The organism is Novosphingobium sp. PhB57 (assembly GCF_004342985.1).
Lineage (GTDB): Bacteria > Pseudomonadota > Alphaproteobacteria > Sphingomonadales > Sphingomonadaceae > Novosphingobium.
Window position 1 is genome coordinate 1 of sequence record NZ_SMBO01000010.1, and the last position, 57,671, is coordinate 57,671.

The window sequence follows — 57,671 nt, forward strand, 5'->3', positions numbered from 1 at the left end:
CGTACAATCTGGTTCGTCTGCCAAAACTAATGGCGAAGGCGTAGCTATGCGAGGAATCCGCGACACGGCGGGTTCTGGCAGCAAACGACTGCCACTTGATGCCGAATTCCCCAAACCGGTGCCCGACAAACCCTTTGAGCCCGGCGATCACCGCGCCTCAAGGAGGGTTTTTCCGCACCCTGTTAGGAGGCTGAACTGGTAAATGGAGGGAAGGTAGGTTGGATAAGGATCGTTTGGTTTGATCTGAAATCCGGTGGGTAATTCACCTAGCCCTATACCTGCCCAATGAGGCGATCAGCGCCTGGACGCCGATTAATCCAAGGCCACAGACCACCAACCCCAGATCAGCGCTGCCGGTCGAGTCAATGGCTGCTCCGAAAAGCGGCGGCCCGAACGCTGCGCCCAAGCTGAACAAACCCAGCACTAAACCGTAGGTGGCCCCGTAATTCTCCAACGCGGCATAGCGACTGGTGAAATAGGCTAGCATGTCGACTTCCGCGCCTGCGGCAAGGCCCAGCATAAGCGCGGCAGGAACAGCAGGGCCTTCCATCCAGAGAATGACGCATGCGATGATGGGTGATGTCAGGAACAGGCAGGCCACTCGCGGAGCGTGAAAACGGTCGAACAGCCAGCCGACCACCAACCGCGAGACCAACACTGCCATCCCAACGAGGGCCGCCATGCGCGCGGCCTGCGCGGGTGAGGTACCCCGGTCGATCAGCATCGGCACGAGATGGACGATCAGCGCTGCCACGATCACACCCAGCAGAAACCCAACCAGCGCAATGCGGCCAGTGGCAAAGTTGATTTCTATCTTTCCGCGATCGTGCGCTTGCGCCTTAAGGACGGACGCGGGCTCCTCGCGACCGGTCAACAAGCTGACAGGAATGCCGATGGCCGCCACGATTGCGGCGAGCGCCGTCAGCCCGGCGCGCCAACCATGGGCGGCTATGAACGGGCCGAGCAGCGCAGGGGCGAGCATCGCCGCCGTTCCAGTGCCCATCAGCATCAGTCCCAGAGCCAGACCGCGATGGTGGTCGAACCGCAACGAAACCACGCGAGCCCAGATTGCGGGCGTTGTACCACAGCCCGCCAGCGACACGAGCAGCCACAGAGCATACCATGCGGTCAGCGAAGGGCCGGTTTGAGCAAGCGCCAGAAAAGCCAACGGAGTTGCAATATAACTGGCAATGGCGATGGTACGGTTGCCAACGCGATCGGCCAATCTTCCAACGATCGGCGCAGACATGAAGATGCCTAACTGTTGAAACGTCGCCGCGCCGGAAACCTGCGCTCGCGTCCAGCCGAACTCGGCCTGAAGCGGGGTCACAAACAGGCCCAAAGAATAGAAGCCAACGCCCATCATGCCTACGCCAATTGCCAGCGCCGCGCCCAGGATCGTCGGCCACCCGCCTCCAAATTCAGAGCGAGCGGAAAATCGTGTGGTTGTAACTTTTGTCATCCTTTCACGCTGACACAGCTATGCCCGGTGCGCACTCGCCAGAATGAGCGCATTCGCAGGACGGATATCAGCCCGCTCTTGATATATCGGATCGCGTGTAGCCGCCCCCTTCCCGTCGTTCAGCGGTCAATTTTATGGTTCAGGGTTCAGCCCGTACGCTTTCCTCCTCTGCGTGATCGACTAGCCAGATCTCCGGTTTTCGATAAGGTCGGATGGCGGATCACTTCGACCTTTGCGATGCCTGTCCGGTCAAGCGCCGGTTAGCGTAGCTCGTGCCTGCAATATCTCCATGATGCGTGCCGCCGCCATTTGCGCGAAATTCACTATCCCCAGAAGGGGAAGGTACCGCCGAGCATGAAGATGCAGTAGCTGCGGACGGTGGCGACAAGCGAACTCGTCAGCCGCCCGCAAGAACGGGTATGCGCCAAGGTCTCTGGGTGCGGTCGACTCGGTCTTCCAGCCCATCGCACCGGTGCCGGAAGGCCTGCGCTCCGATCGGCATCACCATTTCGCAGACGTTGAGAATTTATAGATCAATTGTCTTAGAAACAAATTCGGAGGGTAATGAAATTTACTGGAATTGAAGCTATCTTTTTTAGTAGACAGGTTTATATAAAAAAATCCCGGAAGCGTATTGACGTTTATTGGCGCTTTGCGGCTCCTGTTAATCGGCCCTCGATGTGCGCCGTCTATGGCAAGCGTTTTTAGCTGCCACCGGGTTGGAGAACATACTCATGGCCGTCAAAGACGATTATCTTGCACGTGCCGCCGCTGCGCTCGCAGAAGCGGAAATGGCTGGCCTTCAGAACGTGAAGGAAAGATGCTTGCGCTCTGCCGAGGCATGGAACGCGATGGCGACAAGGGGCGAGCATACCTGGTCGCTTCGCTCTAACCGGGAAGCATAGCCTCACGGCCACAGCTCGCATGGCCGAGCTCTTGGTAGCGGATAAGGCTTCGGCACTGTCGGCATGTAATGGCTAAGGGTCAGGTTCGAGGCAACGAGGTAGCGCACAAACCGAAAAAGCCCGTTCCTCCCAAACAGGATGCCGCGAAACCTTCTACAAAAGAATTGGCAGTATCTTCAGAACCGAAGCCATAGTGAAGTGGGCTCAGCGGACTGCCTGTATTGCAGGCTTTGATGCATCTGGTGTCCGTTCAAAGACGGGCTTCTGGCTCGTGCTCACGCAGTCTCGACCGGCGCGGCCCCAAGTTTCGTTCACTCGTGTTCTAGCGGAGAAGCGCTTCGTGAAAGGTATTGGGAAAAGTTCAACGGTGCAAGGTACGCTCACTGTCGTCAGAAGCAGTCTCGTCGTTAGTAAATTACCGGGTAATTCCGACAAAAAAAGGATTCTGCGATGAAAATGTCTGGCAAAGAATTTGCGTCAAGCTCAAATGGTGACCGCTGGCTCCTGGCGCGAGACGATATGGACGGCGCAGGCTATGTGATACATGAGGCTAACAAACCCTCAGGCGGGGCTGTCACGCGCATCGAGATTGGTGATTTTCTCAAAAGCTCACCAGCAGCGTCTGAGCATTTGGCTTTGCTCAGTCTGATCGGCGCGGTGGCAGCGCACGGTCCGTCAACCCTCAAAGACGAGCATATCGGCATGAAGATGCTTCGCCGCGCCTCGGAGGATGACGCGGATAAAGCCCTGTTTGGCGCAAAAGTGGCATTGCCCCTGACGACGAGCTACGAAGCGCTCGAGTTCTTTAACTGCATGCTGGATGTGCTGTCGGGTCAGCGAGAGAGCGACGAAGCCGCAGACGCCTTGCGCATGCCGGTGGGTTTTGGCAGCACTCACTGAGTCGCTGCCGGTCCGAGTAGCGGCTCTTCTCGAAATTCCAAACCTGACAAGCATGGATTTGCAGCCAGCTAATTCGCACATCGGTTTCCGGTTCTGCACGACCTGGCTTTCGCGATTTGGCTGGCGTGACGTGCAAAATCCCATTCAGCTCGAACCTTCGCTGGATCGGATAGCCGTTATCTCCTGAGAAAGGCTCCAGTCAGGACGCAGCCGAACTGGTAATCGGGATGTCAATGCGGGAGGTGGGGACCTCCTTAAACCGCTTATTGGGAAATCGGTCTTACCCGGCACCCTCCTTGGCGCGCTCTTTTTCTAACGAGATGAACCGGCCGCCCTAGCTACGGAGATCAGAGCTATAGCGACGTTATACCACCCAACGTAGTCACTGGGGGCGTGGCGTCTGCGATGCATGTGGTAAGGAAGTCCGGGAGGCTTCGGTATCCTACCGTCTCGGCCTGCGCGGGCGAATAGCCGCATAAACTCTCCATGCATGGCCTTGAAGTATTTATCATCTGTCAGCGCCGAAGACAGCAGCCATCCTATCAGTGAATGGTGGCCCAGCCGCCATTATCATCGTCGAGAAAGGCTTCGATCCCCTCCTGCTCAACTGCACGCTTAAACGCGTTTAAAGCTGTCATGTCGCTATCGAACGGCTCTTCCCAAACGGTGGAAGTGCCAGCTTCATTGACCACCTCCAAGGTCCAGCCCTCGTCCTCCTCAAGCTTGAAGATCACTACTCTGAGAGTAACGCCGTCCTGGATAAAGGTCTGCGAATGCGGGGAGTCTATGATGGGAGGGTCAATTTCAAACATGTCCGTCTCCATGGGCGTTCAAGATGGTATACGCCGGCCCGCAACTCGTTGGTAGGCAAAACGCGAACGGTCCCCTCGGGGCGGCTGAAATCAAGCACGAACAAGCAGGAGTTCACTAGCTCCAGTTCCAACACGCGATGAGGCGGTAGGACACTGATCTTGGTGCGGTGCACTGTGCCTTCATGAGCGTGCCAAGCTGACGCGGCCCTTCGGCTCCGGCGTGGTCGATGCGCACGGCTTCTGAGCGGGCAGTATACCTGAAAATAAACATATTGCTTGGAGACTTATGTCTCGATGAGGCATAGACGGTTCTGCCTATGGCCCGTGGCCCAGCGGAAGGCTTATAGCGGCCATCCCAATCAACAGTAAAGTCCGACAAAAATCCGGAACTTGACCCGGCGGTACATAAGCATTCAACACCCCCGGCAGAACTCGCGGTAATCCTGCGAACCGGCTGCAGACTTTTCCATACCGCTTAGACCCGCAACCGAAACGGATATAACTTCGCTGCTGATGATCGCCGCGCAGGTTGCGCTGCGCTCCCCAGATGGGCCATGATCGCTTCAGGTTTTCGACCAGGGGCTCTCTAATATGAATTGTTTTCGCGCGATCGCGACCAGCTTGTTCGCTCTGGCGTCTTCTGCTGCCTACGCAGAACAAGGCTACTATCAATATCCGAGCGCTCGCGCGGACGTGCTTGTTTTTGCCAGCGAAGGCGATCTTTGGCGCACCAACCGAAACGGCGGGACTGCCACCCGACTGACGAACCATGTTGCCGAGGAAAGTGACGTTCATATCTCACCGAACGGCACATTGGTAGCTTTCACTGCCAGTTATGACAGTGACCAGGACGTCTATGTCATGCCGATCGGCGGCGGAGCGCCCCGCCGCCTTACGTTTGAGGGAGGTATGCTGCGCACGGTAGGTTGGACGCCCGAGGGCAAGGTTATTTACGCCTCTCGCATCACTGGTGCGGGTCAAGGGGAAATACTCTACACCGTCGATCCAGCTGGCGGAGAAGCCACCCCTATTCCGCTTTGGCGCGCCAACGATGCGACATACGGTCAGGACGGCCAGACCCTGTTCTTTAGCCGCCGGGGCTTGACCGCCCGCGCGCGTGACAATGCCGTTCTCTACAGGGGCGGCGGAATAGAACAACTTTGGCGTTGGCGGACCGGCACGGCTGTGGAGGCAGTCCAGCTGCTGGCGGACTTCGATGCACCAATTCGCTTCCCGATGGCTTATGCTGGCCGGGTTTACTTCATTTCGGACAAGAGCGGCGCCGATGCTGTCTGGTCAGTGAACGAGGATGGCAGCGGTGTAACCAAGCTCTCCGCCGAAATGCCGTTCCCCGTGCTTCAGGCCAGTCTCGATACAGGAGATATCTTTCTTCAGAACGGGGCGGACATTCATGTCTTCTCCTTGCGGGACAATAGTCTGCGCAAGCTCTCCATCGACATTGTTACCGATCGCGAACAAACGCGACTGCGTTCGATCGGCGCACCTTTGAGCCAGTTGGAGGGCGCCCGGATATCGCCGTCGGGCGAAAGCGTGGCTGTAACGGCGCGCGGGCGGGTAGCACTGGGTGCGCCCAAACAGTTGCGCCGGGTGGACTTCTCGGTGCCGCTGCAGGCTCGCGCCCGGCAGGCGGTTGCAGGGCCTAACGGCGAGCGCGTATTCATGGTCCTGGACCAGGGAGAGCGCGGCGACATCTACACCATGCGATCGGACGGTTCAGGAGAACCCGCCGCGATCACGCACGGCTATGACGCCTACATTTGGTCCTTTGCGCTCTCGCCCGATGGGAAGGCGTTAGTCTTGTGGGACAAGCAGGCCCGATTGCGAAAGGTGGATATCGCCACCGGCCGCGTCACCCTGCTTGCTACAAGCGATGCCGGCGATGACGAGCCCTTTCATAACCTCGTCTTTTCGCCAGATTCAACGCACATTGCTTATGCGGAGGTCTCTCGCCGCAACAATGCCAACACCACCGACATTTTCCTGCAAAATATAAATAGCGGTGCGCGCGTGAAGGCGACCTCAGGCAAGTACAACGACTATGCGCCTGCCTTCGCCCATGACGGGGCATGGCTCTATTTCCTGTCCGACCGCAATTTCGAACCGACACCGGGCAGCCCTTGGGGCGATCGCAACATGGGTGTGGCATTCCCAAATCGCGGTGAAATCTATGCGCTCCAGCTCGATCCAGCGTCGGAGTTCCCTTTTCGCGAGGACAACGAGCTAAGCCGAAAGCCCGACGAAGAACCCGAAAGCGATGAGGAACCTTCTTCGGACAAGGAAAAAAAAGGGGATAACGGAAAGAAGGACGAGAAACCGAAGGCTGCGCATATCGTAATCGATGGGGTATCGGAACGTCTTTACAAAATTCCGACCGAGCCGGGGATGAGCGAGATGCTGCTCGCTTCCAAGGACTTTTTGTATAGCCTGAAAGATGACAAGCTTGTCTCGATCGCGATCGACAAGAGCGATCCAAAAATTGAGACTTTCGCGGACAAGGTCCAAAGTGCCGATATTTCCGCAGATGGCAAAACTCTCCTGGTGGTCGCAGGGCCCGCGAAGAAACCGGCGCTCATGCTGGTGCCCGCCAAGAGCAAGTTACCTGAAAAGACCGAGCCGGACACCGTTAGGCTGGACGACTGGCGTCTTACGGTTGATCCCGCCTCGGAGTGGAAACAGATGTTCGTCGACGCCTGGCGGCTTCACCGTGACTTTGCCTACGATCCGGCCATGCGCGGTGTCGACTGGATTGCGGTGCGGACGCGGATGGAACCTCTTCTGGCCCGCATCGGGCACCGGGCCGAACTCAATACGATCCTCGGCCAGATGGCCTCACAACTGGGCATCCTGCACAGCCAGGTGCGCCCCGGTGACTTGCCAAAGGATGACGAGAACAGCGCCATGGCTTTTCTGGGCGCGCGTTACACCGCTGTTGCGGGAGGGCTGCGCGTGGACAGTATCTTCCGGGCAGAGGCAGACCTCGTTTCCAGACGTCCTCCGCTCAGCCGGCCAGGCGTCGATGTTCGGGTTGGGGACGTGATTCGCCGTGTCGACGGCCGACCCGTTGCCTCACTTAGCGCTCTCCGGCTCGAACTGGCGTCGAAGGCCGGCCAGGAAGTTCGCCTTGATGTCACACGAGGGACCCGTGCGCTGAGCGCTATCGTCGAGCCGATGACCTTTGATGGCGAAGTAACCGCCAGCTACCAAGACTTCGTTGAAAGTAGGCGCCTTGCTGCGCAGAGACTGTCGGGAGGAAAAATCGGGTATTTGCATCTTCGCGCCATGGGATCGGACGACGTCGCCAGTTTCGCGCGCGACTACCTTGCACAGCTCGACAAGGACGGCCTCATCATCGATGTGCGAAACAACAACGGCGGCAATATCGACAGTCTTATCATCTCGATGTTGATGCGCCGCCCATGGGCATTCTGGGCCAAGCCCGATGGCACCGGCGTTCCAACGACGAACATGCAGAATGCCTATCGTGGCAAAGTCGCCGTTCTTATCGACGAGAGGACCTACTCCGATGGGGAGACTTTCGCCGCCGCGATCAAGTCGCTCGGCATCGCCCCGCTGATCGGCAAGCGCACGGCGGGGGCAGGCATCTGGTTGTCCGATCGCAACCGGCTGAGCGACGATGGGGCAGTCAGAGTGGCCGAGAACGCGCAATATGCAGCCGACGGTACCTGGATTGTGGAGGGACACGGCATAGGCCCGGACGTCGAAGTGGAGAACGGACCGCATGCGACTTTCGAAGGCCGGGATGCCCAACTTGAAGCGGCAGTTTCGCTCCTTCAGCAGGAGATCGCAAAGGACCCTATCCACCCCCTCATACCCAAGCCATTACCGCCATTAGGCGTGCCGGCAAGCGACGTGACCCGATCGAATTCAGACCTGCGGTAAATGCCGCTGCCGGCGGCGCCTTTTCCGCTGCCGGCAGCACCTTCACGTGATGCAGCCCCTGTTTATGCGGACAGGCAAAAGGCGTTTCACAGGGGCTATGAAATATATTGCGAATGGGCGAATAAAGTATGGTTTTAGCGACCGATGCCGACGCAGGGTCACACTGTCAGCACGGCAGAAAGGCAGCTGTGAATACCCGTGGCTATTGCTCGCCTGAAGCAGTGCAGGGTGGCCAATCCTGTGGGACGCCGCTGATATTTTTCTCTTGTGGAACTATTTTTCTCTTGTGGAACTCAGGGGTAATGCCGGGACGGGGGGATGTCTTTATCGTATGGGCAGCGCTTGCGCCGGATTATTCGCAAATATTGCGGTATTGCTCTTTGGTTTTAGTTCAATTCTGTCGTCCCAAACTAATATAGTTTACTTGTAAATCCAGTCGAATTTTCTTTTACCGATATCTCGTCATATCTATTTTATTCAACAACACCTCCGCAAACGCGGCGAACATCCTGAAACGTCCTATGATTGGCGGGCCTGGTGCGCAGGGCGCCTCCTAGTTTACACTTGGCCAAGCCAGCGATGGCGGCGTACCTGCATCGTCAGCTTCATCAAGGCTGGTGAGCCAATTGCAAGTTTGACTGGTCACTCATTTGCATCTTGGGGGATACCTCGCACAAAGCCGGTGTCTTGAAGAGATGACGCTTATCGAACGAGCAATCTTTGTTTGTAATAATCCGCTTGGGCGTAAGCGGGTTGGTTGGACTGGATCACAGCCCATTCAGCGGGCGTCAAAGGGAGGCGGGGGTAGAGCGCCCCGTAATAGCGGGCAAGGTCGCCGCTGAATGGGTAATCTGAGGCTGGCACGAAATGAGAGAGGCCGATCCGGCGCATCACGGTAGCCATGGCCACCAGGTTGGCGTCAGAGGTGTCGGCCCCCCAAACTTCGGCGAGATCGAATGTCAGATGCTCGGCGAGCAAGGGTTGCGTCTCGAGCGCCTTGGCGAAGGCAGCAAGGGCAGAAAGCGTCTGCGGGTCCGTCCCCCCCCACCCCGCAGCGTGAGCGATCTGCACTGGGGTATTGCCGGCCGCCGGCAGAACCACACGTACAAACGATTCTACGTCCCTTGCCCCGTAATCCGGTGCCCGGGTTCGCATGTGGATCGTGATCGCGAGGTGGGAGCGAGCAGCAGCACGCAATACCTTCGCTAGTTTGTGGGCCTGGGCGGGATCGCGCAAATCCACGCCTGAGTTGGTGAGATGGATCTTCACTCCTGTCACATTGGGGTCTGCGCCCCAATACGCGATCTCCGACAAGGCAGTGTCGGTCATCGGGTTCACGCCGATATAGACGCCGAAGCGCCCCGGATACTTTCGGGCTTCGGCCACAGTCCATGCATTCGCCGCGTGCAAGATATTGGCGTGATCCGGATTCTCCGGCACCATCATCGGGCTTTCCGCAAGGTAAGCCGTGGACATGATAAGACCCCGCCGAATTCCGGCGTTGTCCATCTGCGCGATGAGTTCGGCCATTCCATAGGCCCGGGTAAACGCTTCAGGACACTTGCCAATCCTGCCGGGACTGGAGCAGTAGCCCGGCAGGAACGCGAGGATCGCGGGAGAATGAACATGAAGGTGATGGTCCACTGCCACCGACACCTGCGATCCGGCTGCAGCAACAGTGGGGGCCGAAGCGGGCGGCGTCGACGGCGCGCGGGCAAAGCCGGGGTCCACTGCCGGCAGCACTGAGGCGGCCAGGAGGATCACGGCGATCAGGCGCCCGCTTCGCATCCTACTGCCCTTCCGAAAGCAGTGTACGCTTCCAAAATTCCACGCTGGCCTGGAAGTAATATTCCTCGTTTTCCTTCTTGTGGAACCCGTGCCCTTCGTTGGTGGCATTTAGGTACCAGGTGGGATTACCTGCCGCCCGCAGAGCCTTGGCAATCTGCTGGCCTTCGGAGGCGGGAACGCGCGGATCGTTGCCGCCTGTCGCAATGAACAGCGGGATGTGGATTTTCGAGATGCTGGTGAGCGGCGAGATCTCCATTAGCTTGGTACGCTGCTTGGGATCGCGCTCGTCCCCATATTCCGGTCGACGCAAGTCACGCCGATAGCTCTGGGTGTTCTCAAGGAACGTCACGAAGTTTGATATTCCGACATAGCAGCTCGCACTTTTCAGCTTGTCGGAGAAGTGTGTCGAGGAGGCATAGCACATGTATCCGCCATAGCTGACGCCTGTCACTGAGAAGCGGCCGGCATCGAGCGTGCCGTCTTTTGCGAAGTGATCGAGGAAGGCTCCGATGTCCTTGACCGAATCCTCCCGCTTGAAGGGACCATTGTCGAGATTAACGAAACGCTTGCCGAAGCCCGAGGAGCCCCGAACATTAGGAAAGAACAGTGCGATGCCCAGTTCGTTCAGGTAATAGTTTTCCGCTCCAAGGAAATCAGGGCGGGTCTGCCCTTCGGGCCCCCCATGGATGTCGAGCAGTAGCGGGCGCTTGCCGGGGAATTTGGCTTGATCGGGACGGTAAAGGAAGCCGGTCACGGTCTCGCCGTCGAAGCTCTTGATGGTGACGAGTTCGGGCTCTACATTTTTTGCTGCGTCAAGCCCGCCTGTCTCGCTTGCGGTCCAGCGGGTAACCGCCAATGTCTTGGGGTCGACTGAAAAGGCGTCGCCCGGGACTTTGGCGGAGGACAGGCTGAAGCCAATGGCTCCCCAAGGCGCGATCTGAATGGCAGGGCCGATCGCCCAGGGGATGACCCCCGTCGGCAGCCCTGTGACCTTTCGGATTGTGCCGCCGGGCATGTCCATCACACGAAGTACGCTTACGCCCGCCTCGTTTGTCGCATAGGCGATAAAGCTACCATCTCCGGCCAGCGCGTAGTCGCTGACGTCCCACTTTTCCCGGGTAATCGGCGTGAATTTGCCGCTCTTGGCATCGAGCTTGCCGAGCTGCGTGAAATCGCTTCCGCCAGCATCGCTCAGCACCCAGATGGTGCCGTCAGCGGCGTATTGCGGGTCGATAAACGAGGCTTCTGCCTTGGCATCGGTCAGCGCCTTGAGCTTGCCCGAGGCAAGATCCACTTTGTAGACCACGGATTTGTTGATCGACAGGCGATTGACGGCCAGCGCGGTTCTGCCGTCGGGCGCAAAAGCGGCAAAGGTGAAGCCACCGCCGCTAACCTGCGCAACGAGGCGGTCGCTCTTCGGCTCCCGCGGATTGATGACATAGAGGTCCATGTCGGTACCGTTGCGGCGTGTGGAGGTGTAGCCCATCGTTTTGCCATCCGCGCTCCAGGCACCGAGCCAGTTCCGGCTCTTCCCATCAGTTATGCGCTCGAGCCGCCCATCCGCGAGACGGTAAAGCTGATAGAATTCATCCCCTCCGCTATCCTGCATGACCACCGTGAGGTGGTCCCTCGCAGGCGACATCGAAGAGGCCAACACCGGTTCCTTGCCGAAGCTGATCTGGGTCCGCGCGCCGCCCGGCGCCTTCACGACGTGAAGCTGGTTAGTCGCACCGAAGCGAGTCTTGACCAGCATAGAGCGGTCGGTGGTATTCCAACCGAGGAAATCGGCACGGCGGGATTCGAGGTAGGGGCGGGTCGCAGAGACCACAGAATCGGGAATTGCGGGAACGTCCTCGATGTCGATAGCGGCCGGCTTTTCGGCATCGCCGTAGGCGGGGGTGCCAACCAGGGCCAGCAGTGCCAATGCGCAAGCGGAACCTGCGGAAAGGCGATGGAGCGCGGCAGGTGATTTCATCAGGCGGTCCTCATGGGAAATTGGGGAAATGACAGGAAGGATCGGCGCGGTCCTTCGCGGACCGCGCCGAAGTGATACCACAAGCCTTACAGCGCGACGCGGGCGCCGATCGTCACGTAGCGTCCCACCACGTCATAGTAAGGCGAGTAGAGCGAGCCGACCGGCGGATCTTTGTCGAAGAGATTGTTGACATTGGCATAAAGCTCGAGCTGCGGGCCGGTATCATTCTTGATCCTCACCTTCATCTGCGCATCGAAGTAGGTATAGGCTTTGATGTGGTTGTTCGAGATCGCCAGCGTCGAGTTGTACTCGCCGGGCGAGATATAGCGAGCGCGCACGAGACCCGACAGGGCCTGGCTCTCATAACCAACCGTGGCATTTACACGCCACTTGGGCACGCCGAGACCGAAGGAATAGCCCTGCGAACGGACATATTCGATCTGCGAGACACCGTCGTTGGTAGTCAGACTGTCGATCCAGGTACCGACGAGACCGAGCCGGACCTGTCCCTTGCCAGAGCCGAAGACTTGGTCAAGCGGTAGGACGTAATCAACCTGGGCATCGATACCGTTGGTCTTGTAGTTCGACAGATTGACGTAACTTGACACGGTGCGGGTGATTTGCCCAGCTGCGTTGCGCTCAACGCGGTCGCACAGTTCGTTATTGCCGTTGTAGCACCGCGTCACCAGATCTTGAGCCGAGATTGTGGTGATCACGTCGTCGATAGTGATGTCGAAGTAATCGAGCGAGAGATTTAGGCGGGGGATCGAGGGCGGGTTCCAGGTCGCCCCGAAGGTCCAGGTATCGGCCTTCTCCGGATCGAGATCCGGATTGCCGCCACCGTTGCTGAGTACGTATTCGGTTTGCCCGTTCCAGGGGTTTACGATATTATTGTAGCCCGTCGTCGACTGCGTGAAGAGTTCCGAAAGATTGGCCGAGCGGATGTCTCGCGAACGCGTGATGCGGCCACGGAAGCCTGGAAAGAATTCGTTCGTTGCGCCCAGCTTCCACGACCAGATTGAGCCAGAGGTATTATAGTCCGACAGGCGGACTGCGCCGTTGAAGTCAAACCGGCGCAGAAGCGGGGTGTCGTGGACCAGCGGAACCAAAACTTCAGCGAAGGCTTCCTTCACGTTGAAGCTGCCAGATAACGGTGAGAAGCTGAACGTTCGATAGGCGCCAGCGGCATCGAGGTCGCTCACGGTCTGCCGAATCGATTCCTTGCGCGCTTCGGCGCCAATAGCGATCGAGACTGGGCCCGCAGGAAGTTGGAACGGCTCGCCGCGAAGGCTGATGCCGCCGACATCAAGCTTGGACTTCGCGCGCATCGAAGGGGTGCCGGTGACGTAATCGATGGCATCCTGTGAGGGGGAGCCTTCTCCGAACAGGTTAAGCGGTGCGCAGCCGGAGTTTGCATTGGTCAGGGCCACGCGGCACACGGCAGCGCCACTGGCCGGATCGATAACAGCATCAACAGCGTTCGCGAAATTTTGCGTAAGCAGGAAACCGGGGGTGTCGATGTTGTTCTGGTACTCACCGTGGCTGTAGTAAGCGCTGTAGCGCCAATCTCCGCCGAAAGTCCCATCAACCGCGAGCGTACCCTGCGTAGTCTTGCGCTCAAAATCGATGCGAGAGAAGGACAGGTCGTTGTTGAAGCGGCCCATGTAAAAACCGGTCTGGCCTGCGCTTGCCAAGGTGTCCTTGATGCCCTGCGACAGGAATGCGTTTTCTGCACTGATATAGACGCCAGAGCTTGCCGAACCCTGCACGTTATCACCGAACCAGGTGTAGTTGTTGTACATGCGCGAGTGCCGCAGTTCAGCCGTAACAGTCAGTGCGGGGCTGACTTCATAGCTGAGGCTGGCCATGCCCGAATAGCGGCGCTGCGGTGTGACAAGTGGGCTCAGGTCGTCGTTCGAAGGACCCTCGCCGCCGGCCGAATAGCTCCCCGAGACGGCATTGCCGTAGTCATAAGGACGCAGCGATCCGTTCGAATTGAAGGCTTGCCCCCTCAGCGCGCCCGACGTGATGAGGCCGCCGTAGGCCATGTTCGCATAGCCAACATCCGGCGTCATCGTTCCGTTGAAGACCGCCCAGCGGCCCACGTTCGGGCGGCTGACCTTGGGCACCACGCCTTCACTGTCGTAGAATTCGCCGCCTACCACGAAGTGGCCGCGACCGTCTCCAAAGGAGACCCCCGCCTTGCCTTCGAAGCGATATTCGAAATCGTCATTGTAGCGCGACAGGCCGGCAGAGGCTCCCAATGTAGCGCCGGTGTACTTGCTGTCAGTCTGGAGATTGACGACACCAGCCACTGCGCCCGAACCCCAGGCCGCCGAAGCGCCGCCGGTGACAACGTCGACGCCCTTCAGCATGATCGATGGCACAGTATTCAAGTCGTTTTCGCTAGAGAAGCGGCGACCATTCATGAGCACGAGCGTGCGGTTCACGCCGAGTCCGCGAAGATCGACTGGTGCTTGTCCAGCGCCTGTATTCGTGCCGGTCGTCTGGGGCGAGGTGGTTGCGCGAAACTGCGGCATGTCGTTCAGCGCCGCAGCAACGTTGGCGCGCTGGCCGACCGAAAGATCGTCGGCGCCGAGATGCAGTGTCGGCGTAGGCGCGTCGAAGCCGGAGGCATCAATGCGGGAGCTGGACACGACGATCTCACCCAATGGCTCGTCGGGGGCAGCCGTGTTGTCCTGTGCTAGTGCCGGGAGCGCGAACGCCATGGCGGCGGCAAGCACACTGGCGCTGCCGGTCAGCCGGTTACGAAAAGATTTCATTAAGAAGCCCTGTTGCTGAGCCTCATTTCCTGAGGCCATTTATGTTGGTGGCCTCCCCCATGAATATCTATCAATGAGTGTTTGGACGCGCTCCGCTGTCACCGCCAAGTATAAGGCCGCGATCGATGGATATTGCGTTTATGTTGAGGTGCGACCCTCTAGTGTCTCATTTTTATTGCAAAGGTTTGTAACAATCGCGCCGCGATACACAACAACAATTTTTGCACTTGAGCAGACGCAAAAATGTTGCACCCTAGTGCAGCCCTTCCACGCTTCGCACCCTGTCGATAAGATCTGCACTGTGAAATGCTGCCGATTGCCGCGATATACGGCCTGAAGATGATCAACGGATTGTGCAAACGTCCAAGCGGCTGACCACATGTCGATCCGGCATAGCCACCATTTGTAACTCATCGCACGCGGCCCGAAGAAGTCTAGTCGATCCTGTCTAAAGTTCATCGATCCATCAAATGGCTTGCGGTCGCTCTGCGATATCCGCAAGCAGTTGATTCAAGTCTTTCTCTCGGATTACTCTCTCGAACTGAAATCCCGCCTGGTGTCCATGTTGCCAGACTAAATGGGCATCGATCCGGCCAATGAACGGAAGGAGAAGCTCAACACGTTCGCCGAGCTCAAGGGCAATCGTGCCCTCGTTCATGAAGCCTTGCGCTGAAAGATTAATAATATGCAAGGCCATGTCGCCCAGCCGGCGATTGGTTCCAACCGTCTGAAAATCGACCCGGTGTCGCAGGGCTTTCCGTGCATCCCTCACCGACAATTTAGCTCGCATTGTCACTGCGCCAATTCTCCGCACTTCGACGACCAAATTAGACACAGATAGTTAAATTTATGCTAAGTCCAATCACCATTTTCGCGGAGCGCTAATTAAATACACGTCAAAATGATGAACTTTCATTCATCTCATATCTATTTTGAGGGATAATTTTATTTTTCGCGTAAGGGATGCCGATAGCTCTCAATGACAGCATTGTAATGGCGAGCGGCGTCGATTTGCGGTGTATGTTAAACAGATGCAGAAAAATCTCAATTCTTCAGTGCAACTTTTTTCAGCCGTCCCGGCTCCTCGCATCGAGCATGTTTTCATGACCTTATCAACCGCAGGTTTTTCTCAATGGCCTCAAGACGAGGAAGACCTTTTAAGGTTTTTCACGTTTATGCTCGATTTACTTCAGGCTGGTGATTCAACGCCGAATCATTGAGTTACCCAATCCCGGGCTGTCTGCGAAGGTCTGGGCAGCAATTGTTTGGAACTAAGGCGTGGCAAAGGAAGGTCTGTCGGGATGTGCACAGACTGCTCGGCGCGTGATTTGGCGGGCTTCACCGGATGCCGTAATTGCATTGCACTGTCACGCGTGTCACAAAACGCGTGCCGGGCGCGCACCTCACGCAACGCATTATTTCCCACTACGTGCGCGCGATCTAGAGAACGCGCGATCGCTGCTTAGAAATGCTTCGAGCATCGCTGGAACTAGAGTAGAAACAGCCTCTTTGCCATAATCCTTCGCATCCCCAGGTTTAGCGGCAGACATGGAACCTGTGGTGGTGGCGCCATTCGGTTCAGCAGCGTCGATCGTTTCAGCGATAGCGGTGGCCGCTCCAATGCCGCGGGCGATCATAGCGGCGATAATCATGATATTGGTCGCGTCGCCCTTCGTAGCGCTGGTGATCGCGAGGGTGTGCGTCGGCCGTAGCGGCTATGCCGGGCCATCAGCTATTGCCGCAAGTACAAGAGGTTATTTAAGAATTTTCATAGTCGCCTTCTTATGGTGGAAGCCATGAGATGGCTCGGTGGATGGATTGCCGATGTACGCTGCGACGACTTGTGGCTCGTTCACTGCAACTAGGGGTGCGCGCCCTTATGTCCGGGATCGGGCATCTCCCCCCTCAACCAGGCGATTACGGTTGACCTCGCCGTCGCCGACACCAGTCGATGCAAAAAGCATCATCTGTTCGGCCTTTCACCCGACGTGAGCGATCTCTCCCGAGGCCGCTTCGAGCTTTAAGAAATGGGAGCACCGCCGGTTTCGCCGCAGTTTTCGGGAAGATGTGGCCCACCTGGCGGCTTATCATGAATACGCATCGCTGTGTTCAGCGGAAAGCCTCTTTCGACAAGAGACGCAGGTCATCATCGCCGGGGCATTCGTAGGCGATCGTAATTGGTTGTGCACGGTTCGCTTCATATCGCGAAGTCGCAGGACGCTCCGAAACCTCCCTAAGGTCCGAGTTCCAAGAGCCAGGACGCCATCTCTTCGTTGCCTTGGGCCCGGGCTAAGCTGACAGCATCGTTTCCCGCAGCGTCAATCGCTCGCAGATCCGCGCCGTTGGAAACAAGCAAATCGATAATATCGCGGTGACCAAAAAGTGATGCCATCATCAGTGGCGTTTGACCGGCGGAATTGCGCTGGTTGGCATCAGCTCCTGCATCAATGAGTTTTTTCGCAATCCTGAGGTGGCCCTTAAAACACACTCCCATTAACGGGCTCCCGCTCACCGTGTCACCATCGGCCGCCGCGCCCAGCTCGAGGAGCAATCCGGTTGTGCTCTCGTGACCATTGTACGTTGCGAGTACCAGCGCCGTATGGCCTTTGATATCGTGGGCTTCCAGATCCGCGCCTGCGTCGATCAGGGGGGTGATCATATCGTCCCGTCCGATTCGCGCTGCTTCAAACAGCAGCTCTTGGATCCTTTCGGGCGATGGCAGGGACGAGTCATTTACAGATCCCGGGGGGCCTTGGTCATGGCGCTGGTCGTCAACGGATTGTTGATCGGGGCGGTTCGCATTGGCTTTCCCGCGAGTATCGTTCGATCCTGTCATGTGCCAAGCTCCGGCGTTCCCAAAAAGGGAAATTGTTTGGGCCCGCGCCCATTCATTCACCACAACATCGGTTGTATCGATGAGTTCCGAAAGTTTCGCGAACGCTATCAAGCGATCGGTTAATGGCAGCTGAGGCGGAGCAATCCAGCGCGTGTAAGCGGTAACCGCGAGTTGCGGACGTCGCCAGGTTGTGGTGCCCTCCTCTTCCTGTTGGGCTATTCCCTGCTTTGTCGGGCTGCTTGTTGTTCGCTGTCATCGCCGCCGAGATCGAGTGACCATTTGATTATCTGCTCTTCGGTGATCCGGGCTAACAGGTTCAATTTCTCAGCTTCTGCCGGGTCAGAAGACGGCGCTGTTTGCAGCAGGTCAATCTTTTGCAAGAGGCGGCTTCGCTCGATATTAAAATACTTAAGGCATTTTTCGAGCATGTCCCCGGACCCCAAATATATGGACTTACGTGCCCGGTGGATTTCGAAAAAAACGCCGAGATTGTTTGAGGATCGCCGCCAACAAAGCGGACTGAACTGGCGGTTCTAGGCAGGAGTGCTGGCGGTTATCGAAAAAATTAGTAATAGGCGGGATGATCATTGTTCACATCCGGTCTACAACGCTTTTCTCCCTGCGAGAATGCCACCGCGGTTTAAGTTAAGGCTGTAGATGGGAATATTCAATTCGCCTTACGATGTCGGCCAGCGGCAAGGCTCACCCCGCGCGAGCATCGCAAGATGAGCCCGAGTCTGTTCAAAAATAGAATGATACTTGCAGGTCGGGAAATCAAGAATTGTGCGGCGGCTAAAATTAGCCGCCGCATAGTCTCATTCTTCGTTATCTAGGCCTTCGTCTTCGACCATGCCTTCGATCGATTCATCATCGTCTTCAACATCTACATACTCCAACGGATTGAGACCGAGCTCAGCAGCAACCTCGACTTCGGTCGCAACCACCTCAATCTGGTCTCCATTTTCGAGTTCGATTATCGTCACTTCCGGTTCCTCACCGGCCGCAAGATGCACGACATCATCGCTGTCGATCTCAACGTCATCACCATCGACGTTCTCGAACGTTGCTTTTGGCATAAAGCTCACTCCATGGGGGTCAAGCCACAACATCGTGTCCATTGATTTGGTTTCGGTTCCGGGGTTTTTTGCTGTTCCGCTGGGCTTTCGAGGGCCTGGGCTTAATCGAGATTGATAAGCTCCAAGCTGGCAACGTAGCGAGCCGCCGGATATCGGAGATGGGTTCTTTGAAAGGTTTGGGAGTTCCGCGCGGATTGGCGTCACGCAAAACTCCCAGCGACACAAATCCGATGGTTTGCACCGGTTCTGCGGAGCCCATTCGAGTCTTCCAAGGATGCTACGCCAAGTCGGGCGGCGCTATCGGGAAAAACCCGGACCCAGCAATGGAATACATATCTTAGAATGGCGCGCCGTCCATCCGCTGACTTGGACAGCGAGCGCGCGCGCGAGGTTCTCAAGAGTGAGCATTATGTGGAAGCGGTTCGGGAGGAGGAAGCTCTCTGGCAGTCCCGCGGGATAAACAGCGTTCCGGCAATCGTGGTCGACGATCGTTATCTGATCAGCGGAGGGCAGCCGCCTGAGGCGTTCGAGCAGGCACTTCGCAGTATTGCAGCTCAGGCGCCAACCGAGTGAGCATCACAGCGTGGGGGTTAAAACTGATCGCGCGGGGGAAACGCCAGAAGGTCGATGCAAGAGGCGTTTCATTTGGGACATCGCCTTTCCGGTGTATTCGCCCATTACCCGTTGCCCGTTGCCCATTGCGCCCGCTGCGGCGCGATAGCCCAGCTGGCGAGCGTGATAAACAAAACAATACCGATCCCGCTTGCCAGCACGCTGTGTGGCCGGCGCAAGCGTCGGCGGGCGTACGCCCGAGCAAACCTACTTTGACAATCTGCCGCAGGCCGTGGCAGCGTGAATTGGCCGCGACTTGCGGGGCGTCACTCCGGCCAGCTACGCTCGCCCTCCATGACGCGGCGTGAACAACCAACCCGCAGACGATCAGCCTATCAGGCGTCAAGGCTGTTGAAACAAACCCGGGCACTTCTCAGAGCCGAACAAGTTGGGCCAGGATAATATCTTCGTTCATGTAACTTAACAGCTTGCGGAAAAAGGAACTTCCGTTGAGGCCGTTGAGGTGATTCAAGGCCCCTCGACCGAGGTCGAAGGATTCAAGATGCGCGGCGGCGATTACCGGAGTGAAGGGTTGTTTTCCTACGTGAGCTGCGAAGCTCGGGTACCGGCGCATCATCCGCTGCGGGCAATCCGTGCAATTGTCGACGAGGCGCTCGAGGTGATGTCGGGGGATTTCGACGCGATGTATTCGCGTATCGGCCGGCCGTCGATCCCGCCCGAGAAGCTGCTGCGTGCGCTGCTCCTGCAGGCCTTCTATACGATCCGCTCGGAGCGCCAGCTGATGGAACAGATGGATTACAATCTGCTTTTCCGCTGGTTCGTCGGGCTGGCGATGGATGCGCCGATCTGGAATGTGACGGTCTTCACCAAGAACCGCGAGAGGCTGCTGGCCGGCGATATTGCCGCCAAGTTTCTGTCCGCGATCGTAGGGCAATCGCGCGTGCAGGCGCTGCTGTCAGACGACCACTTCTCGGTGGATGGTACGCTGATCGAAGCCTGGGCGAGCATAAAGAGCTTACGGCCCAAGGGTGACGCCGCCTCGGACGGTGACGACGACGACAGCGCTTCGGGTACCGGACAAAACGGTCAGGCCAAGGCCAAGGGGCGCACTGCCGAGCGCGATTTCCATGGCGAGAAGTGGAGCAACCTCACCCACGCCTCAACCACCGATCCTGATGCCCGGCTATTCAAGAAGGCACGCGGTCAGGCCGCGAAGCTGTGCCACATGGCCCATGTCCTCATGGAAAACCGGCACGGTCTGGTCGTGGATGCAACGCTCACCCATGCCACGGGCACGGCCGAACGGGAGGCTGCGCTGACCATGCTTGGCCGTATGAAGGGGCGTCATCGCATCACGCTGGCGGCAGACAAAGCCTACGATACCCTCCACTTCGTCGCCGCATTGCGCGAGATCGGCGTTACCCCGCACGTGGCACAGAACGTCAATGGCAGGCGCTCCGCCATTGATGGGCGCACCACCCGCCACCCTGGTTACGCCGTTTCTCAGCGGATCAGGAAACGGATCGAAGAGGTCTTTGGCTGGGCCAAGACCAGCGGAAACCTGCGCAAGACTCGGCATCGAGGGCAAGACCGTGTGGGGTGGAACTTCACATTGACCGCCGCAGCATACAATCTCATCAGGCTACCGAAGCTGCTGGCGGCAGCATAACTGTGCCCGAAATCTGCAGAAAGATGGGTCTTGGCAAGCGCGGCAGTCAACAGAGACCGATGACACCACCCCGTTGGCGCCAAACCTACTCAAAATCCGGCGGTCAAACGGCCCAAAGCAGACTTTTTCCGCGGCGTGTTGAGGCTGATGGCAGTTCCCGTGGAAGCTGCCATCAGCGGCCGGCGTTGGGAATGGCTTTGATCCGACCAATTGGCGTTTAGCCTTGGAATACCCGCCCTTCCCCAATTCAAGGCTTGAATGTCTCTCTTTCGGGCGATGCCCTAGGGAATGAGACGATCCAAACGAAGCCGTTCGAATAACGCGAAAAAGGCGTTATCGGTGGGTTGATAGGACGTAAAGCCAAGTCGCCGGCTTTTCGACATGTCTGTCACCACCTCGATCGGTCGGCCAAGATCTGCGTCGGTGTGCCAAGGAGATGCGAGACGGGACAAATCAGGCTCGGCCAAGCCTTCCCGATCGGCAATCTTGCGCCAGACCTTGGCATCATCCGCCATCTGCATTTCCAAAGGCCGCACAATCCCATCGAAAGGTACAGGCTCGATGCCGAACCAATCTGCAATGCGGCCCCACATCCACTGCCATCGGAATACATCGCCATCGACCACGTTGAAGTCTTCGTTGTGCGCAGGTTTGGTCTCGCTCGCCCATAGGAGATGGCGCGCCAGCTGCCGAGCATCAGTCATGTCGGTCAAGCCGCTCCACTGGGCCGCGGAGCCCGGGAAGGTGAATGGGCGTCCCAACTCCCGGCACAAAGTCGCGTAAACCGCCAGGGTCGTTCCCATGTTCATGGCGTTGCCGACCGCCTTACCTATGACGGTATGGGGACGATGAATGCTCCAGGTAAAACCATCGCGCCGAGCCGCGGCGAAAAGCTCATCTTCCTGAGCATAGTAGAAGTTTTCGACATCGAGCCGGCCTTGCTCCTCGCGGAAAGGCGTCTGGGGCAGGATGCCTTTTCCGTAGGCCTCGAATGGGCCAAGGTAGTGTTTGAGGCCAGTAACCAGCGCTACGTGACGGGAGCCGGACGCCCTCGGTAATCTGGCGAGCAGGTTACGAACCATGTTCGCATTCACCCGTATGTTTTCCGCCTCGCTGTCTTGGCGTAGCCAGGTAGTGATGAAGATTGCGTCAGGATCAATATCCGCAAGCGCGGCACCGGTGGCTTGCTCGTCCTGCAGGTCGGCGGCAATGGGGATCACGCCGTCCTGTTCGATCGGCCGCCTGGCCAGCCCATATACCTTCCAACCATGCTCGACCAATAATGCCGCCGTTGCGTTTCCAACGATCCCGCTTGCCCCCACTACCAAGGCCGTTTTCACCATCTTCATTTCCTTCGTCTCGTGCATGGGCAAATCAACTAGGCACGAAGCGCGTTTGCTTCTAGACGGCACCAAATAGGTCACTAGGCACCAAAAGGTTACCAGCTATGTTCCCAGGTACGGCTGAAGAAGAGTGGCGCGAAGACTGCGCCCCGCGCCGGGTGCTCTCGTTGTTCGCAACCAAATGGACCAGCATGGTGCTGCACACCTTGCACGCTCGTCATGGTGGCACTTGCCGCACTGGCGTACTGCAGCGAAGCCTTCCAGGCATCTCGAAGAAGATGCTGACGCAGACCCTACGAGATATGGAAGAGATCGGCTTGATTAGCCGCCATGTCCAAAGCGATATGCCGCCAGCGGTGGAATACCGCCTTACAGAACTGGGCGTGCGTTTCGTTGAGCCGGTTGAATTGCTCTACGCATGGGGCCGCAGCAATCCCGATGCTCTCGAGCAACTTGGCACCAGAGCAACGAGCAGAAGACGCTGACATGCCCGGCCGCTTTTCGAACGACGCCGCGTTGGAACTTGCCGATCACACTTCGGGGTAGCGAGATAGGTCGACTTCCTTGCCTGGGCCGCTGAACATCTTGGCGGAGAGATTGCGGACCGGGTCAAGACTAGCGAGACCGAGCATGCCATGCAGCAACCGAATACCCAGGCGGGTTTGAGGATGCATCAAACGCGGTCCGATCTTGGGGATGCCCTGTCCATACTCCACCATCGGCCGCATCTGCGTTTCATAGGCAGCGAAAGCTTCTGCCACGGCATCTGCGCGCGCAAGTTCTCCGGCAAGAACATAAGCGCCGGTCACGGCAAGTGTAGCTCCTATCCCTGCCAGTGGGGTCGCACACCAAGCCGCATCGCCCGTCAACACTGCACGTCCTGAAGACCAGCGCGGCATCTTCACTTGGCGCAGCGCATCGAAGTAGAAGTCTTCGGTGTGGTCCATGGCTTCGAGAATGCGCGGTGTTTCCCACCCGGCATCCGCAAAGCAATCGCGCAGGAAGGCTTTCTGACGCTTTGTATTCCAATCCTGCGCGCCATCGGCTTCTTTAAAGATCGACAACATCGCGCGTGCCGTGCCGTGGCGGTCTGGGCGCAGTGATACGCTGCGTTTGCCAGGCGCATTGTACCACCGCCACATTCGATCATCGTCCGGCGTCCGGGGAATAGTGAAATAGGCGATAGTCAGGTCCATCCAGCGCGGCTCGTTCTCACCAGGAAAGACCAGTTCTCGCGTGCCTGACCCAACGCCCTCCGCGATAATCAGCGCATCAAAATCGCCGGTTGCGCCACTTGCGAATGTAACTGAAATGGCCTGATCAATCTCGTCAACCCTGACAATATGATCGCCGAAGCGGAAGCGCGCGTCATGTCTGGCTGCATCGTAAAGCAAGCGAGCCAGGTCGCCGCGCAGGATTTCCATTTCAGCCGTTGGGCCGTCTCCTTCGATCTCGCTGACAAGGAAGCGTGCAGCCTCGCTCCCGTCAGCATTGACCCATGCTGTCCCTTCCTCACCTGTACCTTTCTTTAGCGCCTCGGCCTCGAGACCCATCCGCTGAAGTACCTCGCGCCCGACCCCGCGAATATCAATGTTCTGGCCTCCATCACGAAACTCGGGTGCGCGCTCCACAACGGTTATATCGAACCCACGCCTCATCAATGCGAGGGCGGCTGCGTTACCAGCGATGCTCGCGCCGGTGATCAGTAGGTGCTGTGGCATAAGGTCGCTTCGGCCATGATCCGGTCCTAAGGTTCATTCCAAGAAACCCATGCATCTTGGTAGCGTTCCCCGTGGATTTATGGCCCCCGCTCCGCGAAGTCTCCGCTACATCTCACGAAACCTTGAATCGTGTTCCGTGGCCGATTCAGGCGCGCGACTTTCTGCCCTCCAATCCGGGAAGCGGAAGTTCGTGGAAGACTTCGGTCAAAGGCATAGGGAAACCGGATGCTTCGAGCGCCATTCGCAGCTCTCAATTACGTTGCCAGTCCGGTGCCGTTGATGACAAGAGCGAGTCCGATAGAGTTGCGGCAGGTATCGGGCACACGAACTTCGAGCGCGTCGGCCGATCGCGTGAATGGAAGAGGTAGCTCGCTGCCAGGCAGCGTCACGCGAGATACTTCGCCTCTACCAACGGGATTACTGCCTCCAAGCAGCGTTAGGCGCACTCTGCCTTCCTCAGGCCAACCCAGGATCAGTGCGTGAACCGCACCATTGCGCGTCACATATCGCACGTCTTTTGCCGTATAGATGGAGGTCTGACCACCCTCCGAGAAAGCTCCGCCGCCGTTCACCGCTGATCCCTCTCCATGCAAACGCCACGGGCGGGTGCCGTAGATTGCCTCTCCATACCGGCCCATCCACGTCGCGATCTCTTCGACGATCTGCCGCTCCTTTTCATCGATAGTACCATCCCCCCGGATTGGCACGCTCAGCATCAAGTTACCGTTCTTTGAAACTACATCACACAAGGTATGAATGACCTTGGCTGGGGTCTTGTATAGGTTTTTGCGATAATATTCCTCGCCGTAGAACCAGTTTCCGAGGCATGTTTCCGTTTGCCAAGGAAACTGGTCGATATAGCTCTTCTGGCCCCGCTCGACGACATCGACCAGACCCATCCGCCGCTGCGGAGGCGTTTCCTTGGCTGTGACCACACCCTCGAGGTGCCCGCCGTTCCACTCCATGTTCCGGTTGTAAAAATACGCGGCCATGTCGAGCCCAGCCTGTTGCAACGGCAGGTCATGGTTGTCGAAGTAAAGCATATCGGGCCGATACTTGTCGATCAGCTCTTGGCATCGCAGCACCCACCGCCGCACAAACTCAGGATCGGGCGGCACGCCCTCATTCCACAGTCCATCTGTCGCGGCATGCCACGCGTCCGCCTCAGCAATTGAAGTGATGCCATCTGGCATCGCCATGCTCGCCCGCGTGTAGAGTTGCTGCGGATCCAGTCCCTCCCACCAAGTACCGCGCCCGGAGGCCTTTGTCAGTCTGGCGGCATCGTAACGCTGTCCCTGCCGCGATCCCTCGGCATCATAGCCGTAAGCCGCCTGGTTCCAGTGCCAGGCATGGCCGGAATGGTTTGATACGGCAAAACGCAGCCCACGCTCACGCGCAAGCTTTTCCCACGTACCAATGACATCCTTGCGCGGTCCTATTCGAACCGAATTCCATTCATGGTGAGAGGAGGCGAAGCAATCGAGATTGTCGTGATGATTGGCGATTGCCATAAAATATCGAGCGCCGGCTCGCTTGTAGAGATCAAGAAGTTCCGCTGGATTCCAACGCTCTGCTCGCCAACGGTTCTGGATTTCCATGAACCCGCTATCTGCAGGATGTCCGTAATTCTTCAGATGGTGTTGATATGATGGATGCCCCTGAAGGTACATGTCCCGGGCATACCAGTCGTCGCCTGCGGCCGGCACGGATGCAGCACCCCAATGCGCCCAGATACCGAATTTCGCGTCACGGAACCAGTCGGGTGCGCTATATCCTGCCGTTAACGAAGCCCAGTCCCCTACGAATTTTTGCGGGGGCGGCACCTTCACCGACCGCACCGTCGATGCCGCATTTGAAATTCCGGTAAACAGCGATGCAGCCGTTCCGGCAAGGCCTACACCCAGGATCGTCCGTCTCGTCGGCCGCATGTTCTTCCCCCCCCCAACAACGTCGATGTACCGATACCGTCTTTCATTGGTAAAGGTTACTTCCACCAATGCCAGAGCCTAATTCGAGCATCGTGTTTTTTTTCGGTTTTGACCGGCCTTCCAAAGGCTCTCGTTTTGGGGATGGCGACAGCGCTTCGGAATTTGGCTATCGTCATCCCCCAAAGCGGCGCCTCGGCCTTGAGCATTGCAGAGGTTGCTAGCGACTGATCTCTGATAATAGCATGGAATATCTTCTGTAGCCCTGCTGGCCATCGCAATGATGTTTCGGAGGAAGCGCGCGGATTCCGGGGTTGTCCCGGTCACACGGGGGGAGTGAGGAGCCGCAGTAACGATTAAATCCATGCAAGCTTCAGTCTGAAAGCTTTGTTGCGAATATTCCGCAATCGGAAGCCTTAGAGGCAACCTATAGCTTTATTGGGGCCCTGAAAGATGAAACAGGTCCGGCTCATGCGGGCGAGATTGGTGAAAAGCTATGGGATGGTTCAGGGAAAATGCGCCTAATCGTCCGAAATTTCTGATCTCATCCGCCAGAATGGTCGCTCTGAGCTTCGGCAGAGCGAGTGCCATACTTGATTTGAAATCCGCCCTGCCCATATACAAACAACTGGCACTCTTTCATCGTGACTGCCAGATCGCAAAGCGCGGCGCTGGCCTCTCTTGTGAAAGCGACGCCTTGTCGCGGCCCAGCGACAGGATCGCTCCATCATGACATTGCGCCCCTTGGACGATCGCGTTCTCGGACGCCGGCTAAAAGCACCCAAGAGGGCCGCCGTCGGCATCATCGTTCCTGACAATGCCCGTGAAAAGCCGCAGGGAGGCGAGATCGTGTCCGTTGGCTCGGGCACCAGAGGGGAAGCCGGGACGATTATTGCGCCTGACGTCGAGGCGGTTGCCGCATCTTGCTCGGCAAATGGTCCCCCACTGAGTTCAAGGTGGGCGGCGAAGACCCCGTTATCATGAAGGAAAGCGACGCGCTCGGCATTCTGGGCTGAGTTGTCAGCGGGCCGGCGCTTCCCGGCGAAGTCGACATCTCCACCTAGAAGGATAACGACCATGACCGCCAAAGATGTACGATTTTCGCGCGATATCCGCGAATCTCTCAGCCGAGGCGTTGATACTCTCGCCAATGCTGTGAAAGTGACGCTTGGCCCCAAGGGCCGCAACGTGCTGCTGGACAAAAGCTACGGCGCGCCCCGTATCACCAAGGACGGCGTCACCGTCGCCAAGGAAATCGACCTCGTCGACAAGTTCGAAAACATGGGCGCGCAGCTGATGCGCACTGTGGCATCGCGGACCAACGATCACGCGGGCGATGGGACGACCACCGCCACTGTGCTCGCGCAGGCGATCGTCCGCGCGGGCATGAAATCGGTCGCTGCACAGTCCAATCCGATCGACCTGAAGCGCGGCATCGACATTGCGGTCAAGGCAGTGGTCGCCGAACTCAAGGCCCGGTCCAAGCCCGTGGCGGGAACGGACGAGGTCGGGCAGGTCGGTACCATTTCGGCCAACGGAGATGAAATCATTGGCCGCAAGATCGCCGAAGCTATGGAAAAGGTCGGCAAGGAAGGCATCATTGCGGTCGAGGAAGGCTCCGGCGTCGAATTCGAGCTCGATGTCGTCGAGGGCATGCAGTTCGACCGCGGCTACCTTTCGCCCTATTTCGTCACCAACCCCGCGAAACTGACGGTTGAACTGGCCGATCCGCATATTTTGCTGTTTGAGAAGAAGCTGGGAGCGCTTGCCCCGATCCTTCCCTTGCTCGAAGCCGTCGTCCAGTCGGGACGGCCGCTGCTCATCATCGCCGAGGACGTCGAGGGCGAGACTTTGGCGACGCTAGTCGTCAACAAGCTGCGCGGTAGCCTGAATGTTGCCGCGGTAAAGGCACCAGGCTTCGGTGATCGCCGCAAGGCCATGCTGGAGGATATCGCGGTCCTGACGGGCAGCGAAGTCGTCTCAGAAGATCTCGGGATCAAGCTTGAAAACATCACGCTCGCCATGCTGGGCACGGCCAAAAAGGTGACGATCGACAAGGATACCACCACCATCGTAGATGGCGCCGGCACCGCCGATGCGATCAAGGGACGCATCGCGGCGATCCGAGGGCAGATAGAAAACACCGCCAGCGAGTACGACCAGGAGAAGCTTCAGGAGCGCCTGGCCAAACTCACTGGCGGCGTCGCGATCATCAGGGTCGGCGGCTCAAGCGAAGTCGAAGTGAGGGAGCGCAAGGACCGGGTCGACGACGCCCTCTTCGCGACGCGTGCCGCCGTCGAGGAGGGGGTCGTGCCGGGCGGCGGCACCGCACTGCTCTATGCCTCCAAGGTGCTGGCCGGGATGAAGGGCGCGAACGACGACCAGACCCGCGGCATCGAGATCGTACGTCGCGCCTTGCAGGCTCCGGTCCGCCAGATCGCGGAAAACGCCGGACACGACGGCAGCCTCGTTGCCGGGCGGCTGTTTGAGGGTGGCGATGAAAACATTGGCTTCAATGCCCAGACGGAGCGCTATGAAAACCTGTTTCAATCCGGCGTCATCGACCCCACCAAGGTTGCCCGCTGCGCCATTCAGGATGCGGCATCAGTCGCGGGAATGGTGATCACCGCAGAAGCGGGTATTGCCGACCTAGTCGAAAATACGTCATCGAAGGCCTGATCTACCTGTCACCATAATTCTCCGTCCTCGAACATCGATTATCCTTCCGAGGTTACAAAGGTAATGGCAATTTCATTCTGGGGATCGGTAGGTTCCTCTAGAACATTCCGCTCGCCTAAATGATAAATGCCGTGGGTTATTTGGAATACGACGCCGCAGGAACGGCGGACATACTCGCATTTCCATTCTGAAGCGGACATTCGTCAATCAGCCGCCTTTTGTGTCTGGAAGGGAAAAGCGGACGGGGAACAGCTGGGACCGGAAAATTGGTGGCTGAGCGTCTGTGAATGATAACGTGACGGCTCTCGAACCCTCCCGCAGGATGACCAGCGGATGAGGCGGAAGAGAGCCGGGATGGGAACAGCCATGACGATAGGTTTGGATCTGGCGAAGAACGTGTGCCATTGCACGGTGTGGATGCTGATGGTGCGGCGGTACTGCGCCAGCAATTGACGCGCAGTCGCGTCCTGACATTCTTCGCGAAACTGCCGCTTTGCTTGATCGGAATCGAGGCGTGCGCATCAAAAGACTTGTGAGCGCGTACAACTCATCGCCCTCGGTCATGATGAAGAGTTGATGCCCGCGCAGTAATGTGACCGTTCGTCAAACGCGGGAAGAACGATGCAGCGAACGCTGAGGCGATCTGCGAAGCAACGCGGCCGACCACGCGGTTCGTTGGAATTAGGTCACCAGAGCAACAAAGTGCGGTGATGCCGCATCGTGTTCGCCTGATACTTAACCGTCAGCGAACCCTGTTATCGACCGCCTTGCGGGCGCACATAGCGGAGTTCGGCATCGTCGCCCCAATCGGCAGGGAAGGTGGCCGACTGGCGACTGTCAGGTTCGGAGCGATTAACGGCGATCAGCCGCCCTTCCCGAAAATCTGATCGAGCGATTGCGATAGTTCAATGCCCCGCGCTTTCCTCCACATGGGGAAGCCCCCTCGGCTTTTACCGTATATACCACGATGGTGGTCAGAGAGAATCTCGTCAATCGTCATCCTCAAATGGAGGCGCCCCATGTCAGACACTCATGAAAAGCTTGCAGCGAATATGCCCGCACCCAACCCGTGGCTGACGCCGAGCGTCTATCCTACATCCCACTTCAACCCAGGCGCGACGGATTCCGTGGCCATTGCAGGCCCGATACAGGGAAAGACCCTCGTAAAGGGCGACGATGCAAAATTCGTTCGCAACTTCATGGCTTCGAACCCCACTTTGAAGAAGATCGGGAGCGATACGGTTGCGTTCGCCAGCGGCATGTTCGGCCTGCGAAAGCTATTCCTCACTGGCAAGGCGATCGAATCGATTTCCTACATGGCCTATCCCGGCTTCGAAGAGGTGTTTGAAGGTGCCGACGAGGCAACGGTCGAAGGTCTACTCGCGGAATGGGACAAGGCGCGTCGAGAAGGCGACGATGCGGATTTGATGGAGGCCATCCGCGGCGTCGACGACATCGGCTTCACTCACGCCATCGGTATGGCGTCTACAACCTGTTCGACCGGGACGGCTTCCACTATTGCGTATTTGGCGGCACGCGAGTGCTAAAATGCACTGATGACAACGAGGTCCGCTCGCCCGCCCGCATCGTGAAGGTGGCCGACGTGGCAGCGGCCGTGCCCCCAGACGTCGCACAGTCGGTCAGCCGCATCATCGCGCTGAGCATGACGTATGACGGCTTCCTGGTCGCCGCCGCTCCCGGCGCGGTGATCATTCTCGATCGCGATCTTGCCGTGAAGTCGTACGTGGCCTTCTCGGGCGAAGCCGTCGACAATGCCGTCCCTGTCGACGAGTACGGCGGCATCTACGTCGTAACCTCGCGCAGGATGCTCAAGGTCGTCTGGAACGGCAAGAACCTCTCGTCCGAAGAGGAGGATGGCGCCTGGGAATCCGGCTACGAATGGATGCCTGACGAAAAAGCCTTCGCGCTGGGATCGATCTCGCGAGGATCTGGGACGACGCCCACTCTGATGGGATTCGGCGACGACCCGGATAAGCTCGTTGTTATCGCGGACGGAGCAGAGGGCGGCACCAACCTCGTCGCCTTCTGGCGCGACGACATTCCCGAGGATTTTGAGCAGAAGCCGGGCACTAAGTCGCGCCGCATCGCGGATCAGGCCAGGATCGAGATTTCGAAGGCGACCATCGAACCGTCGCCCAACGTTCTCGGCTACGGCGTGGCCGTCGTCAACAGCACTTATCCCGAGCCGTTCCCCGAGCCAGGCTTCCATAACGGCTTTATGGCGGGGGTCACCCGCCCGGCCCCAAAGGGCATCCAGAAGTTCAACTGGAATCCTGCGACGCGCCGGTTCGAACAAGACTGGCTTAACGCCGAGATCGACAACAGTGATATCATGGTGCCAGTCGTATCGGCAGCGACAGGCCTGCTGTATGCCGCCAACAAACGCGGCCTAACCTACGAATATGCCGGTCTCGACTGGATGACAGGCGAGGTCAAGGCACGCTGGGTGTTCCCGGACGACAGCGCCATGTGGAATGCTTTCGGCGGCATCACCACCATCCTTGAAGACGGCGACCTTCTAATAGGCGGGGCCTTTGCAATCAAACGTATCATCGGCTGAAAACCCGATATCGCCCGCATTCACCGTTGGATCGCGATATTCGGACGGTTCCTGAGCGAACCCGTGCCCACCAGCAGCTTTTCTCTCGCTAGATTTGGGGGTCTTGAAGGAACGACCAATTCCAAATATTTGAGTTGGGCGGCCGCACGGCGATAATGGGCGTCGAGCCACTGGCATACGCCGCTGCTTGAGAATAATGCGCTCGTCAAGTAACCCCGCCCCATAAACACGAAGGTCACCGTAGCCGAAGTTGTTGGCGAGGATGAAGAGGATGTTGGGGCGCGAAGCGCGAGGTCATGTGGGGACGGGCATCGGTGCCCCCATCATCAGGCCCGCCGAGCCTCCGGCTGCCAGCAGAGCGAGGACGTTGCAGCCAGTTGAGACCATTTCAATCTCGACAGGCTCAAGATTTTCGCCGCTGGCGAACATCTTATGGTCAGAAAAAGAAGCCGATGCGCAACTCTAGTTGCCAGTCGTACTGTTTGTAGTCGTTCACCAGCGCCACATCGCCTTGCAGCGACATCACCGTCCGACATCGACCGTGCAGGATTTGGGAAAAAAGAGACGTAAGCCGATCATCACGGGAACCTCTCTCGACGCCAGGATCACCGAAAGGAGAGACTGACAGTTCGAGGTCTTTCCGAACTCAAAGACATATTGCGCCGCGACACCAACCTCGTAATCGCCCTTCTTCGATAATGCGGCATCGTCAATCACCAGATAGGTCGCCTTGTCTCCCACCAAACGATTAACTTCCTGCAGACGAACGGCCTGTAGTGAAGGGCTGCTCCAAACCCCGTCTGTAACGAAATGATGAATTTGATCAAAGCCGAACTTGCCATCGCGAGCCGCCATCGGTTGCACGCTCTTGCGATCCGCGGGCCTGATCAATCCTGCGATATAGGCCGGACAGACCCGCTGACACACCTTATGGAGTAGCGGAGACAAAAATGGCGCCTGCTCGTCGCCCTCGAGCTGCGCTAGTCACACAACCATGGCAGGTAGAGAAAGTTGAATTCTAATTCGTCTACGGCCGAATGACTCGCGGACGATTACGTCGTTCGATGCACTAATACTGAGTTGGCGCACCGCAACGCAAAACAACCTTCGGATAATAGGCGGCGCATCAGTGGTGCCTCTGCCTAGCAGCCTCCGCCAAGGCAGAGGAGAGATCGGAATACACGTAGGGTCCGACGGAATATACGTTCGTGGTTCTCTTCGTAACGCCATGCGGCAGTCCAGTCGCAGGGGCGTCCAAATGCCCTCCCTCATTTTCCCAGCCGTCCACGTCTTGTGTGTTGCTTAAATCCGGCGAACCGTCTTGCTCCGTGATATCTTGCTGAGAATGGGCATCGATAGCCAGTAGGTCGGCATGGATAAGAAGCAGTTGATCGGCGATCATTTCCAGCGCCAGGACCTTCCGCTCTTCCGTGGTTCCGCCATGTCTGGCAGCGGCAAGACTGATCATTTCAACTTCCTCGAGTGAAAGCGCTGCCTCGTCGGCTTTGACGGCGGCGTGAGCTAAAGGCGATCTCAGCTCATCCGCGACCATAGTTCCAGAATACTGCTGGATATGGCGACGACTGCGATAAGCGTGCAGTCTTGCTGCGTAATGGGCTACGATCCTAGAATAGGCTTCCCGATTCTCACCGGGATGTGAAGCCCTCGCGTTTATAAGCGCCAGCTGATGCTGGTAGAGTAACTCGTTGAGGTCCATGGTTTAATTTCCAAATAGGAGTAAGATGTCTCTTGATATTTCTCCGGCTTATGGATTTATCAATATTTCATCTTAACACACCTGCAATTGATAAAGTATTTTATTTGTCTGTATCGAGAGGAAATTGCCTCTTATTGGCAAGCGATGCCGGTACCCTTGATGGCCGAAACACCCGAGTGGAAGAATGGTCTCCTCAGCCCTGCCCATGATGAGTGGAGGGGGGGGCAGCCGCCTAGAGCGGCGAGCGAATGGGAGGTGGTACAGGCTCAGCGCCGGGCCGGTATTTGTCAGTGGGTTTAGACCATGGATCGCAGCAAAGGAGAAAGCGGTGGCGGCAAATGACCCCGTTGACCCTGAACTCCTCATGTGAGGAGGGTATGGCACAACAGTCGGCGAGACGGGGCTGGAAGAACCAGCGAACGGCAGAGCGCAGTGGGCAAAGCGCCGGCGTCTCTCGGCAAAGGTAATCAAAGCGGCCCCATGCGCACGCCCTTAGCACGCCTCGTGACGTCAGTGCAGGATGGCCTAGCCGAATTCTGAGGCGATACTTCGGGCGCCGCTAGGCTGCCTGACGGGCGTGAGACCATTCGGCGGTCCCCAGCTTGTTCCGGAATAACCCGCAGGTCCGACCGGCCATGCGGATAGCCCGAAGCGAATCCGCGGGAAATCACCAGTTCAGCCCCGTCCCCCCCCTGTCGCAATCTGTCCGCTCCAGCAGCGGACCGAGAGCCCCCATGAACAAAAGGATATCGAAGCCTGGCATGCTGAACGTCATGGCCGTGGCCGCCTTGAGCGGCCTGGCGTTCCTTAGCCAACCAGCGAATGCCGCCGAGGGTGGCAGCTCCGTCTACCTGCTGGGATCGGGAGGGCCGGAGGCGGCCGTACTGCCTCCGGTGGAGGGATTGTTCCTCGACAATACCTATTACTACTACGACGGCGACATCGCGGCGGATCGCAGCTTGGTGGTGGGCGGCAAAGTCGTTCTGGGCCTCGATGCGACGATCGTGGCGCAGTTCACCACCGCCTTGTGGGTTCCTTCGACCAACTTTCTTGGCGGGACGGTAGCATTGGGCTTGGCCCTGCCCATCGGCGCTCCCATGGTCGATGCCTCTGCCGTCCTGAGCGGCCCGCGCGGGCAAGTTTTGGAAGTGTCCCGGCCCGACAGCACACTGACAGTAGGCGACCCGCTCGCCACAGCTGAACTTGGCTGGAAATGGGACAACCTGCACGTCACTGCCAGCACCCTCGTCAACGTGCCCGTCGGCCATTACCGCGAGGATCAGCTCGCCAACCTCTCGTTCCATCGCTGGGCTGCCGACGTCTCGCTGGCGGCGAGCTGGCACGACACAAAGTCGGGCTGGGACGTCAGCGCCAAGGCGGGCGTGACCTTCAACGGCACTAACAGGTACACCGACTACGACAGCGGCAACGAATTCCATGTGGAAGCGGCGATCGAAAAGACCTTCTCGCCTAAATTTTCTGCCGGCGTGCAGGGCTACTACTATAACCAGATCAGTGCCGACAGCGGCCCCGGCGCAGTGCTCGGCCCCAACGAAGGCGAGGTGACAGGCGTTGGTGTCACTGCCGCCTACAACACCGTCATGGGCCGAAGCCCCGCTACGTTCCGTGTCCGGGCCTTCAAGGAATTCGACGCCAAGCGCCGGCTCGAAGGGAGCGCGGTAATGGTCAGTCTTTCGCTGCCGCTGAAGATGATCATGCCTCCGCACGGGGCCGAATGACAAAAGGCCGGAGCGATACCGGCTGGAGCGCACGCGCACTGTAAGGAGAAAACGAATGTCCAAGGTCGCGCACACGAGTTCGGCCCGATTGGGTGTAATTCTACCCATCCTCGCCATGGGCCTGCCGACGTCAGCTCTGGCGCAGAACCAGGTCGCGGAGATGGCTACTGGCTCCGTCACCGCTTCTACCGCGCGAGCCGCCGCGGAAGAAGATCCGGAAAAGCTAAAGACGATGAAGCCCGACCTGCTGGTTGTGCCGATCCCGCTAACAAATCCAACCTTGGGCGCTGGTCTGATGGGAGCGGCGGTCATGTTCTACAATCCGAACGGAAGCGACTCGCCTTGGGTCACGGGTGCGGGAGGTCTCTACACCAGCAACAAGAGCTGGGGCGGCGCTGCCTTCCACAGCATGTCACTCGCGGATGACCGGTTCAAGGTCCTGCTGTTTGGGGGCTATGCCAACATCAACATCAATTTCTACGGCATCGGTGGATCGGCCGGTGACCGTGACGTGTCGATTAAACTGGTCGACAAAGGTATCATGGGACTGGCGCAAGGCCAGTACCGCGTCGCGCCTTACCTTTACGTCGGCGGGCGGTACCAGGTGATGGACCTCGACAACGAGATACGGCGCGAAAACCCACTGTTTCCCAATGCCGACCTGCCACTCCCCGAGTTCAAGAGCATGATTTCCGGAATCGGCCCCTCGATCACTTACGACAGCCGGGACAACCAGTTCGCCCCTCGCACCGGAACTGACATCACGCTGGTCGGCACATTTAACTTCAAGGACCTTGGCAGCGATTTCACGTACAACAAGTGGCAGTTCGCGGCGAACGGCTACTTCCCGGTGACCTCGACGGGGACCTTGGCGGTCAATGGCACGGTATGTGCGGTATCGAAGGGCGGACCATTCTACGACTTGTGCATGTACGGTCAGGCTGGTGAACTGCGGGGCTACGAGATGGGACGCTACCGCGACCGCGCCTCCTGGGCGGCGCAGCTTGAATGGCGCCAGAAGCTCAACGAGAAGTTCGGGGCGGTATGGTTTGCCGGTGTCGGCGGCATCGCCAAAAGCCTCGGTGATCTGGGGGATACCACTATGCTACCCAGTGCCGGCATGGGCGTGCGCTATAAGGCGTCAAAGGAAACTGGCATCAATCTGAGGCTCGACTTGGCGATAGGCAAAGACTCGCAGGCAATTTATTTCGGCATTGGCGAGGTCTTCTGAAGCAGGTTTGGTCCAATTTTGCGTTCGTCATTCCATTGATGGCGCGGGGTGCGAGCGCAAGGTCATACCTATGCCACCCATGCAGCTCAATCGCACCGTTCGCTGGTGGCCGTACTTCATATTCAGTTTCCCGGGACGTTTCCCATATGTCCCAGGCCGATACACTGCAGCGCAGTGCACAGCCGCTGCCTCGCCAGCGATCCAGCATCGCCTTCGGTCCTCGCGCATCCGCCACGGAACGAGGCTCATTCTCACCTGCTCGCGCTTCGCGTGTCCGCGATCTTGGCCGCCGCAAAGGCATGGAAGGGTGGCCATTTATTTTTCGGCCAAACGGGGCAAATATCCCTCGAGCGCATACCAAGAATTTTCTTCGCTCATTTCCTTCTTTAGGAAGGGTTAGCGCCCTCCAGGGGCGGCGGACTTCGCCGCAGCCAGTCGCGCGCGCAGCTTGTCAGCCACTGCCGAGGCGACCGCCTTTACGGTGTCAGTGGTGGAAAGCGTGGCGGTGATATCGAGAGCGTCGGGTGCTTCGCGCCGTACGGCGGCGGCCAGCAACTCTCCAGTCTTGGAATCGAACAGCTCAAAGGCCAGTAAGACCGAGCCGGAGAAGCTGCCTTTCTGCCCGGTGATGCTCTTGTAGGCATTGGTCAGCGCACCGATCGGCATGACCGAGGACACGGTGCCCACCCCCGTGGTCGTCTTTGTTGCGCCGACAATGGTGAACTTAAGACGCATTGCGTCGGCCGCGGGGGCACCCACGACCTTGAACGACTTCACCATCTTCTCCTTCAGCGCCTCGGTCAGGATGCCAGCGAACTTCTCGCGCTCCGCCATCGGGATGTTGTCGAACTGCGCATCGGGCCCCTGATAAACCACTGTGGGCACGATTTGGATGGCATCGTACTCTCCAAGGCTTAGGTCGGGCTTGATGTAGGTCCACGACTCCTTCTTATCGTGTTTCAATTCCTCGGCCGATTTTAGCGCTGCTGGTGCATGGTCGTTAGTTTGCCCCAACGCACTCGAGCCTAATGAACTACCGCTTATGGCCACGAGCGAGACCCCTAGGGCTACGCTGACCGCTATTTTTTTCATGACTGCCTCCTTGTCCGGGCATTTGTGTAAACCGGTCAGGAAGCGTGTACCGAGTAGCCGAACCCCGCCACTGGGGATGTTCCTGATGGGGAATATAGGATTATCCGATCTGCAGGCATTTCGCGGCCAGGCTGCGGGGTTTCCCCGATGAAAACCGGCGGCGGAACCCGGATGATGGCGCCCTCTCGAAGAGGAGCCGCCCATGGAAATTCTCAAGCACCTCCTGCCCATCCTACTGACTGTGAGCCTGGCCCTACTCGTCGTGGCGGCGGGAATCGCGTCCTCGCGCGGGGACTTCGCTTTCGTCGTGGCCCACCCCTCCCTGCTGGCCCGCGCTTTCGTGGCCATTGTCGTCATCCCGGTAATTACTGCGGTCGCGACCGTGTCGGCCTTTCCGATCTCAAATGCCGCCAAGGCCGGCATCTTCCTGATGGCGATCTCCCCGGTTCCGCCGCTGATGCCCGGAAAGGCGATGAAGTTGGGCGGCAACGCAGGCTACATTTCCGGACTGCAGGGCGCCGCCGCGCTGATGGCGCTTCTAACGGTGCCGGCGCTCGGCGCGCTGGGCGCCCGGCTCTACGATGTCCATGCACAGTTCCCCATCGGCATCGTGGCGCGCAACATCTTCGTCGGGCTGGTGGTACCGCTCGCGATTGGCCTCGCCATCGGTCGCTGGCTGTTTCCGAAGGCCTCGCCCGCCCGCACCGAAAGCGGATATGCGACGTGGACGTATCGACTGGATGTGCGAGGCGGACCGACGGGCGGGAACGCCGCCGAGAGCTGGGAGCGCACAGGTTTGACCCGCCCTTCAGAACGTGGCAGGAGATGGCGGGGGGATCGGCAGGATCGACGCTGATCGCCTCGCCGCCGTCGCCGGGCCTCTGGCCACCGCAGCAACTCCCACCGTAGGCTTTCCCGCCGCCGGGGCAGCGACCACCAGTCGCCGGTCGATTCCCAGACGTTGCCGATCATATCAACAAGGCTGTAGCCGTTGGCCGGATAGCTCGCCACGGCGGAGGTTCGCAGCCAGCCGTCGTCCCATGTATTGGCGTAAGGGGATTGCCCCTGCCACACGTTCGCGTGATGGACGCCGGGGACGAGGTCGTCGCCGCAGGCAAGTTCGGTCCCCTTGCCGCCGGCGCGAGCCGCGAACACCCACTCCGCCTCGGAGGAGAGCGACAAGCCCGTCCATGCGGCGTATCCCTCGACGGGCGAGTGCGACATGGCGGACCGGGTGGTCTGGGAGGGCGTCGATGCGGCTGGCGGACCGGCGGGACGAGGTCAGTCAGCACCGGCGCGATAGTCCCACCACGGGCTAGCGGGCCCTTTGGCATCGACGGGGCGGATGAGTCCTTGGAGGACCAGCGAAGCCGGTACTAGTATCTCCGGCAGCGCCCCGGGATAGTTGCGCGGGTCCGGCGCGATCTCGGCCGAGGTGCGATGGCCGGTCTCGGCCGCGAACTGGGCTCTGTGCACGGGAGCACGGTCGATCCAGAAGCCGGGCACCTCCATGATGCGCTCGGGCTTCTCCTTGGGATAGTGATGGTTGGAACACATCGCGAAGTGGCCGCCCGGGATCCATTCCATGGCCCCGTCCCGGCATGCTGCGGGCACGTGGCCATGGTCATTGAGACAGCGCGAAGTCGAACACGATGCTTATGAACGCCGCAACGCAGAGCGCGACCAGAAGCACCGCCATCATTAGGTTGGCCGGAATCACTAACCGGGTTTTGGCATGGACCAGCCGTCTTGCGCCATAAGAGGCCGCACCCCGCGCAGTTCGTAGACATGCTGCAGGAGCCGCACGATGCCACCGACCAGCAGCAGCACGCCCAATACGATCAGCGCCGAACCGAAGTTGCGTTGCGCCCGGCTCTACAGGATCACGCCGGTCTGTCAGCGTTGTCCCTAGGGCGGCGCGCGGACGCCCTCGATGGCGCGCGGGCCGTTCCGCAGCTGAGTCATTCCCGCAGCTCAGTCATTTTCATGATTGGGGCTCGGGTTGCCCCCGATAGCCACGGCGGAAGCGTCCGCCACAATTGGCGCCATGACCGAAAAAGAACCCTGGTGGCGCTCGGGCGCGGCCTATGACACACTGGCCGCGATCGTGCTGTCAATCTCTGCCCTCCTCACTTCGTGGGCGACCTTCCAGGCCGCGCTATGGGACGGGGAGCAGGCGTCCGCCTATACGCAAGCAGGAGCTACCCGCACCCGTGCCGGTCTTCTCGCGACGGAAAACGGGCAATTTCAAGGCGCGGACCTGTTTCTCTTCACGCAGTGGCTCAACGCCTATGCCAGCAAGGACCAGCTGTTGCAGCGCTTCTACTACGAGCGCTTCCGCCCTGAATTCCGGCAGGCGTTCGACGCCTGGATCGCGCTGGAGCCGATGCATAATCCCAAGGCGCCGCACTCACCGTTCGTGATGCGCGAATACGCCCCTCGCCTCGCGGTCGAGGCCGCGGCGCTCGACAAGCGCGCCGACGAGCAGTTCGAGCGGGGCCAGCGCTTCAACGACATCAGCGACGCCTATGTCGCCGCGACGGTGATCTTCGCGCTGAGCCTGTTCATCGGCGGCATCGCGCAGACTTTCGACCGCAAACATCTGGCCGGCGCACTGACGCTGCTGGGCGCCGCCGCCTGCGTATACGGGCTGCTACGCATGGCGATCCTTCCGACCATGTCCTTGTAGCGGCGCCCCCTTCGCGCCCCGCCCTCTCACGGCCTTTACTCACGGACCAAGGGGTTTCCCCGGATTTCGTACCAAGGGGTCCGTTGGGATAGACATAGAGGAGAGACTTCATGCAGGCCCGTAGGGTCACGGTTACTTCGCGCAGCAGTTCGCATTCCAAGGTCCCGACCTCGACTGGCAGCTCCGGATCGCGCGCGGCAAGATCCCGCTGCCGCTTGAGATCGTCATCACCGACCGCGTTGACAGAATGCATCCTTCATATTCGGCGGAGCTGACATGGAACACCGCGCTGGCGCTGTAGATTTCCGACTTCAAGTTCACGCGCCCCGCCAAGACGATGTCGATCCAGACGTCCAAGATTACCCAGGACCAGTGACATCGAAAACGCCAGCGGAGTGACCGTCCTGCTCGGAGCCAGTGCGCTGGTCCTGGGCAGTGTCCTCGCCGCGCTAGCCGAGGCGCAGCACCACTACGGCGGCGGGGCTGCTCTTGAGGTTTTTTAGGTCCATGCTCGATCGCCTTCTGTCCAGTGATGCCAGGACGCCTCCCTGAGTAGGCTCACCGCGGTCTGTCTCGATGGGGACAGACCGCTGGGCGATTAAGCTGCCAGCTTCCATAGGAGCCGCGAAGGAGTGCCTTTCACATTCCAGCGATCGGGGCAATCCTTTCAACAGGCAAGGCATAATCCATGACAGCTAGGTCGGACAACAGGTCTACGCCGTTGGGATTCCATCCAAGACGCTCCCGGGTCCAGGCATTCGTCCCTATCATGTCCAATCCTGCGAAAGGTGCCATCCAGCCAAAGTATCGATTGACTTCCTCGGGCCCAATCGAGCGGACCGGCAAACCGACGCGCAGTCCGATCGCCTCGGCAATCGCCCGCGCAGTGACACCCTCTTCCACTGACGCATTATATCGCGCGCCCGGTTCGCCCTTTTCCAACGCGAGAACATAGAGCCTCGCGACATCGCTGACGTGCGCTGCAGCCCACCGGGTTTGACCATCTCCAAGATACGCTGCCGCTCCCGCCCTGCGCGCTTCGGCCGCCAGCGGCGTGACCAAGCCGGCCTTGAGGGTATTATGCACCTGCGGCAGCCTGATCGTGCGCACGTCGATTCGCTGCGCGGTCAGCGCCGCACCGGCCAGCTCCGTTGCAATGCGAGGATTGGCGTGGCGCGGATTTAGTATGTCTTCGGTCGCTGGGCCGCCGTTCAGCGGGGTACCAATGCCAATTCCCGACGTGATCAGGATAGGCTTGTACGTCCCCTCCAGCGCCGTGCCGATCGCAGCTATATTGCGCGCGTCCTTTTTGGCATTCTCCGCAAAGGTTTCGAAATTATGATCGAACGCGCAGTGGATCACTGCATCGGCCGATGCCGCGCCCTTGGCAAGCGTCTCGGGCTGCTCCAGATCACCACGATGAACCGCTGCGCCGGCCGCCTCAAGCTGGCCGGCGCCAGCGTCCGTACGGGTGAGACCAAGCACCTCATGCCCGGCGCCGAGAAGTTCAGGAATTATGTGGGAGCCAATGAACCCCGTCGCACCGGTCAGAAATACACGCATGATAAGTCTCCTGATTGCGGAGACAGTCTGTGGAGGTTAGATTGAACCTGTTAAAGTAGTGACTTTATCATGGTATAAACGGCAACAGGATCGTTCATGGCCGGCGACAGGTCGAACCGACTAGGCATCTATCTTCGGGATCGCCGCGCGCGTCTCGATCCAGCGGCCTTTGGCTTGGGCGGCGGGCGAAGGCGTACGCCTGGACTGCGCCGTGAAGAAGTTGCAAGCCGGGCAAACATTAGCCCGACTTGGTACACCTGGCTGGAGCAAGGTCGGGGCGGAGCCCCCTCTGCCGACGTGCTGGACCGGATCGCCAGAAGTCTCATGTTGACGGAGCCTGAGCGCGAACATCTGTACATGCTGGGTCTCGGGCGTCCGCCCGAGGCGCGCTATCAGGCGGTCGACGGGATTTCCCCGCGATTGCAGCGAGTGCTCGATGGAATGGCGCTAAGTCCGGCGATCATCAAAAACGCAATCTGGGATGTGTTGGGTTGGAACGGAGCTGCAGCGGCGCTGCTCACGGACTATTCGCTGTTGCCATCGGACCAGCGCAACATCCTGCGTCTGATGTTCACGAATGGCAAAGGCCGGACCCGCAACGAGGATTGGGACAGCGTTGCGCGTTTCGTCGTCGGCGCCTTCCGGGCTGACGTGGCAAGGGCCGGGGCGCAAGACAGCGTGGATGCCGCCAGGTTGGTCGAGGAGTTAAGTCGGCTCAGTTCGGAATTCCAGATGCTTTGGCAGGATAACGACGTCGTCGCCCACAGCGAGGGCGTGAAGCGGATCCGCCATCCGGTGGCAGGGCTTGTGAAACTAGAGTTTTCGTCTTTTGCCGTCGAGGGCAGGCCGGAGCTCGGAATGATCGTCTACAATCCGGCAACCCAGGCTGACGCGGAGAAGCTTCGAGCTCTAGTAGGTATAGTAGAGAAGTGATCACCGGCCCCTTCCGGTCCTCTAGCGCCGCTTTTTACGCCAAGGTGCTTACGCTCTGTTATTCTGACGGGCTTGCCCTCGATCGCCGCCCTGAAGGTCAAGATCGGGGCTCGGGTAGTGGAAATACAAACGCTGCTTGAGCCAACTCGGCCCGGCCATGGCATCGGCAAAAGCTGTACGCCTCAGGCCTGCGGTGTCGTCCTTCAACGCGGGGCTCGACTGGCGCACGCCGCGCTTGATCGCAGCGATACCCACTCGCAAGTTCGCCTTCTATGGCGATCTCATGTCGTTTAACGCCGCCGCCGATGTGGCCGGGAAGCTGACCGGTAAAGCGTTCGAGCGCCGGTCGTTTGCCACAGAGGCCAATCTCCGGGGCGCCACGGCGAAAGCCCATCCCGACACCCAGGTCATTGCTCGCCTACTCGACGCGTTCGATTCGACAAATCGTGGAAGCCGCTGAACGAAGCAGCCGCATACCTGCTAAGCACCGAACAGTTCTTTCCCACGAAGCGAAGGCCGCGTGTTACAAATATATTGGTTGCAGCCTGCTTATCCGCCTCCGCCTAAAGCGCCATGTATAGGATTAGTCTCTTTGAGAACCGTTCTAGAGCGGATCGCAGCGCTTACGTGAACTGGCTCCAACAGCCTCGACATCTCGATCCTCCGGCGATCAAGTTTGATCTTGATTTGGAATTACCTCGAACCGTTTAGCACCGAGGGCAAGCTTTGCGCGATCCACGGCGACGCCTTCTCGTAAGCATTGCCCACTTGCAGAACAGCCAGATCGGCATGTCGCCTGCCGATGATCTGAAGGCCGATAGGCAGCTTTAGCGCGCCGCCGAAGCCCGCCGGCACCGCCAGCGCAGGAAGCCCGGCCATCGTCGCTGGCAGAGTTACTTCCATCCACCGATGATAGCTGTCCATGGCCTTACCCGCGATCTGTGTCGGCCAGTGCTCGCTCACGTCGAAGGGAAAGACTTGTGCGGTGGGCAGCACCAGAAAGTCGAAGTGCTCGAACGCGGCATCGAATGCGTTGTAGATGCGGGTGCGGCCTTCGGAGGCAGCGGCCAGCTGCGGGCCGGTCAACTTCATGCCGCCCTCAACTTCCCAGATCGCTTCCGGCTTCATCTGCGCACGCTTAGTGGGATCGTCGTAGAATGCCTGGAGGTCTGCTCCGACCGACCACAGGCGCAAAGTCTTCGCGGTTTGCCACATGTCTGCGGCAGGCTCGGCCAGCCTCGCGGCTTCCACTTGCATGCCGATCGCTTCGAACGCCTTGAGCGCCTTCGTGCAGGTTTCCATGATGCCTGCTTCCATCGGCAGCTCGCCGCCGAGATCCCCGAGCCATCCGATCCTGCCGCCCTTCCAGTCCCGATCGAGAGATCCCGCGAACAGGGCTGGATCGTCTCCAAGCGAAAACGGCGCTCGGACATCGCCCCCCGCTTGCACGGACAGTAGCATGGCAAGGTCGGCCACAGTGCGGCCCAGCGGACCGGAAGTGGCGAAATTCTGCCAGAACAGGTCGCTGTTGGGAACGGATGGAACGCGGCCGAACGAAGGGCGCAGGCCGAAGACATTGTTCCAGCCCGGCGGGTTGCGCAGCGATCCGCCGAAATCGCTGCCATCGGTCACTGGAAGCATACGAAGCGCCAGTGCCACTGCGCCGCCACCGGTGCTGCCGCCTGCTGCCTTGCCGTGAGCATAGGCATTGTGGGTCGTGCCGAAGAGCGGATTGTAGCTATGTGAGCCGAGCGCGAATTCAGGAACATTGGTCTTGCCGACGAAGAGCGCGCCCGCCTTGCGCATCCGCGACACGACTAGGCTGTCGGCAGCCGGAATATTGTTGCGCAGGATCGGCGATCCCTGCGTGCTGGCGATGCCTTTTACCGGTGCAGTATCCTTCACAGCATGGGGAAAGCCATGAAGCGGCCCATGGAAGCGACCGGCGGCGGCATCCTCGTCCATTGCAGCTGCCTGTCGCAGCAGGGAATTGCTGTCCACGCGCGAGACGATGGCGTTGAAGCGCGGGTTTAGCCTCTCGATTTGCGCCAGATGGGCCATCATAACCTCGCGGCTTGACAGGTCCTTGCGGTGGATCGCGTCGGATAAGTCGGTCGCGGTCATCATGACGATTTCGTTGCTGACGGCAGCGGAAGCAGCTTTCGCGAAAGCGGGCGCGGCGGCAGTCGTCAGCGCGACGGGCGCCGAGGCCAGAACCTTGCGGCGGCTTACCGTCACGCAGTCAAGGATCGTTTCGCCCATCGTAGTCGTCTCCAATCTCAGGTCAGCCGCTTCTTCACTGCGACAGATGCACCGTAAAGGTCCAAGTTCGTATGGCGGCGCGGGACCATGCCCGCTTATTCCATTCTTTGCCGGCCAAGCCCTGTGGTCAGGTCAGGCCGCGCGCTGCAACATGCCGAACAAGTCGCGCGGGTCGTCGGGATCGGCGATGATGTCCAGTTGCTGGAAGAAATCCGTGCCGTCCAGCTTGCTTAGGAGGTAGCGCAAGGCGGAGAAGTCTTCGATCGCGAAGCCGACGCTGTCGAACAGGGTGATCTGGCGGGCGTCGGTCCGGCCCTGCGCCTGGCCGGACAGAACCTTCCAGAACTCGGTTACCGCGTAAGAGGCATCCATCTGCTGGATTTCGCCCTCGATGCGGGTCTGCGGCTCGAACTCCACGAACGTGGCCGCGCGCCCTAGGATGTCTTGGTGCAACTCGGTCTTGCCGGGGCAGTCTCCACCGATCGCGTTGATGTGGATTCCGGCGCCGACCATGTTGTCCGACAGAATCGTGGCATAGGCCTTGTCTGCCGTACAGGTAGTAATGATCTGCGCGCCTTCGATTGCCTCCTGGGAAGATGCGCAGGCGACAATCTTCAATCCCGCCCCGGCGAGGTTACGCACGGTCTTGCTGGTAGCCTCGGGGTCGATGTCGTAAAGGCGCACTTCGCCGATGCCGACGATTGCCTTCATGGCCAGCGCCTGAAATTCGGCCTGCGCGCCATTTCCGATTATCGCCATAACGCGCGAATCGGCGGGAGCGAGGTGGCGTGCCACCATTGCCGATGTAGCGGCGGTACGCAGCGCCGTCAGCAGCGTCATTTCGGTCAGCAGCAGCGGATAGCCGGTGTCCACACGCGCGAGCAGGCCGAAGGCCGCTACGGTCTGCAGGCCTCTGGCGGTGTTTCTGGGGTGGCCGTTGACGTACTTGAAGGCATAGGCGTCGCCGTCGGAAGTCGGCATCAGCTCGATCACCCCTTCCTGCGAGTGAGAGGCCAGCCGGGGCGTCTTTTCAAACAGCGACCAGCGCAAATAGTCGGCTTCGATCTCCGCGGAGAGGTCACGCAATACATGCTCGATTCCGAAATGATGGATGAGCCGCATCATGTTCTCGACGCTCACGAAGGGAATGTAGGCAAGCGGTGAAGGGGGCGGGGCCATAATCTGTCCTTTGCTGGAATAAGCGAGGCCAGCCTAGACCGAGGTTATGGTGGTAAAAATCGCAAAGATGGCTTGCAGACTGCAAGTTTTTGAGCAATTTTAATCGTATCTTTGCGCAACCTGCGTAGACGGAACCCTCTCGCCTTGTCCTCCCCCGCCAAGCTTATTCCCGACGACCTTGATCGGCGGATCATCGCTCATTTGCGCGCGGATGGCCGCGCGTCGGTGTCCAAACTGGCAGACGCCTTGGGCGTGGCGCGCGGTACGGTGCAAAACCGGCTCGACCGCCTGACCGACACCGGAACGCTTCTTGGCTTCACGGTGCGCGTGCGCGACGACTATGAGGATCTGTCCGTGCGCGCGGTGATGATGATCGAGATCACCGGCAAGTCGACCACCCAAGTAATTCAGAAACTGCGCGGTATTGTCGAGATCCAGACGCTGCACACCACTAACGGCAACTGGGATCTGGTGGCGGATATCCGCACCTCCAGCTTGTCCGAGTTCGACCGGGTGCTACGGCAGGTGCGCATGATCGAGGGGGTGCTGAACAGCGAGACCAGCCTCTTGCTAAGCACGGTCTGACACTGGCGCGGCGACTGGACCCGTCACGCTTTCGCCAACTGGATGTTTCGCAAAAGGCGCGGCAACGCGAAAGAAAGCCAGAGCATAAGGCGCGAAAGGTAATGCAGTGAAAACATGGCTGGCGGATACGGCGCTTCTAGCAAGTATGGCACTGTCTGCCAGCATCTTTGCGGCAGGAACCGCGGCGGCGGACACATTGCCGCCGCTGACCGGCCGGCTGATCGAGTACGATACCCGACAAGTCACCTGGCCCGCGCTTGACGTATCACCCGATGGGCGCACCATTCTGTTCGATCTGCTGGGCGACATCTACGCGCTTGCCTCGGAAGGCGGGAAGGCGCGCGCGGTTTTTACAGGCGATGCCTTCGAGACGCAGCCTGTATTCTCTCCCGATGGCCGCCAAATCGCTTTCGTCAGCGATCGGGACGGCCGCGAAAATCTCTGGATTGCCGATGCCGACGGCACGAATGCCCGGCGGATCTCCCAGGAAGAATACGGCGCGCCGCACTACGGCTCGCCTGCGTGGTCGCCGGACGGCAGGAGGCTCTACGTGTCGCGCATGATCTGGGGCGTGCTGGCGTTCGAGCTGTGGTCCTTCGATGTCGCGAGCGGCCAGCACGAAGTGCTGGTGAAAGCGCAGCCTAACGGTGACGACCCCCATCCGCAGCGGCGAAATGCGATGGGCGTTGTCGCTTCGCCGGACGGCAAAAGCCTCTACTACGCCACCAAGGCGGGAACGACGTGGAGCAGCGGCGCCCTGCCCCATTGGACCATTGCGCGCTTCGACCTTGCCACCCGTACGCAGCACGCTGACTTGACGATCCCCGGCGGGGGGATGCGTCCAGTCCTCTCCCACGATGGCCGCCTGCTCGCTTACGTCACTCGCGAGCACGAGCGTACCGTGCTGCGTCTGCACGATCTGAAGACAGGAACCGATCGGAAACTGCATGGCCCGCTCGATCCCGATGGGCAGTCCGGCGGTTACTACGTCGACCTGATGCCGCGCATGGCTTTTGCTCCTGACGACAAGGCCATCTACGTCGGTCTTGACGGCGGCCTGAAGCGGCTCGACGTCACCTCGGGCGCTATCGCAGACATTCCGTTCGAGGCTCATGTGCGGCATGAGATGCCGCTGCCGCTGCGCCGCCAGTATCGGGTGAACACAGGGCCCGTCCACGTCCGGGTGATCCAGACGCCCCGCCTTTCGCCAGACGGCCGACAAGTGGTCTTCGGAGCCGTGGGCCGCATATATGTCGCCGCCAACCGAAAAGGTGCAAAGCCGCGCCGTCTCAACGTGCCGGGCTCCGCGTGGCAGCCAAGCTGGTCGGACGACGGGCGCTTCATCACGTACGTCACCTGGACCGCGAAGGAAGGCGGGCATGTCTGGATCGCGGCGGCGGATGGCAAGACCCTGCCCCGCCGGATCACGACGCAGACGGCATTCTATTCCGAACCCCTGTTCCTGGCTGGCGGCAGGGACGTGGTCGCATTTTCGGCCAGCCAGCGCGACCGCCTTTACCGCACCGCCGAAAGTCTCGGTCCCTTGCCCTCGACGCTGGTGCGGGTACCGGTTGACGGCGGCGAAGCAACCAGGCTGGGCGAAGTCGGCGCCGCGATGGACCTGCGGCGCGACCCCGATCCGGAGCGCGTGCGCTATTACTCGGACGGCTGGATATCATCCCGCCCAGTCGTCGGGCAAGGCGGGGCAAGGCATCTGGCGAAGCTGGTAGCCCGTCCCGACAGCCAATATTTTGATGCGCCTGCTCCCCTCAAGAACGCGCAATTGAGCGCCGACGGCCGCACGGCGCTAGTACGCCTCGCCTCGCAGCTGTATCTGGTACCCGTACCGCCGGCGCAGAACGGCGCGGCGCCGACTGTAAACGTCAGCGACCCGGCGTCGAAGGCGCGGCGGATCACTGCTATCGGCGCGGACTACATGGACTGGGCTCCTGACATGCGCTCGCTGCTATGGTCCGTCGGCGCCACGGTGCGGCAACTACCTGTGGATGCTGCCCGAAGTGGCGGCCCCGCCGTCATCGAGCAGCGCGCCGGCGGCCATGTCCTGGATGTGGTGTTGCCGCGCGATGTGCCCAGGGGCAGGTTGCTGCTGCGCGGGGCGCGGATCGTCACGATGAAGGCCGAAGAGGTCATCGACAATGCCGATCTGCTAATCGAGAACAACCGAATTGCCGCGCTCGGTCCGTGCGGGACCCTCAAAATACCGGCGGGCACGCAAGTGCGCGACGTGACCGGCAAATTCATCATTCCGGGCTTCATTGATGCACATGCCCACTGGTTCGAAACGCGCCGCCGCATCCTGGACATCGGCCATTGGGATTTTGCTGCGAACCTCGCCTACGGCGTGACGGCAGGACTGGACGTGCAGACCTTTGACCCTGACGTGTTCGGCTATGCCGACATGATCGACGCGGGGCTGATGCCGGGTCTGCGTGCTTTCTCCACCGGCGAAGGCGTGTTTCGCAACAGCCCGATGGACAGCCGAGAGGATGCCATTGCTACGCTGCGACGCTATTCTGATTACTACAAGACGCCCAACATCAAGCAGTACATGGTCGGCGACCGGGCACAGCGCCGCCACTTGATCGAAGGCGCACAGGCGCTCGGCCTCATGCCCACCACCGAGGGCGCCAGCGATTACCGGCTCGACGTCACGCAGATGCTGGACGGCTATGCCGGCAACGAACATAGCCTACCGATTGCACCGCTCCATGACGACATGGTTCAGATGCTGGTGCGCTCCCGGTTGTCAACGGTGCCGACGATTCTTGTGCTCTACGGCGCACCGAGCGCCATGGGCGCGATGGCGGCAGGGCATCAGCAGGATTTCGACGGCAAGCTGGGGCGGTTCGTCCCCGAATTCGCTTTCGCTGCGAAGCGCGATTCCGTTACGTGGAACCGGGCGGAAGGGCAAGGCTTCGCACTTTTTGCCAGGCAGGCCAGCGATATCGGCAAAGCCGGCGGGTTGCTCGGTGTCGGCGCGCACGGCGTCGTGCAGGGGCTGTCCTTTCATTGGGAGCTGGAAGCGATGGCCTCCGGCGGCGCAAGCCCCTTACAAATCCTGCACGCCGGAACCATTGGTTCGGCCGAGGTAATCGGGCGGGCACTGGACCTGGGCTCTATTGAGCCGGGCAAGCTGGCGGACCTTCTGGTGCTGGACGATGACCCCACCACTGACATTCGCAACACCCGATCCCTGTCGCTGGTGATGCAGAACGGCCGCCTCTACGATGCCGCGACGCTTGACGAGGTATGGCCGCGTTCCCGCAAGCGCGAGGCGCAGTGGTTCGAGGAAATGAGCCAGCACGATGTCGCTCTCGCGGTTCGCACCGCTGCCGACTTCGATGAAAAGCAGGGCAACGCGGCGTCCTTCGAATACTGAGGCCGCTCCCCTCCTGATATGAGGGGATCCATGCTTAAACGGCGGAGCTGCGCAGGCGAATAGCCGCGTATTGTATGGCGATGCTGGGCGCGCTTGGCCTGCTTCAGGGCCCGTCCATGACGGGGCACTCGATCTCCCGCGTGCCCCGATCCCACATCTTGCAGGCGGCCCCCTCCCCATTTGCGGCGGCGAAAGCGAAAAGCGTGCGGCCTCAGAATTCCAGGCGCGCGCCGATCGTCATGTAGCGTCCAATCACGTCGTAGTAAGGCGAGAAAGCGGAACTAAGCGGAGGATCCTTGTCAAACAGGTTGGCCACGTTGCCGTAGACCTCGAAGGATTTGCCCCCATTGCCGAACGGCACTTTCTGGCTCAGTTGAAGGTCGATATATGTATAAGCAGGAATGCGGTTGTTGGTGATCGGCGTGGCGCTGGTGCGGTTCCAATAGCCCGACGAGATGTAACGCGCACGCACCAGCCCGCTGAATCCATCGCTGGAATAGCCGATCGAGGCATTGGTACGAATGCGCGGCACGCCGTTGACGAAGGCATAGCCTTGCGATTTCACGTACTCGATCTTGGTCGTCCCGTCGTCGGTCGTGAAATGATTCACCCAGGTGCCGACGAGGCGGAAGATCACTCGGCCGCTCGCCTCGTTCTCGACCGGCAGGGTATAGGCAATTTCAGCGTCGACCCCGTCGGTCCTGAACTGCGACAGGTTGACCTGCGAAGACGCGACGCTGGCTATCCGGCCGGTCGCGTCGCGTGTGATGTAGTCGCAGAGGCTGGTGTTACCACCCTGGCAGCGGTCGACAAGGACTTGCGCGCCGATGCTGGTGATGACGTCCTTGATCTTGATATTGAAGTAGTCGACTGAAGCAGTCAGGCCGCGCAGGGGAGCAGTGGTCACGCCGGCGGTCCAGGTGTCCGACTTTTCGGGCTGGAGAGCGGCGTTGCCGCCGCCGTAGACGAGCACGCTGCGGCTGCCTTCATCCGCGAATTGCGGATCGACGACGTTGACGTAGCTGACCGTTCGGTTCGAGTAGAGTTCGCTAATGTTGGGCGCGCGGATGTCCCGCGAACGGGTGACGCGGCCGATCACGCCGGGAAGGAACTCGTTGGTGGCGCCCAGCTTCCACGACCATACCGTGCCGCTGGTGCTGTAGTCCGACACGCGCACGGCTCCGTTCAGCTCCAGCTTTTGAAGCACCGGAACGTCCTTGATCAAAGGCACGATGATTTCGCCGAACGCTTCTTTCACGTCGTACTTGCCGCGAAGTGATGTAAAATAGAACGTCGAGAACGCGCGCGCGGCGTCAAGTTCCCCGACCTTGGTATTCGTCGAAAGGCTGCGTCCTTCTGCGCCGATCGCGATCGAGACGGGCCCGGCGGGGAGGTCGAAGGGCTCCCCGCGCAGCGAGACCCCGTATGTATCCAACTTGTTGAGACTGTTCGAACGCGGCGTGCCTGTGACGTAGTCGATCGCTGCTTGCGACGGCGCGCCTTCTCCGAACAGGTTCAGTGGCACGCAGCCTGCCGCGCCTGAGCGGCAAACGGCATTTCCCGTCAAAGGGTCAACCACTGCGTCGACTGCGTTCGCGAAGTTCTGTGTCAGCAGGAAACCGGGAGTGTTGATCTTGTTGCGGTACTGCCCATGGCTGTAATAGGCCGAGTAGCGCCAGCGCCCGCCACCGAAGCTGCCGTCAAGGGCGAGTGTGCCCTGCACGCTGCGGCGATCGAGATCGATGGTGCTGTAGGCCAGGTCCGCATTATAGCGCGCCATGGTGAAGCTGGTCTGCCCGGCGGCGGCCATTGCCTGCCGGATGGATTCGTTCAAGAACGCGTTGTCCGAACGGATGGTGACGCTGTTCGTGTGGTCACCAAACCAAGTGTAATTGTTGTAATAGCGCGAGTAGCGGAAGTCCGCGCTGAGCTTGAGCGTGTCGGCCAGCTCATAGGAAACCTTGGCAAGTGCGGCGTAACGCTTCTGCGGGGTGATGAGCGGGCTGCGCTCATCGTCCGAGGGGCCCTCACCGCCAATCATGTTAGTACCGACCACAGTGCCGATATCCGGCACGCGCAAAGTGCCATCGGGGTTGAAGCCGTACCCGCGTAGTGCGCCCGAGGTGATGTAGCCGCCGATCAGGCGCGTGGCATGGCCAACGTCGGGGGTCAGCGCATTGCGCACGGTAGCAAAGCGCCCGGTGTTCTTGCGGTCGGTCTTCTTGAGGACGCCCTTGTTGTCGACGAACTCGCCCCCGATCACAAGGTGGCCGCGACCGCCTGCGAAACTTGTGCCGTACTTGCCTTCGTACCTCACCTGCCCGGCATCGCCGCGCGACGAAATTCCGCCTTCCGCGCCGAGGCGGATACCTTCGTAATCCCCATCGACAATCATGTTGACCACGCCCGCAACCGCGTCCGATCCCCAAGCCGCGGAAGCACCCCCAGTCACGATGTCCACGCTTTTGACCATGATCGAAGGGACGGTGTTAAGATCGTTGTCGCTGACAAGCCTGCGACCGTCCACGAGAACAAGCGAGCGAGTCTCGCCCAGACCGCGGATGTTGATGGGAAAGCGGCCCGCCTGCGCGTTGGTCCCAGAGGTCTGCGGTGACTGCGAGGCCTTGAACTGGGGGAGGTCAGCCAGAGCTGCACCAATGTTGGGCCGGCTGACGATCTGCAAGTCTTCCTGAGTTACATGGAGCAGCGGCGTAGGCGATTCATAGCCCGGGCGGTCGATGCGCGATCCGGTGACGACGATGTCGCCTTGTCCGGAAGCGGCACTTTCGCCGGAGCCAGTCTGCGTTTTGGCCTGCGCGAATACCGGCGTGGCAGATGCACTGAGTGCGATGAGAGCCGTACCAGCCAGAATCGACCGGCGGCGTGCGCGGAGAAGCTGTTCCATTATTTGAGATCCCTGATCATGCGGTCGCCCTCGGGAGCGATCTGACTTTGCCTCGCGGCACGACAAAGGATGAAGCGCAAGCGCGGCCCCTGCGGAACATCCACTTTCGTGAAGTCGATGGGTCCAATGCTCCGGGCCCGTCAGTCCCGTTGGACCCTTGGTCCTGTCCGATGTTGGATGTTGGCGGTAGCGAGCCGAGAAGGGATGAGAATGCTCACATGGAAATGGCAAGGGGAACACCATGTTCGATCGTCGTCGGTTTATTGGATCCGGCGCTGCTCTCGCGGCGATGGCCACGCCGTTCGCGCGGCAAGCCTTCGCTGCAGATGCGCCGTTGGACTGCGCGCTGGTCGGCGGCACGGTCTGGACAGGAACCGGCGCCAGCTCGGACGCCATCGGCATCATCGGCGACCGCATCGTCGCGGTAGGGGCGGGAGCGGTGAAGGCGCGCACTGGCGCTTCCACCCGGATTGTCGGCCTGCAAGGCGCCTTCGCTTTGCCAGCTTTTACCGACAACCACACGCACTTCCTGATCGGTTCCAACACGCTGTCACGCCCGGACTTGCTCAATGTGAAAGACCGGGCCGAGTTCGTGGCCCGCATCGGTGCGGCGGTGAAGGCCCATCCCGGCCAATGGCTGCTTGGCGGATCGTGGGACGAACAGCGGATCGGAGGCGACCTGCCCACACGCGAATGGATTGACGCGGTCAGCCCCAACACCCCGATTGCCGTACCGCGCACTGACCTGCACAGCTATCTTTGCAACTCGCTGGCCTTGCGCCTGGCGGGTGTAACGCGTGAAACGCCGGATCCGGCAGGCGGGGTCATCGTACGGGATGCAAAGGGCCAGCCGACCGGCGTCCTGAAGGACAACGCCAAGGCGCTCGTCGACCGCGTGGTTCCGCCGCTGACACCCGCCCAACTCGAAGCCTCGCTGCGCGGCGGGATTGCCCATGGCCTGGCGCACGGGGTCGCGCAGGTCCATGTTCCTGATCCGTTCGACTGGCACTGTTTCGACGCTCTGCGCCGCCTGCGCGCCAAAGGCGAGACAGACATGCGCTTCTACAACTTCGTACCGCTACATGACTGGGAAAAAATCGCCGAGCTGGTAAGGGCCGAAGGTCGCGGCGACGACTGGCTGCGCTGGGGCGGGGTGAAAGCACTAGTTGACGGCTCGCTCGGTGCACGCACTGCGCTGTTCCACGATCCCTATACTGATGATCCGCGAACACGCGGTGTTAGGGTGATGCCGCTTGCCGAACTTCGCGAAGCGGTGCCCGCCGCCGATCGCGCGGGCCTCCATGTCACGGTTCACGCCATCGGTGACGAGGCGAACGACGATATCCTTGACGTCTACGCCGAAGTGGAGGCGCTGAACGGCGCGCGCGACCGCCGCTTCCGCGTCGAGCATGCTCAGCATGTGGCACCCACCACTATTCCGCGCTTCGCGAAGCAGAAGGTGATTGCTTCTGTCCAGCCCTATCACGCCATTGACGATGGGCGCTGGGCTGTGAAGCGTATCGGCGAGAAACGTCTGAACGGCACTTATGCCTTCGGCTCACTGATCACGAGTGGAGCGACGGTGACATTCGGTTCCGACTGGCCGGTCGCCCCTCTCAGCCCCCTGGCAGGCATCCATGCCGCCGTCATGCGGCAAACCATCGATGGCGCCAACCCGGATGGCTGGCTGCCTGACCAGAAAGTTACGGTAGAACAGTCGCTTACTGCCTACACTTCTGCAAATGCCTACGCCGGCTTTCAGGAGGACCGGCTCGGGCGGATCGCGCCAGGTTTCCTGGCTGACATCACGGTGCTCGACAGCGATCCAACCATCATCGATCCGGAAAGGTTGCCGGACGTGGAAGTATTGCGCACGATTGTCGGCGGCCAGGACCGCTACACAGGAGCCGGTGCATGAGCCGTTGGTCCCCGCGCAATGCCGGCGAGATAGCAGCGCTGGTTGCGCGTCACCCTCTTGCATGGATGGTCTCCGCAGCGCCCTCGTTCCACGCGACGCCGTTGCCGCTGGTCGCGGATCTGGCGAGCGACGGAAGCATCGCTGCACTTGTTGGCCACTTTGCCCTGGCCAATCCTCAGGTCGCGGCGCTGCGAGATCAGCCACGCGCGCTTGTCCTGTTCCAAGGAGCCCAGGGGTATATCTCGCCTGAATTGGTGACGCAGCCGCAATGGGCTCCGACCTGGAACTACGCTGTGGCACGCTTCGAGGTAGATGTATGCTTCGCGCCCGAAAGGAACGGCGAGGCTCTCGATCGCCTGATCGCGCACATGGAAAACGATCACCCCGGCCGCTGGACGGTGGCGAGAATGGGTGAGCGCTATGAACCGATGAGCCGCCATATCGTCGCATTCCGGGCCACTGTGCTATCCTGCGATGCGACGTTCAAGCTCGGCCAGGACGAACGTCCGGAAAGTCTTGCCCAAATTATCGCCGCACATCCCGATGCGGGACTGACGGCGGCGATGCGGGAGGCGAACGAGCCGCCTTCTACATGCTAACCGACGACGAGCTTCCTTAGTCCACCACCGAGCGCATTACATCCAGCGCCCGGCGTGCTTCATGCTGGTCCAGGCTGGCGAATCCGATCCGCAGGCCGCGCGGCGCGCCCTCACGGGTCTTGAACGAGCGGGATGAGGCAAACCGAAGGCCCGCTGCTGCTGCGCCAGCCTCGATCCGGTCCAGCATCGCTTCCGAGGCGAAGCGCAACCAGAAGGCAAGACCGCCAGGCGGCATGTCGTAGCTCACCCGCTCGCCTAGCGTGGCGTCAAGCGTTGCGGCGAACGTGGTGCGCCTTTGGGCGTAGATTTGGCGCACTTTGCGTGCATGTCGACTGAGTTCACCGCTGACGATCAGTTCGGCAGCGGCGGTTTCGGTCAGGGTGTTGCCCATGCCGTCCACTAATGAAATCACATGGGCCAACGCCTCGATCACCTCGACGGGCGCGGCGATGTAACCGATGCGCAGCGCCGGCAAAAGCAGCTTGGACAACGATCCCGCGTAGATCACACGCCCCGGCGCATAGGCCGCCATCGGTAACAGCGGCTGCGATGCAAAGTGAAACTCGTGATCGTAATCATCCTCTATCACCGCAAAACCGAACTGTCGGGCCAAGTCCAGCAGGCGCAGCCGCCGTTCCGGTCGCAGGGCCACGGTAGTCGGGAATTGGTGATGCGGCGTCACGAACACCGCAGCCACCCGATTGCGACGGCAAGCCAGTACCACGTCTTCAAGGCATATGCCGTCTCGATCAAGGCCCACCGGCACGATCTTCGCGCCGCGAGCGGCGAAGGCCGCGACGGCAGGCTCGTAAGTCAGTTCCTCTACGATCACCGCATCTCCGGGACGGATGAGCAGGCTGGCGGCGAGGAATATGCTGTTCTGGCTGCCGCGCGTGATGCAGATGTTTTCGGCCGTTACCGGCAGACCCCGCTGGCTTTTGAGCATTTCGGCCACGCTTTGGCGCAGCACCGGGGCGCCGCGTGGGTCGCGGTACTGCAGGCCGTTCGTGCGTACTAGCCTCTGGGCGGCCGCGCGATATGCGCGGGAGAGGAGCTCCACCGGGAACAACCGTCCATCTGGCGCGCCCTCGTCCAGCTTCAGACCCGGACCATCAGGCAGTGCCAGAGGGTGCTCTGGACCGCCGATGAAGCGGTACTCGGCGCGGGCGGTCTCGCCGCGGCCCTGGGGAGCAAGGGAATGACCCAGATCAGGCAGCGCGGTTGACACCATCGTACCACGCGTTCCCGCCGACGAGAGCCAGCCCTGAGCGATAAGATCCTCGTAAGCCAAAACCACCGTCTTGCGGTTGATGCCTAAGCTGACGGCCAACTCGCGGCTGCTGGGCAAGTAGCTGCCCGACGTCAGCCGACCGCTTTCGATATCCCTGATCACCGCTTGGATGATCTGCATGTAGATCGGTTCGTTACGTCCGGCGTCGATGCGTTGACTGAGGCTTATTTGCCAAGGACGGAGCATGGTCAGCGGGCGGCAAGCGGACGATTATTCATCCCGAAGGTTTAGCCAAGCCACGCGGCTCTTGGCAACTGTCTGCTCGGCGCAGTCTTGATGTCCTTCGGGTCAAATGCATAGCCTGCCCCGAACATCTGCCATGGAGATCTGGCACTGAAGAGAATGGACGAAGGCGGCGGGCTTTATCGGAGCCGCACCGCTACTGTGGTGATTTCGCGTGTGAACGGAAGGTCCTAGTCGTGGCGCGACTTGCACGTTGGTTCGATAAATGCTTCGCAATCAAAGCGTTCGCGACTACGTCATCCTTGCTTTCCAAGAGCTGTTTTCGGTTCACCAAATTGCGAATGAACCTGAACGACCTAGGTTGGGACAGCTCCGTCGTTCCCACCATGATTTGCGGATGTCGGCTTACGACCAAGGCGGGACACGCACACGAATACCCGTCACATTGATCAGACTGGAGAGGAGCGCTGTAAGGGGGCAACCTAGGCTGACAACTCTCGCACGATCTCGGCGATTAGCCCTCTCAACCAGCGATGGGCCGCGTCCTGTCGGTACCGGACATGCCAGGCCATCTCGACCGGGAACGTGCCCAGATCTACCGGTGCGGGAAGGATCTTGAGGCGATGATCCTGTTGCAGCCGCCTGCAGATCAGAGACGGGAGCGTTGCACAGTAGTCTGTGACGGCCACCATCTCGGCGACCGCGAAGAAGTTGGTCACTGAGATCGCGACCTCACGCTTGAGTTCCTGCTGTGCGAGCGCTTGGAATAGCCCCGCCCGCATCCGGCCTGGCGGTATGATGTTGACGTGCTTGAGCGTCTCGAACTGCACGCGGGTCATCGCATCGCCTACAGTGGGATGATCCGCCCGCACCGCACAGGCGAGGCTCTCGTCCATAAGGTGCTGGACGACGAGATTGTCGGGGGGATCGACAATGCGGCCGAGTACCAGCGCGGTGGTGCCTGACACGATGCCGGTCTCAACCAGATCGTTGCCATAGGGCGTCAGACGAAGCTTGATGCCGGGTGCGACCTGCTGAAGCCGGGCGACAATAGCGGGCACGAGGACGAACTCGACGTAGCCGTTGGGCGCTATCGTGAAGACCCGCTGCGCCTTGGCGGGATCGAAACCCTGCTGGCCCAGCACCGTATCATCGAGCTTCGCCAGCGCATCGGCGATCGCGGGTGCGAGTTCCAGTGCGACGGCAGTGGGCTGAATCCCGTACCGCTCGCGGATGAACAGTTGATCCTGGAGCATTAGGCGCAGCCGCGAGAGCGCGTTGGATAGCGCCGGTTGCGTCATCCCGACGCGTTCGGCTGCGCGCGTCACGCTGCGCTCCTCCATCAGGGCGACGAAGATCGGGAGCAGGTTGAGGTCGTATCGCATACAGACATGCTCTAGAGCGTATATCTGAAATCAAGACAATAAACTTCTGGA

Annotated in this window: 41 protein-coding genes and 5 pseudogenes; 21 read left to right on the forward strand and 25 right to left on the reverse strand. The window is 59.8% G+C overall.

From position 1 onward, the window contains the following. Positions 1-262 precede the first annotated feature (262 nt). Positions 263-1,462 carry an MFS transporter gene (locus EDF58_RS21780; protein WP_132269411.1) on the reverse strand — a complete coding sequence of 400 codons (1,200 nt, stop codon included), beginning with the start codon at positions 1,460-1,462 and terminating at the stop codon, positions 263-265. Positions 1,463-2,817: 1,355 nt separating this feature from the next. On the opposite strand from EDF58_RS21780, the gene EDF58_RS26165 reads away from it, so the two are divergent. Further along, positions 2,818-3,267 carry a hypothetical protein gene (locus EDF58_RS26165; RefSeq protein ID WP_207913097.1) on the forward strand — a complete coding sequence of 150 codons (450 nt, stop codon included), beginning with the start codon at positions 2,818-2,820 and terminating at the stop codon, positions 3,265-3,267. A 542-nt stretch (positions 3,268-3,809) separates the two neighbouring features. On the opposite strand, the gene EDF58_RS21790 is transcribed toward EDF58_RS26165, so the two are convergent. Continuing rightward, a complete protein-coding gene (locus tag EDF58_RS21790; RefSeq protein WP_132269412.1) occupies positions 3,810-4,079 on the reverse strand; it encodes a hypothetical protein in 270 nt (89 codons plus the stop codon). A gap of 591 nt (positions 4,080-4,670) precedes the next feature. On the opposite strand from EDF58_RS21790, the gene EDF58_RS21795 reads away from it, so the two are divergent. Continuing rightward, positions 4,671-8,000 (forward strand): S41 family peptidase, encoded by a 3,330-nt coding sequence (locus EDF58_RS21795; protein WP_132269414.1) that lies wholly within the window; start codon positions 4,671-4,673, stop codon positions 7,998-8,000. A gap of 702 nt (positions 8,001-8,702) precedes the next feature. Here EDF58_RS21795 and EDF58_RS21800 read toward each other — a convergent pair. From EDF58_RS21800 to EDF58_RS26445, 8 genes are all read right to left on the reverse strand, one after another. Beyond that, complete coding sequence (locus tag EDF58_RS21800) at positions 8,703-9,788, reverse strand: amidohydrolase family protein (protein ID WP_132269416.1); 1,086 nt, start codon at positions 9,786-9,788, stop codon at positions 8,703-8,705. Between the two features lies 1 nt (position 9,789). Further along, positions 9,790-11,763, reverse strand: a complete 1,974-nt coding sequence (locus tag EDF58_RS21805) for a prolyl oligopeptidase family serine peptidase (protein WP_132269418.1) — start codon at positions 11,761-11,763, stop codon at positions 9,790-9,792. 86 nt (positions 11,764-11,849) lie between these two features. Further along, positions 11,850-14,546, reverse strand: a complete 2,697-nt coding sequence (locus EDF58_RS21810) for a TonB-dependent receptor (protein ID WP_132269536.1) — start codon at positions 14,544-14,546, stop codon at positions 11,850-11,852. 466 nt (positions 14,547-15,012) lie between these two features. Then, positions 15,013-15,336, reverse strand: a complete 324-nt coding sequence (locus tag EDF58_RS21815; RefSeq protein WP_347812901.1) for a PilZ domain-containing protein — start codon at positions 15,334-15,336, stop codon at positions 15,013-15,015. A gap of 625 nt (positions 15,337-15,961) precedes the next feature. Further along, the gene (locus EDF58_RS26170) at positions 15,962-16,198 is read right to left on the reverse strand and encodes a DUF2274 domain-containing protein (RefSeq protein ID WP_243654432.1); all 237 of its coding nucleotides are present in this window, start codon (positions 16,196-16,198) and stop codon (positions 15,962-15,964) included. A 581-nt stretch (positions 16,199-16,779) separates the two neighbouring features. After that, positions 16,780-17,382, reverse strand: a complete 603-nt coding sequence (locus EDF58_RS21830; RefSeq protein ID WP_132269542.1) for an ankyrin repeat domain-containing protein — start codon at positions 17,380-17,382, stop codon at positions 16,780-16,782. Positions 17,383-17,597: 215 nt separating this feature from the next. Then, positions 17,598-17,810 carry a hypothetical protein gene (locus EDF58_RS21835; protein ID WP_132269422.1) on the reverse strand — a complete coding sequence of 71 codons (213 nt, stop codon included), beginning with the start codon at positions 17,808-17,810 and terminating at the stop codon, positions 17,598-17,600. A gap of 387 nt (positions 17,811-18,197) precedes the next feature. Continuing rightward, entirely contained in the window at positions 18,198-18,662 is a 465-nt protein-coding gene (locus tag EDF58_RS26445; protein WP_243654433.1) for a hypothetical protein, read from the reverse strand. A 156-nt stretch (positions 18,663-18,818) separates the two neighbouring features. Here EDF58_RS26445 and EDF58_RS21845 point away from each other — a divergent pair. Both EDF58_RS21845 and EDF58_RS21850 read left to right on the forward strand, forming a co-directional pair. Next, positions 18,819-19,031: pseudogene (locus EDF58_RS21845) on the forward strand (DsbA family protein); the annotation flags it as partial. A 541-nt stretch (positions 19,032-19,572) separates the two neighbouring features. Beyond that, on the forward strand, positions 19,573-20,700 hold the full coding sequence (locus EDF58_RS21850; RefSeq protein ID WP_132269546.1) for an IS5 family transposase: 1,128 nt from the start codon (positions 19,573-19,575) through the stop codon (positions 20,698-20,700). Between the two features lie 281 nt (positions 20,701-20,981). On the opposite strand, the gene EDF58_RS21855 is transcribed toward EDF58_RS21850, so the two are convergent. Next, the gene (locus EDF58_RS21855; RefSeq protein ID WP_132269548.1) at positions 20,982-22,043 is read right to left on the reverse strand and encodes an SDR family oxidoreductase; all 1,062 of its coding nucleotides are present in this window, start codon (positions 22,041-22,043) and stop codon (positions 20,982-20,984) included. A 104-nt stretch (positions 22,044-22,147) separates the two neighbouring features. On the opposite strand from EDF58_RS21855, the gene EDF58_RS21860 reads away from it, so the two are divergent. Then, positions 22,148-22,528, forward strand: coding sequence for a helix-turn-helix domain-containing protein (locus tag EDF58_RS21860; protein WP_132269424.1), 381 nt, complete (start codon positions 22,148-22,150; stop codon positions 22,526-22,528). 45 nt (positions 22,529-22,573) lie between these two features. Here the strand turns inward: EDF58_RS21860 and EDF58_RS21865 are convergent, their stop codons facing one another. Both EDF58_RS21865 and EDF58_RS21870 read right to left on the reverse strand, forming a co-directional pair. Continuing rightward, positions 22,574-23,764, reverse strand: a complete 1,191-nt coding sequence (locus EDF58_RS21865) for an FAD-dependent monooxygenase (RefSeq protein ID WP_132269426.1) — start codon at positions 23,762-23,764, stop codon at positions 22,574-22,576. A gap of 254 nt (positions 23,765-24,018) precedes the next feature. Next, a complete protein-coding gene (locus EDF58_RS21870; protein ID WP_132269427.1) occupies positions 24,019-25,692 on the reverse strand; it encodes an alpha-L-fucosidase in 1,674 nt (557 codons plus the stop codon). A 726-nt stretch (positions 25,693-26,418) separates the two neighbouring features. Here EDF58_RS21870 and EDF58_RS21875 point away from each other — a divergent pair. From EDF58_RS21875 to EDF58_RS21890, 5 genes and pseudogenes are all read left to right on the forward strand, one after another. Further along, positions 26,419-26,705: pseudogene (locus tag EDF58_RS21875) on the forward strand (co-chaperone GroES). A 61-nt stretch (positions 26,706-26,766) separates the two neighbouring features. Next, complete coding sequence (gene groL / locus EDF58_RS21880; protein WP_132269429.1) at positions 26,767-28,368, forward strand: chaperonin GroEL; 1,602 nt, start codon at positions 26,767-26,769, stop codon at positions 28,366-28,368. 354 nt (positions 28,369-28,722) lie between these two features. Then, positions 28,723-29,168 (forward strand): annotated as a pseudogene (locus tag EDF58_RS26450) (IS110 family transposase); the annotation flags it as partial. A 219-nt stretch (positions 29,169-29,387) separates the two neighbouring features. Further along, a complete protein-coding gene (locus EDF58_RS21885) occupies positions 29,388-29,915 on the forward strand; it encodes a hypothetical protein (RefSeq protein ID WP_132269431.1) in 528 nt (175 codons plus the stop codon). A 56-nt stretch (positions 29,916-29,971) separates the two neighbouring features. Further along, a complete protein-coding gene (locus tag EDF58_RS21890) occupies positions 29,972-30,949 on the forward strand; it encodes a hypothetical protein (protein WP_165921522.1) in 978 nt (325 codons plus the stop codon). A gap of 522 nt (positions 30,950-31,471) precedes the next feature. Here EDF58_RS21890 and EDF58_RS21895 read toward each other — a convergent pair. Together EDF58_RS21895 and EDF58_RS21900 are read right to left on the reverse strand one after the other, a co-directional pair. Next, positions 31,472-31,876: a transposase gene (locus EDF58_RS21895; protein ID WP_243654440.1), complete on the reverse strand. Its 405-nt coding sequence runs from the start codon at positions 31,874-31,876 to the stop codon at positions 31,472-31,474. Between the two features lie 199 nt (positions 31,877-32,075). After that, complete coding sequence (locus EDF58_RS21900; protein WP_132269437.1) at positions 32,076-32,666, reverse strand: hypothetical protein; 591 nt, start codon at positions 32,664-32,666, stop codon at positions 32,076-32,078. Positions 32,667-33,400: 734 nt separating this feature from the next. Here EDF58_RS21900 and EDF58_RS21905 point away from each other — a divergent pair. Continuing rightward, a complete protein-coding gene (locus EDF58_RS21905; RefSeq protein ID WP_132269439.1) occupies positions 33,401-34,405 on the forward strand; it encodes a transporter in 1,005 nt (334 codons plus the stop codon). Positions 34,406-34,460: 55 nt separating this feature from the next. Then, positions 34,461-35,636, forward strand: coding sequence for a BamA/TamA family outer membrane protein (locus tag EDF58_RS21910; RefSeq protein WP_132269441.1), 1,176 nt, complete (start codon positions 34,461-34,463; stop codon positions 35,634-35,636). Between the two features lie 396 nt (positions 35,637-36,032). Here the strand turns inward: EDF58_RS21910 and EDF58_RS25975 are convergent, their stop codons facing one another. After that, on the reverse strand, positions 36,033-36,728 hold the full coding sequence (locus EDF58_RS25975) for a DUF3313 domain-containing protein (protein ID WP_165921523.1): 696 nt from the start codon (positions 36,726-36,728) through the stop codon (positions 36,033-36,035). 202 nt (positions 36,729-36,930) lie between these two features. Between EDF58_RS25975 and EDF58_RS26455 the strand changes: the two genes are divergently transcribed. Continuing rightward, entirely contained in the window at positions 36,931-37,584 is a 654-nt protein-coding gene (locus EDF58_RS26455; protein WP_243654434.1) for a hypothetical protein, read from the forward strand. 125 nt (positions 37,585-37,709) lie between these two features. Here EDF58_RS26455 and EDF58_RS26715 read toward each other — a convergent pair. Both EDF58_RS26715 and EDF58_RS26720 read right to left on the reverse strand, forming a co-directional pair. Next, positions 37,710-37,952: pseudogene (locus tag EDF58_RS26715) on the reverse strand (SUMF1/EgtB/PvdO family nonheme iron enzyme); the annotation flags it as partial. Between the two features lie 57 nt (positions 37,953-38,009). Next, positions 38,010-38,342: an SUMF1/EgtB/PvdO family nonheme iron enzyme gene (locus EDF58_RS26720; protein ID WP_347812902.1), complete on the reverse strand. Its 333-nt coding sequence runs from the start codon at positions 38,340-38,342 to the stop codon at positions 38,010-38,012. A gap of 433 nt (positions 38,343-38,775) precedes the next feature. Here EDF58_RS26720 and EDF58_RS21925 point away from each other — a divergent pair, with 433 nt between their 5' ends. Continuing rightward, positions 38,776-39,417, forward strand: a complete 642-nt coding sequence (locus EDF58_RS21925; protein ID WP_132269444.1) for a hypothetical protein — start codon at positions 38,776-38,778, stop codon at positions 39,415-39,417. Between the two features lie 151 nt (positions 39,418-39,568). Continuing rightward, positions 39,569-39,718 (forward strand): annotated as a pseudogene (locus tag EDF58_RS26465) (DUF2092 domain-containing protein); the annotation flags it as partial. Positions 39,719-40,056: 338 nt separating this feature from the next. Here the strand turns inward: EDF58_RS26465 and EDF58_RS21935 are convergent. Then, positions 40,057-40,980: an SDR family oxidoreductase gene (locus tag EDF58_RS21935; protein WP_132269446.1), complete on the reverse strand. Its 924-nt coding sequence runs from the start codon at positions 40,978-40,980 to the stop codon at positions 40,057-40,059. A 96-nt stretch (positions 40,981-41,076) separates the two neighbouring features. On the opposite strand from EDF58_RS21935, the gene EDF58_RS21940 reads away from it, so the two are divergent. Next, positions 41,077-41,913 carry a helix-turn-helix transcriptional regulator gene (locus EDF58_RS21940; protein WP_132269448.1) on the forward strand — a complete coding sequence of 279 codons (837 nt, stop codon included), beginning with the start codon at positions 41,077-41,079 and terminating at the stop codon, positions 41,911-41,913. A 136-nt stretch (positions 41,914-42,049) separates the two neighbouring features. Beyond that, positions 42,050-42,373 carry a hypothetical protein gene (locus EDF58_RS21945; RefSeq protein WP_132269450.1) on the forward strand — a complete coding sequence of 108 codons (324 nt, stop codon included), beginning with the start codon at positions 42,050-42,052 and terminating at the stop codon, positions 42,371-42,373. 233 nt (positions 42,374-42,606) lie between these two features. Here EDF58_RS21945 and EDF58_RS21950 read toward each other — a convergent pair whose 3' ends face one another. Then, positions 42,607-44,175, reverse strand: a complete 1,569-nt coding sequence (locus EDF58_RS21950; protein WP_132269451.1) for an amidase — start codon at positions 44,173-44,175, stop codon at positions 42,607-42,609. Between the two features lie 132 nt (positions 44,176-44,307). Next, complete coding sequence (locus EDF58_RS21955) at positions 44,308-45,354, reverse strand: ornithine cyclodeaminase (protein WP_207913098.1); 1,047 nt, start codon at positions 45,352-45,354, stop codon at positions 44,308-44,310. A 144-nt stretch (positions 45,355-45,498) separates the two neighbouring features. Here EDF58_RS21955 and EDF58_RS21960 point away from each other — a divergent pair, with 144 nt between their 5' ends. Further along, positions 45,499-45,939, forward strand: a complete 441-nt coding sequence (locus EDF58_RS21960; protein WP_132269454.1) for an Lrp/AsnC family transcriptional regulator — start codon at positions 45,499-45,501, stop codon at positions 45,937-45,939. 265 nt (positions 45,940-46,204) lie between these two features. Here EDF58_RS21960 and EDF58_RS26470 read toward each other — a convergent pair whose 3' ends face one another. After that, positions 46,205-46,447: a hypothetical protein gene (locus EDF58_RS26470; protein WP_243654435.1), complete on the reverse strand. Its 243-nt coding sequence runs from the start codon at positions 46,445-46,447 to the stop codon at positions 46,205-46,207. Positions 46,448-46,498: 51 nt separating this feature from the next. Between EDF58_RS26470 and EDF58_RS21965 the strand changes: the two genes are divergently transcribed. Further along, entirely contained in the window at positions 46,499-49,339 is a 2,841-nt protein-coding gene (locus EDF58_RS21965; RefSeq protein WP_243654436.1) for an amidohydrolase family protein, read from the forward strand. A 211-nt stretch (positions 49,340-49,550) separates the two neighbouring features. Here the strand turns inward: EDF58_RS21965 and EDF58_RS21970 are convergent, their stop codons facing one another. After that, positions 49,551-52,310, reverse strand: coding sequence for a TonB-dependent receptor (locus EDF58_RS21970; RefSeq protein ID WP_243654437.1), 2,760 nt, complete (start codon positions 52,308-52,310; stop codon positions 49,551-49,553). Positions 52,311-52,485: 175 nt separating this feature from the next. On the opposite strand from EDF58_RS21970, the gene EDF58_RS21975 reads away from it, so the two are divergent. Next, positions 52,486-54,162, forward strand: coding sequence for an amidohydrolase (locus EDF58_RS21975; protein WP_132269458.1), 1,677 nt, complete (start codon positions 52,486-52,488; stop codon positions 54,160-54,162). Continuing rightward, entirely contained in the window at positions 54,159-54,761 is a 603-nt protein-coding gene (locus tag EDF58_RS21980) for an FMN-binding negative transcriptional regulator (protein WP_132269459.1), read from the forward strand. The genes EDF58_RS21975 and EDF58_RS21980 overlap by 4 nt, the downstream gene beginning before the upstream one ends. A 16-nt stretch (positions 54,762-54,777) precedes the next feature. On the opposite strand, the gene EDF58_RS21985 is transcribed toward EDF58_RS21980, so the two are convergent. After that, on the reverse strand, positions 54,778-56,172 hold the full coding sequence (locus EDF58_RS21985; protein WP_243654438.1) for a PLP-dependent aminotransferase family protein: 1,395 nt from the start codon (positions 56,170-56,172) through the stop codon (positions 54,778-54,780). Between the two features lie 545 nt (positions 56,173-56,717). Next, positions 56,718-57,620: a LysR family transcriptional regulator gene (locus EDF58_RS21990; RefSeq protein ID WP_132269462.1), complete on the reverse strand. Its 903-nt coding sequence runs from the start codon at positions 57,618-57,620 to the stop codon at positions 56,718-56,720. Positions 57,621-57,671 lie beyond the last annotated feature (51 nt).

What these genes read in the sequence shown, in the direction of transcription:
- EDF58_RS21780 (WP_132269411.1), bottom strand. Translation starts at nt 1,462, where the DNA reads ATGACAAAAGTTACAACCACACGATTTTCCGCTCGCTCTGAATTTGGA.
- EDF58_RS26165 (WP_207913097.1), top strand. Translation starts at nt 2,818, where the DNA reads ATGAAAATGTCTGGCAAAGAATTTGCGTCAAGCTCAAATGGTGACCGC.
- EDF58_RS21790 (WP_132269412.1), bottom strand. Translation starts at nt 4,079, where the DNA reads ATGTTTGAAATTGACCCTCCCATCATAGACTCCCCGCATTCGCAGACC.
- EDF58_RS21795 (WP_132269414.1), top strand. Translation starts at nt 4,671, where the DNA reads ATGAATTGTTTTCGCGCGATCGCGACCAGCTTGTTCGCTCTGGCGTCT.
- EDF58_RS21800 (WP_132269416.1), bottom strand. Translation starts at nt 9,788, where the DNA reads ATGCGAAGCGGGCGCCTGATCGCCGTGATCCTCCTGGCCGCCTCAGTG.
- EDF58_RS21805 (WP_132269418.1), bottom strand. Translation starts at nt 11,763, where the DNA reads ATGAAATCACCTGCCGCGCTCCATCGCCTTTCCGCAGGTTCCGCTTGC.
- EDF58_RS21810 (WP_132269536.1), bottom strand. Translation starts at nt 14,546, where the DNA reads ATGAAATCTTTTCGTAACCGGCTGACCGGCAGCGCCAGTGTGCTTGCC.
- EDF58_RS21815 (WP_347812901.1), bottom strand. Translation starts at nt 15,336, where the DNA reads ATGCGAGCTAAATTGTCGGTGAGGGATGCACGGAAAGCCCTGCGACAC.
- EDF58_RS26170 (WP_243654432.1), bottom strand. Translation starts at nt 16,198, where the DNA reads ATGATTATCGCCGCTATGATCGCCCGCGGCATTGGAGCGGCCACCGCT.
- EDF58_RS21830 (WP_132269542.1), bottom strand. Translation starts at nt 17,382, where the DNA reads ATGACAGGATCGAACGATACTCGCGGGAAAGCCAATGCGAACCGCCCC.
- EDF58_RS21835 (WP_132269422.1), bottom strand. Translation starts at nt 17,810, where the DNA reads ATGCTCGAAAAATGCCTTAAGTATTTTAATATCGAGCGAAGCCGCCTC.
- EDF58_RS21850 (WP_132269546.1), top strand. Translation starts at nt 19,573, where the DNA reads ATGCGCGGCGGCGATTACCGGAGTGAAGGGTTGTTTTCCTACGTGAGC.
- EDF58_RS21855 (WP_132269548.1), bottom strand. Translation starts at nt 22,043, where the DNA reads ATGGTGAAAACGGCCTTGGTAGTGGGGGCAAGCGGGATCGTTGGAAAC.
- EDF58_RS21860 (WP_132269424.1), top strand. Translation starts at nt 22,148, where the DNA reads ATGTTCCCAGGTACGGCTGAAGAAGAGTGGCGCGAAGACTGCGCCCCG.
- EDF58_RS21865 (WP_132269426.1), bottom strand. Translation starts at nt 23,764, where the DNA reads ATGCCACAGCACCTACTGATCACCGGCGCGAGCATCGCTGGTAACGCA.
- EDF58_RS21870 (WP_132269427.1), bottom strand. Translation starts at nt 25,692, where the DNA reads ATGCGGCCGACGAGACGGACGATCCTGGGTGTAGGCCTTGCCGGAACG.
- groL (WP_132269429.1), top strand. Translation starts at nt 26,767, where the DNA reads ATGACCGCCAAAGATGTACGATTTTCGCGCGATATCCGCGAATCTCTC.
- EDF58_RS21885 (WP_132269431.1), top strand. Translation starts at nt 29,388, where the DNA reads ATGTCAGACACTCATGAAAAGCTTGCAGCGAATATGCCCGCACCCAAC.
- EDF58_RS21900 (WP_132269437.1), bottom strand. Translation starts at nt 32,666, where the DNA reads ATGGACCTCAACGAGTTACTCTACCAGCATCAGCTGGCGCTTATAAAC.
- EDF58_RS21905 (WP_132269439.1), top strand. Translation starts at nt 33,401, where the DNA reads ATGAACAAAAGGATATCGAAGCCTGGCATGCTGAACGTCATGGCCGTG.
- EDF58_RS21910 (WP_132269441.1), top strand. Translation starts at nt 34,461, where the DNA reads ATGTCCAAGGTCGCGCACACGAGTTCGGCCCGATTGGGTGTAATTCTA.
- EDF58_RS25975 (WP_165921523.1), bottom strand. Translation starts at nt 36,728, where the DNA reads ATGAAAAAAATAGCGGTCAGCGTAGCCCTAGGGGTCTCGCTCGTGGCC.
- EDF58_RS26455 (WP_243654434.1), top strand. Translation starts at nt 36,931, where the DNA reads ATGGAAATTCTCAAGCACCTCCTGCCCATCCTACTGACTGTGAGCCTG.
- EDF58_RS21925 (WP_132269444.1), top strand. Translation starts at nt 38,776, where the DNA reads ATGACCGAAAAAGAACCCTGGTGGCGCTCGGGCGCGGCCTATGACACA.
- EDF58_RS21935 (WP_132269446.1), bottom strand. Translation starts at nt 40,980, where the DNA reads ATGCGTGTATTTCTGACCGGTGCGACGGGGTTCATTGGCTCCCACATA.
- EDF58_RS21940 (WP_132269448.1), top strand. Translation starts at nt 41,077, where the DNA reads ATGGCCGGCGACAGGTCGAACCGACTAGGCATCTATCTTCGGGATCGC.
- EDF58_RS21950 (WP_132269451.1), bottom strand. Translation starts at nt 44,175, where the DNA reads ATGGGCGAAACGATCCTTGACTGCGTGACGGTAAGCCGCCGCAAGGTT.
- EDF58_RS21955 (WP_207913098.1), bottom strand. Translation starts at nt 45,354, where the DNA reads ATGGCCCCGCCCCCTTCACCGCTTGCCTACATTCCCTTCGTGAGCGTC.
- EDF58_RS21965 (WP_243654436.1), top strand. Translation starts at nt 46,499, where the DNA reads ATGATCTGGGGCGTGCTGGCGTTCGAGCTGTGGTCCTTCGATGTCGCG.
- EDF58_RS21975 (WP_132269458.1), top strand. Translation starts at nt 52,486, where the DNA reads ATGTTCGATCGTCGTCGGTTTATTGGATCCGGCGCTGCTCTCGCGGCG.
- EDF58_RS21980 (WP_132269459.1), top strand. Translation starts at nt 54,159, where the DNA reads ATGAGCCGTTGGTCCCCGCGCAATGCCGGCGAGATAGCAGCGCTGGTT.
- EDF58_RS21985 (WP_243654438.1), bottom strand. Translation starts at nt 56,172, where the DNA reads ATGCAGATCATCCAAGCGGTGATCAGGGATATCGAAAGCGGTCGGCTG.
- EDF58_RS21990 (WP_132269462.1), bottom strand. Translation starts at nt 57,620, where the DNA reads ATGCGATACGACCTCAACCTGCTCCCGATCTTCGTCGCCCTGATGGAG.